We start from the raw sequence: 57,671 nt of genomic DNA, 5'->3' as shown, positions 1-57,671 counted from the left end.
GCGGGGTGGTTGTATTATCCGGGCTACCTTGCTGGAAGATATAACAAATGCCTATAAAAAGAATCCTGATCTGGCTAATCTATTAGTAGATCCGTCTCTGGCTGCTGTAGTTGCAGGCCGGCAAGATTCTACTCGCAAAGTGCTTGGGCTTGCCATTACGGCAGGTTTACCAGTTCCGGCATTATCTGCAGCTCTTGCCTATTTTGATGCCTACCGCACCGACCGTTTACCGTCTAATTTAATACAGGCCCAACGTGACAATTTTGGAGCGCATACCTATGAGAGAATAGACACAGAAGGTATTTTCCATACACACTGGCAATAATTTTTATTTGTAAAGACCTAACAGGTTTTCAAAACCTGTTAGGTTTTTACGTTACATACGAACCTAGCGGGTTTAATCATACTGGCTTTAGGGCAAGAATCAAAATTATACAATTATGCAATCTACAAGAAAACCAGGACCTACGGTCTTAGTCATATTTGGTGCAAAGGGAGACCTCACTATGCGGAAGCTGGCACCGGCTCTATATAATTTATATATAGACGGGTGGTTGCCCAAACAATTTGCTGTCATTGGAGTAAGCCATCACGATATATCGTATGACCAGTTTCTGGGATTAATGCACGATGGACTTGACCAACATTCTCGTTCAGGTAAACCAGAAGATGGCCGCTGGACAGAATTTGCTAGTTTCTGGGAATACTTCCGGGCTGATTTCACTAACCAAGCTATGTATAGTAGCTTAGCTGAAAAATTAAATGCCTTTGATCAGCAATGGGGTGTACGAGCCAACCGTATTTATTATTTATCCGTAGCTCCGCAGTTCATAGAACCCATTACCATGAATTTGGGAAGTTCTGGTGTAGCCACCGACTCTGGCCGCGACCGGATTGTAGTAGAAAAACCTTTTGGAAGGGATTTGCAAACAGCTAAGGAGTTAAATCAACTGCTTTCCAGAACATTTAGTGAGTGCCAAATCTACCGCATTGATCATTATCTGGGTAAAGAAACGGTTCAGAACATCCTGGCTTTCCGTTTTGCCAATGCTCTGTTCGAGCCCATCTGGAACCGTAATTACATAGACTATGTACAGATTACTGTAGCTGAGCAAGTAGGCGTAGAACACCGGGGCAATTATTACGATAAATCGGGAGCTTTACGGGATATGATCCAGAATCACTTGCTTCAGTTATTATGTATGATTGCCATGGAGCCTCCTGTTACATTTGATGCGGACGAAATACGGAGCAAAAAGGTAGATGTGTTGCATGCCTTACGGAAGTTTAGTAAAGAAGAGATTCATAAGTTTGCAGTACGGGGTCAATATGGCAACGGCTGGATAGAAGGCAAAAAAGTAAAAGGCTACCGCGAAGAGCAAGGCGTACATCCTACTTCTAACACCGAAACCTATGCTGCCATTAAGTTTTTTATAGACAACTGGCGGTGGAATGGCATACCTTTTTATGTACGTACCGGTAAACATATGCAGGGCAAATTTTCGGCTATTACGGTACAATTCCGCCCCGTACCACACCAGACTTTTCCATCATCTGTTACAGAAAATTTGCTCCCTAATCGCTTAACCCTACATATTCAGCCGGAAATGAGCATTAGGTTACGATTCCAGGCAAAAAGGCCTGGCTTAAGTATGGTACTAAATCCGGTAGAAATGGTGTTTGATTATGGCGAATCGTACTCTACCCAACATTCTCCGGAAGCCTATGAGACTTTGTTACTGGATGTCATGCTGGGAGATGCTACCTTGTTTATGCGTGCCGATCAGGTGGAGGCTGCCTGGGCTGCAATTATGCCGATTTTAGAAGTCTGGGAATCCAGGCCATCGCTTGAATTTCCAAACTATACGGCTGGCATGTGGGGTCCGGAAAATGCAGAAGCCTTAGTTGCCCGGGATGGACATAACTGGGCTATGGTAGCTCCATTAAACGGCAACAGCTCCAGCCATAGTACTACAAGCAATGGAAATGGCACGGAAGCCACAACTCCTAAAGAAAAAGATAAAGCCAAAGTAAAAGCCTAAGCATATGATGCATATATTTTCGGAGGCTAATCAACTCAATGAAGCTCTGGCACAATTTATTGTCTCTGCAGCCAAAACAGCTGTTGCTGAAAAAGGCCGGTTCACCTTTGCACTTACCGGTGGCTCTTCGCCTAAAAAATTGTATGAATTATTAGCCAAAGACCCATACAGAAATGAGTTGCCCTGGAAAAATACATATATCTTCTGGGGTGATGAACGCTTTGTACCACAGGATGATGACCGATACAATGCAAAAATGGCGTATGAAACACTATTGAATCATGTGCCTATTCCTAAAGAACAGATTTATCCAATGCCTTACTCTGCTGTAATGCCTCCGGAAGAAATTGCTCATCAATACGAGAGCCTGTTAAAAAAGCATTTTGGAACGGCTGCACCAGAATTTGACTTTATCTTGCTGGGCATGGGCGACGATGGGCATACAGCCTCCTTATTTCCTTATACACCAGTATTGCAGGAAAAAGACAGCTGGGTGAGTGAAGTATACCATACAGGTCAGCAGATGTACCGGATTACGTTGACTGCTCCGTTAATAAACAAAGCAAAAAATATAGCCTTTCTTCTGTTTGGTGCGAATAAAGCGCAAGTGTTATACGATGTATTAGAAGGTGAATATCAACCTGAACATTTGCCTACGCAGCTTATTAAACCAAAAAAGGGAAGCATACACTGGTTTACAGATGAAGCAGCAGCAAGTAAGTTAACCCAAAGTCGCCAGGAAAATTAATATATTTGTGCTATGATGAGAGAGAAGATTCAAGCAATACAGCAACAGATAGAATCATTTACCATAGAGAATCCTGCGCAACTAGAACAGTTCAGAATTGCCTACGTAGGAAGAAAAGGAGTAATAGCCGATTTGTTCGAGGGGTTAAAAGCAGTTCCGGCAGAAGACAAACGGGCTATTGGTGCTGAGTTGAACAACCTGAAAAATTTTGCGCAGAATAAATTCAATGACTACTCGGCTTCGTTAGAAAATCAGCAACTGAATGGCAAAGTACAAGCACCGCTAGACCTGACACTGCCAACAGTACCAGATGAATTAGGTGCAATACATCCCCTAACCATTGTCCGAAATCGGATTGTTGAAATATTTGAACGTATAGGTTTTAACTTATCTGAAGGTCCTGAGATTGAAGATGACTGGCATAACTTCACTGCCCTGAATTTTCCGCTCAACCACCCTGCCCGCGATATGCAGGATACGTTTTTCGTGGAAAAAAATCCGGATATAGCCCTGCGTACGCATACATCTTCTGTGCAGGTACGCCTGATGGAGCGGCAAAAGCCCCCCATCCGGTCTTTAATGCCAGGCCGGGTATACCGCAACGAGGCAATTTCTGCCCGGGCGCATTGTATTTTCCACCAGGTAGAAGGCTTGTATATTGATACCAATGTAGGGTTTACGGATTTAAAACAAACCTTGTATCATTTCGTGAAGGAAATGTTTACAAAAGATACCAGAATACGTTTCCGGCCATCCTTCTTTCCATTTACGGAGCCTAGTGCAGAAATTGATATTTCTTGTCAGCTTTGCAAAGGCAAGGGGTGCAATATCTGCAAATATAGTGGCTGGGTAGAAATAGGCGGCTCAGGCATGGTAGACCCGAATGTGTTGGAGAACTGCGGCATAGATTCTCAGACCTATACTGGATTTGCCTTTGGCATGGGCATAGAACGTATCACGATGCTTGCCTATCAAATTAAAGATTTGCGTCTCTTTACCGAAAATGATATTCGTTTCCTAAAACAGTTTAATCCGCTGAGTTAAAATTAAAGCTGTTATGAACCTTCATAGCAGCTTTAATTTTGAACTGGCCATTGGTGAAAAGGTAAGGGGCTGTGTAATTTTTAATTGTACCTAAACAAGTAAGATTTGGCTCATTTCAATACAAAAAAAGTTGTTTTTTTCAGGTTTATTGCAGTTTAATCAACTGCTGATTCATTATAGCATCAACCAGCTTCACACGTTAGCTTTCATAATCAGGTTAAAATAATCAAGGTTTTAAAAGTAGCATTACCAGTTTACTTTGTCCTACTCAAAGGTAAGTACGATTGGCAGCAGTCTTAGAGAACCGAGCGTGATAAAAGCTGTTAAATTGTTTTTAGTTTTTGCTTACAGGCTGTAAACTACTAAATATTACATACTGGTCCCTTCACAATTGTTAATGTGCTTAAACATAAAGTATATGGAACTGTTACCTACTTATGCATAAATTTAATCCTTCCTATTTTACCCGGGGCATGTCATCCATGTCAAAAATATTGGCAGGCTTAGTCATTTTTGCTGGCATGGCAGGTGCAACAGGTTGGATCTTTGATATTTATTTTTTGCGTGGCATTATTTTAAATGCTTCCACCATGCGCATAAATACGGCTATCGGGTTTATACTTTCCGGTATATATGTATTTCATTTGCCCTCCCGGAAGATGCTTTATCAGTTGTTGGCATTAGTTGTTTGCTTGCTTGGCTTTCTTACACTTCTAGAACATATATTTGATTTGAGTTTGGGTATAGACGAGCTATTGTTTGTGGAAAGAGATTCTATTTCAGAAGATGGTAAGCCAGGGCGGATGTCTCCAAGTTCGGCAATGGCCTTTTTTCTAAGCGGTTTGGTGGGTTTGTTTTATATGTTGCCCAACCCGCTGTACAAAACATCTCAGTTTTTCTCTACAATAATCTTTTTTATCGGGCTGGCCCCCTGTATGGGCTATTTGTTTGGCGAAAGCTTGTTTGGTGGCGCCAATATTTATTCGCAAATGGCGCTGCCTACAGCGCTGGGCTTTGTTTGCCTGGGCTTGGGATTATTAGTGAGTTTTCCTGAAAAAGGGTATGTTGCTGTGCTTCATGGCAAGTATATGGGCAATACATTCGCTAGAATTATTTTTGTTCTGTCTACCATTGTACCGGCAATTTTAAGTGGGATCTTTATTTTGCTGAATGAACATGGATATACGGCCTCTTATCCTACTATTTTTCTGGTATGTATGGCTTACGCTCTTACTACTATATTATTCACCTATAAGCATTTAACCAGAATAAACCAGATAGATGCACAAAGAGTCCAGCTGCTGGCAGATGTAGAAGTTTCTAATAAGGAGCTTGCCCATACCAATGCTGAACTGGCGGCAACTGTAGAAGAACTTTCGTCAACTAATGAAGAACTTACCGTCAGCAATGAGCAGCTTGAAATATTAAACAGCCGGTTACTGGAAGCTAATTATGAAATTGAACGGTTGTCTCACACGGCTATAGCTGCCAGCGAAAATAAATATAAGCACCTGACAGAAAGCATAAGCGATATATTTTTTGCGTTGGACCATAATCTACGGTTCATTTACTGGAACAAAGCCAGTGAAATTAATAGCGGAGGGTTAACAGCCGAACAAGTGCTAGGCAAATCCTTAATTGAGTTGTTTCCGGGAATGAAAGGTACCGAGCCTGAAAAATGTTATCTGGAAGCGCTGCGTACAGGCGAATTTCAACGATGTACGTTCGAAACAACGTACAATAGTAATCAAAAACTTAGCTATGAAGTAAGCGTGTATCCTTATGAAGATGGATTGACTGTATTTATAAAAGATATTACGCAGAAAAAGCAGGCAGAAATACAACTCAGAGAATTGCAAAGCAGGTTTGAGAGTATTATAAATTCTGCTATGGATGCCATTATTACCACCGATGAAAATAAAAACGTTATTCTCTTTAACCAGGCGGCAGAAAAAATGTTTGGATACTGTGCTGCTGACATTATCGGAAAACCTATACGTCAGATTATACCACAGTCCCTTTACCAGCCGTATGCACCAGACAACGGCTTTGGGTATATGGCTGCCAGCAAAGATGATCCCAATAAAAACCTGTATGGCTTAAGGGCAGATGGTAATAACTTTCCGATCGAAGCGTCAGTATCTGATTTGAAACTGGGAGAAAAACAATATTCTACCATTATTATCCGGGATATAACTCTTAGAAAAAAAGCCGAACAACAAGAAAAGCAACTAAATAACGAACTGATTAACCAGAATCAGCAGTTGCAACAGTTCGGATATATCACTTCCCATAACCTTCGTGCGCCCATTGCAAATATTTTAGGTTTAACGCAAATATTCAACACCACTAATCCGGTAGACCCAATTAATCAAATAGCTATTGAAAATATTAAAAAAGCTACCGTTAAGCTAGATGATATTATTAAGGACCTGAACGAAATTTTAGTGTATCAAAAAGCAATAAATACTTCAAGGGAATGGATAGTGTTGAAAGATGTGCTGAATGATATAAAAATATCGATTGCCCAACATATTGAGGATTCTAATGCGCAGCTTACCACAAACTTCTCGAAGGTAGAGAAGCTTTATTCAGTAAAAAGCTATATCAATAGTATATTTCAGAATATGCTGACCAATGCTATAAAGTACCGGAAACCTGGCGTTATTCCAAAGATCTGTGTAAGCACTACAGTAGTGGAAGAATACATTTGCCTCTCTTTCAGCGACAACGGTTTAGGAATAGATCTGGAAAAAAATAAAGAAAAAATATTTGGCATGTACAAACGCTTTCATGTACATGTGGAAGGCAAAGGATTAGGCCTGCACTTAGTAAAAACGCAGGTGGAAGCACTGAATGGTAAAATTGAAGTAGAAAGTGTTTTGGGCGAAGGCACTTGTTTCAAAATATTTTTGCCTTATGAACAGCTGAATTAACCTAAAAACAAGCGTTTTATTTTTGCTTTCCGGCCACTGCCAACCTCTATTACATACAAATCTGTTTTGTATTTAGATAAATCGTACTGTTTGCGGAACCAGCCTTTTTTGCTCACCACTTCATGATGGATCAGGTTGCCAATAATGTCATAAATTTTGATAAAAAACGTCTCTCCGCGTTTCATTGTAAAGCTCAGAAAAAACTTCCTAGACTGTACTACTTCAACATCAAATTCGATAGAATCAGATTCGATAAGTAATTCATCTATTGGCATATGTGTATGCACAGGTTCTGCAGATGCCGGAGGTAAAAGCTTTGTATGTTGGGCTGAAGATACGTGTATAGTAGAATTAATGGCAAAAGCCTTTCCAAGGGCTATTGTGCACATAATAAAAGTATAAACAATAAATGAGTTGAATAGTATAGTCTTTCCCATGCCGTCTGCTGCTTATTGAATTTAATAATATGATTTATTAGGCTTAGTATACGTGAACCTACCTTCCGGGTTAGTGGCATACTTATATAAAAACAAAAAAATTACAATTTTGTTAGAAAGTTGTAATGATTATGGGTAAGCCTTCCTATACAGGTAAAAACCGAGGTTACTTACGATCTGGCTGGTAAATATAGAGAGTATTTTTGGAGAATAGAACTACTTGTGTATCAAAAACAAGCACAAAATCAAAATTCAATTCGCCAGGCAAGTGAATGAACCTGGATGATAAGGTATAGAGATTGAAAAAATGGATAGTTTTTTTATCTAAAAAGTATACCTCATTCTGGTAAAATCCAAATTGAGTTAAACCTCTAAAGGGTAATACTTTTTTGTAATTACCAAAATTATCAAATACTAAAATGCCTGATTGTGTATCATTAATAAATAATAAATTCTGATATTCCCGCATGTAATTAATAGTATAATTAGCGGCCGAAAGAACTAACCCTAGCGGAACATGCAAGGATACTTTTTGTATCGATGGATTTAGTTTTTTCAAGCTAAAATCAGATTCATCAAAAACCCATATCTGTCCATCTGAAGCTATGGTAGCTGCTCTGGCAAATCCCACCATACTGGCGTCAAAAGTAGCTGCTTGCTTGGTATCTGCCAGAAACCGGTCAAGAAAAGAAAACCTTTGCAGATCCTTCTGAAATAAAAAAATCTGCATAGTGGGCCAGGCTTCTATGAGTGAGGAACCAGTTACTTTTTGAGGCGAGTACACATGGAGTAATTTTCCAGTGGAATCATATTTGTGGATATTCCCTTGCTGGTCACTGGTAAGTATATGGTTATACCGGTCAACAGAAACACTGACTGGTTGCTTTATCTTAATCTCTTTCAGTAAAGATAACTCTTGTGCGGCTACCGCATTTGATAGGCACAACATTCCTAATAGCCACAACATTCCTAATAGCCACACACATACTTTAAGAAGATACATTCCGTGTTTTTGATAATTTATGTGAGTAGCTTATACAAATCATAAGGCAGTTTGCAGAAAAATATGGAAACCTGTATTAGTGAAAGGTGGTTAGTTCCATGCGGTTCCCATCAAAACTGCCATAGGTACAATGGTTAATCCACTCGCCTAAATTAATATAATAGCTGTTATTGCCCACCGGCAGATTCAGAGGCAAATGCCTATGCCCAAAGATATAATAATCATGGTGTTCTTGTGCCTCAATTTCTCTGGCATACGTGTATAACCATTCATCATCCCCCATAAACTTCTCCTCCCCTTTGGCGTCACTTGCCATACGGCTCCTTCTAGACCAGGCATTGGCTATGGCAATACCAGTGTTAGGATGTATACGGGCAAAAAGCCATTGACAGAGCTTACTGGCAAAAATCTGCTTTAGTATTTTATAGATATGGTCTCCAGGCCCCAATCCATCGCCATGCCCTATCAAAAACTTACGCTGACCAAGTATAAACTGCTTCGGTTTTCGGAATATGGGTATAGCTAATTCTTTCGTAAAATAATCAAACATCCACATATCATGATTTCCTGAAAAAAAGATGATGGGAATACCAGCATCTGTTAAGTCAGCCAGCTTTCCTTGTAGCCGTATGTAGCCCTTTGGAATAGATTGTTTGTACTCAAACCAGAAATCAAAAATATCTCCTACCAGAAAGATTACCTCAGCAGTAGGGCGAATATATTCCAACCAGCGAATTATTTTTCTTTCACGTTGCAGGCTAATCTCTTTATTGGGCATTCCCAAATGAAAGTCGGACGCAAAATATGCTTTTTTACCTTCCTGCAGAGGAATAGAAATGGTGCCTTCAGCAGCGAATGTTTTAGTAGATGTCAAAAATTTAGGTAATAATGAGTGATAAAGGCAAATATAAGCCCTTATATGAAAACTAGCCCTATATGTGCAAAGATGCTGTTTAACTAAACAAAACCAGATTAGTATATGAGGTTACAGTTGGTCTTCTACCAGAAACAGTACAAGTTCTTTAGGGCCATGTGCTCCCAAAACAAGGGTTTTCTCTATATCCGCTGTACGGCTTGGCCCTGCAATCATAGAAATCATAGAGGGTATGTTCTCAGGATATTTTTCCTGCAAAAATTGTAAACTGTCTTTTATGTCTAAAAGAATTTGGGAAGTGTAGGCAACCACCATATGCACAGGAGGATAAATAGTTAGCCGCCTGCCTGCCAGTTGCCTGGAAGATACCATTACGCCTCCAGTACGGGCAATTAAGCATTCGCATAAAGTAAGGCCTGCCTCTACACGCGTAAAATTACGGTCATCTGTTTTATGAGGAATATTTTCTTGGCTCAAGATTTCTTTTAATGGATCTTCCCAGGCATAAAGCTCTGTAATGTTTTTCTTTGCTATAACCTCTTGTAATTGCTGCAAAAAGTGTTTGGCATTTTCGCAAAAATAGAATTCACCTTTATTTTTGATAAAAGTTTGTGCAAAAAGAATCGAAGGTTCTTCTGAAGTCTGCGAATAAATAGAAGCCGAGAAATCAGGTTTAGGTACATGCTTATCTGTAGGCGTTTGTAGGGCAGCCCTGATTCTATTCAGGATATTTTCTCTGGATTGGGATGATGGCATATAATGAATAACTACTAAGAATGGCTAAGGTTATGATAACTAAAATTACAGAAAATATCTGAATTGAATAGTAAACTACATCAAAGGCGTGCCTCAGATAATCTGTTGTTTCTATGTTCAAAATTCTGTTAAAAAGGAAATACCTGCCAGAATAGTTTGCTCTGACAGGTATTTATATAAGTTACATGGAAAATACTATTTATTTAAGACCTTCCGTATCTCCTTTTATGTATTGCTCAGGAGTCGGGTTAGGCGTAGGCGGCGCAGGCATGTTCTCTGCATTCTCTTCCGCCAGTCTGTCAGTATCTTTACCTAAGTTAGTAGCAGCACGTCCATTGGTATATGCCTCATAGGTTGTTTGGGTATTAAACGGCCGTTTACCAATCAGCCGCTCCAGATCAGATTGAAACAGAATTTCTTTTTTCAAAAGTTCCTGCGCAATAATCTCCAGTTCCCGCCGCTTTTCGTTCAGCAACTGTTTAGTCCGCTCGAAGGCTGTACTGATAATATTGCGTACTTCTTCATCTATTGTTTTGGCTGTAGCTTCTGAATAAGGCTTAGTAAAGTTGTATTCTGACTGTTTAGAGTCGTAGAACGAAACATTCCCAATTTTGTCATTCATTCCATACATCGTTACCATGCCATAGGCCATTTTTGTAATTCTTTCCAGATCACTCAATGCGCCGGTAGAAATTTTGTTGAACACAATATCTTCTGCCGCACGTCCGCCTAATGTCATACACATTTCATCAAATAATTGCTCAGTTGTGTACAAGAACTGTTCACGTGGCAAATATTGAGCATAGCCTAAAGCAGCCACACCTCTGGGAACAATACTTACTTTCACTAACGGATCAGCATGCTCCAAGAACCAACCGGCTACTGCATGGCCAGCTTCATGGTAAGCCACTGTTTTCTTTTCTTCCGGAAGTATAATTTTATTCTTTTTCTCCAGACCGCCAATTACTCTATCTACGGCATCCTGGAAATCTTGCATGTCTACAGATACCTTGTTGCGGCGGGCTGCTATCAGGGCAGCTTCATTACATACGTTAGCAATTTCAGCTCCGGCAAATCCAGGAGTTTGCGCCGCTAATTTCTTTGCATCTACATCGCTAGCTAGTTTAATTGGCTTTAAATGTACTTTAAAAATGGCCTCTCTACCGACAATATCAGGTTTGTCGATGCTAATCTGACGGTCGAAACGGCCTGGGCGCATCAAAGCAGAGTCCAGTACATCCGGGCGGTTGGTAGCAGCCAGAATAATTACGCCTGAGTCAGTCGCAAAACCATCCATTTCCACCAGCAAGGAGTTCAGCGTATTTTCACGTTCATCATTCGAACCTGGCATAGAGCCACGGCCTCTGGAACGTCCGATAGCATCGATCTCATCAATAAATACTATACAAGGTGCTTTTTCTTTTGCTTGCTTGAACAAATCTCTTACACGGGCAGCTCCTACCCCCACAAACATCTCCACAAAGTCAGAACCGGATAAAGAGAAGAATGGAACGCCAGCTTCTCCAGCCACGGCTTTAGCTAATAATGTTTTACCAGTACCTGGCGAACCTACCAGCAAAGCACCTTTCGGAATTTTACCACCCAGGTTAGTGAATTTAGAAGGGTTCTTTAGAAACTCAACAATCTCCTGAATTTCGTATTTTGCCTCATCCAATCCGGCTACATCATTGAATGTGATTTTTACTTTATTCTCAGCATCAAACAATGCCGCTTTGGATTTGCCAATATTGAAAATTTGTCCCCCTGGTCCGCCTGTAGTGACGCGGCGCATCAATAACCACAAGCCAAAGAACATTAAAATGAGAATGCCCCAGTTGAGCAAGAAGCTATAAATATCTGAACGTTGTTCTACTTTATACCCGATTCTTTCCTCCTCAGGTAAATTTTTCTGAATGGCATCAAAATCATTTTTAAAGGATTCGGCAGAGATGATAGAAAACCGGTAATGGGGTCCCTGGTATACAGAAAATGGTCCACGGCTAGCTAATTCTTCTTTGTATTTGGCATTCTCGACGGCTTCCCGTTTTAAAGTAACTTCTACTGCTTTTTCATTAATAATAGCTATTTCTTCTACATCGTTGCTCTTGAGCATGTTCTCAAACCTCTTCTGTGTGATCTCGATAGTAGAAGTGCTTCTGTTAAAGTACGTAACCCCTAAGATCAGTATGAGCAATCCGGCAATCAACCAAACCTGGTAACCGGGTCTTTGGGGCGGCTTTGGAAGAAGCTTCTTTTTGTTGTTTTTACTACTGTTGTTTTCCGACATCGTTTATTTATAAATCAAATGAAAATTCTAACTACATTATCCTGAACAATGATAACAGAAAAATTTCATGCAATGTTTCTGTTATCCACTATTTCTACACCCGCTGAGTGTCATCTACATGCGTAATAATGGCATCTCCCCACAATTCTTCTAATGCATAAAAAGCACGGCGATCTTTTTTAAACACATGTGCTACTACATCTACATAATCCAGCAAAATCCATTCTTTATGCTCTTTGCCTTCTTTATGCCAGGGGTTCTGCTGACTAGCTTTATATATTTCCTCTTCTACCGAATCAGTTATAGCATCTACTTGAGTGTCTGAATTACCGGAACAGATAATAAAATAATCTGCTACGGCATTCTTAATATGTTTTAGGTTCAGGATTACAATGTCTACTGCTTTTTTCTCCTGCATTCCTTTTACTATCAGTTCAGTTAATTTATCAGAGTCTACACTCTGCATATGTATTAGCTCTTTGGTTATTGCCATTATGTTTTGTTAAGTTGCACTTATTTTACAAAAATAAAAAAATACTTGTACAATATTCCGCCCAATACTTTATTTGTCGGTAGAAATATCGTTTATCTGCCAAGCTGTCATTCTACCAATGACATTGCTACCTCTTTATCCAGAGATACAAACGTGACAGAAGGCACTACGGTTGTTACAAGCAACCAGACAGCTGGCCGGGGTCAGCGGGGGAATTCCTGGGAGGCAGAACCTGGAAAAAACCTTACTTTTTCAGTTATTCTCAAGCCTTCATTTTTGCAGGCATCTGAGCATTTCCAGTTAAATATGGCTGTTTCTACTGCTTGCTACTCCTTTCTTTCTCAATATCTTCCGGAAGATATACATATTAAGTGGCCTAATGATTTATATTTCGGCCACAAAAAATTAGGTGGAATATTGATAGAAAGTGTTATCAAAAACAACCGCCTCCAAGAAGCTGTTATTGGTATTGGTCTAAACATAAACCAACAACAGTTTTCCGAGCCCAAAGCAACTTCTATGAAACTTATAAGTAGAGTCGAATACAACCTGGAAAAATTGTTGCCGCAGCTGCTTACTTCACTCGAACAATTCTACTTAAAATTAAAAGCAAGGGACTTATCTTATATACAAAATAATTACCTGAAAAATTTATATTTCTACCAAAAAAAACGAACATTCAAGTCAGATCGTATTTTTGAGGGCACAATTATAGGTATAGACGAAATAGGCAGGCTTCTATTAGATGTAGAGGGAGAGATTCACCGCTTTTCCTTTAAAGAAATAGAGTTTTTATAATTAATTTTTTAAAATCTGCCCTGTCGGCAAACATAATCTATTGCTTACAGTTATCTATTTTCACGTTACTCAACTCACTATTTTTCAGATTTATAAGTGCATATTTTTATATTTACCTGCTAATTATTTACCTTTGCTATTAATAAAAAATTAAAATTCCATGATTGACACGCACGTAAAGTACAAAGTAAAAGATATTTCTCTAGCTGAATGGGGTCGGAAAGAGATCCATCTGGCAGAGGCAGAAATGCCTGGTTTAATGGCCCTGCGCAAAGAGTTTGGTGCTTCTAAACCGCTAAAAGGTGCCCGTATTGCCGGTTGCTTGCACATGACTATTCAGACAGCCGTCCTCATCGAAACTTTAATTGAACTGGGAGCAGAGGTTACTTGGTCTTCATGCAATATATTCTCCACCCAAGACCATGCAGCGGCAGCTATTGCAGCAGCTGGTATATCGGTATATGCCTGGAAAGGAATGAACGAAGAAGAGTTTAACTGGTGTATTGAGCAGACGTTGTTTTTTGGTGAAGATAGACAACCGTTGAACATGATCCTGGACGACGGGGGTGACCTTACCAATATGGTTCTAGATAAATATCCTGAGTTAGTAGCTGGTGTTAAAGGGTTATCCGAAGAGACCACTACCGGGGTACACCGTTTGTACGAGCGTATGAAAAAAGGCACGCTGCCCATGCCTGCTATCAATGTGAATGATTCTGTTACCAAGTCTAAATTCGACAACCTGTATGGGTGCAAAGAATCGTGTGTAGATGCTATCCGCCGTGCTACAGATGTAATGATGGCAGGTAAAGTGGCTGTTGTTGCTGGGTTTGGCGATGTAGGAAAAGGTTCTGCCAAGTCGCTGAGAGGTGCTGGGGCCAGAGTAATTGTTACAGAAATAGATCCTATCTGCGCTTTGCAGGCGGCTATGGAAGGTTTCCAGGTACTGAAAATGGATAATGCCGCTAAAATTGGCGATATATTCGTAACAGCTACCGGTAACAAAGACATTATTACTGAACGCCATTTCCGGATGATGAAAGACAAGGCCATTGTGTGTAACATCGGACACTTCGATACCGAAATTGATATGGCATGGTTGAATAAAAACTATGGCAAAACCAAAGTTGAAATAAAGCCACAAGTAGATAAATACACCATTGATGGCAAAGAAATACTTGTGTTAGCGGAAGGCCGTTTAGTAAACCTAGGTTGTGCTACCGGACATCCTTCTTTTGTTATGTCTAATTCCTTTACTAACCAGACGCTGGCGCAAATAGAGCTCTGGACAAATGGCGACAGATACGAAAACAGAGTTTATACATTACCTAAACATCTGGATGAGAAAGTAGCCCGCCTGCACCTGGAAAAAATCGGTGTAGAATTGGATAGCTTAACAACAGACCAAGCAGAATATATTGGTGTAGAGCAAGAAGGTCCCTTTAAATCCGACTTGTACAGATATTAATCGGCTTATTTTCCGACTATTTACAAAAAACTTCCCCTCTCGGGAAGTTTTTTTAGTTTTGTGTCTATATGAATATTGCTTTTTTATGTACCTCCGCCAGCTGGGGCGGGCTAGAAATGAATATGATCCGTTTAGCCCACAGAATGCAGGACCGCGGACATACCATATTAGTATTAACCCATGCAGGCACTCCTTATCATAACAAGGCGCAAGAGTATCACTTTAGCTGTGAAATACTGGAGGTAAAATATCCGTATCTTTCTCTGGCGGCGGCCAAACAGTTAGCTGTGAAGTTAACTCAACATCAAATACAATTCATATTTTTTTCTCTTGCAAAGGACAATTATGTATGCAGCTATGCTAAATTTTTTTTCAAAAAAGAATTAAAACTTCTATATCTGCAGCAAATGGAGGTAGGTATCAATAAAAAAGGGTTGCTGCAAACATTCATTTACCGGCAACTAAATGCCTGGATTACTCCCCTGCATCTGCTGGCAAAACAAGTGCTGGCAAGAACATATATGGCTCCCGAAAAAATTAAGGTAATTCCATTAGGTACAGATACAGAACGGTTTGCAGGGTATTTGGGTACTAAGGAAGAAGCCAGAAAACAGCTAGGTTTGCCTGCTGATGCTTTTGTAGCTGGCATTTTAGGAAGAATTGATCCGGACAAAGGACAAGAATACCTGATAAAAGCATTGCCTTTACTACTGAAGAAGAATAAAGAAATACATGTAGTAATTGTAGGGGAAGAAAGCAGAGGCGATACACGAAAATATCCACAGTATCTGCAAAATTTGGTGCAAGAATTGAATGTAGGAAAATTTGTACATTTCCGGCCATTTACTGAGCAAACCGAAGTAGCTTTTGCTGCCCTGAATATATTTGTTATGGCCTCCTCCTTAGGTGAAACATACGGAATGGTAACCGTAGAGGCTATGGCGTCGGGTATACCAGTAATTGGAACAAACAGTGGTGGTACTCCAGAATTATTAGATTTCGGCAAGGCAGGTTTATTGGTGCCTCCTAAAGATCCCGATGCACTGGCAGCCGCTATTGAGAAATTGATGACTGACAAATTGCTTTGGGAAGAGCTACGTACTACCGCTTCTCAGAGAGCTCTTACAAAGTACAGCTATCAGCTACAATGCGACTTGCTAGAGCAACTACTGAAAACAACAGATAAAGAATAATATAGCTTGGAAGTACTTGCACTGTTTACTTATAAAATCATCAAACTATACGAAACGCGTAGCTTTTAACATATTCCAATGAAAGACCTCTTAGTAGTAATACCCACTTATAATGAAATAGAGAATATTGAAGCTATTATCCGCAAAGTGCTTTCGCTGGCTATAGCCTTCGATGTTCTTATTGTCGATGATGGTTCGCCTGATGGAACAGCATTGAAAGTGAAAGAGCTACAAGTAGAGTTTCCGGATCGGGTATATTTAGAGGAACGGTCGGGTAAACAAGGATTGGGTACGGCTTATATACATGGATTTAAGTACGGCTTAAGAAATGGATACACCTATCTTTTTGAAATGGATGCTGACTTTTCACACAATCCGGAAGATCTTATAAGGTTGTATGAGGCCTGTTCTATCCAAGGCTACGATTTAGCTATAGGTTCCCGCTATGTACAGGGTGTAAATGTAGTAAACTGGCCTATGAGCCGTGTTTTGATGTCGTATTTTGCCAGTAAATATGTTCAGTTTATTACTGGTATGCCTATCTACGATACTACAGCTGGATTCAAATGCTATCACCGCAATGTATTAGAAGTGATTGATTTGGATAAGATCAAATTTGTAGGCTATGCTTTTCAGATAGAAATGAAGTTTACCGTCTGGAAATACAATTTTAAAATAATTGAAGTACCCATTATTTTTACGGACCGTACCAAAGGGCAATCCAAAATGTCGAAAGGAATTTTTAAAGAAGCCGTATTAGGAGTAATCCAGATGAAAATCAACAGCTTTTTCAGAACTTACAACAAGCCCCATACCTATTCGACAACAAGTGTAGTGAGCTAAACTAACGAGGCCTTATTGGTAAGTTATATGTGAAGCACATGTAGAATGGTGGTTAAGCGTTTTTCTTCAAAGAGTCACGTGCATCTATGGGGGCAGTATTAACATCTGAGAGCAGGTGCACATGAAACGTAGTTCCCCGGCCAACTTCACTTTCTACTTCTATTTTTCCTTTATTATTGTCAATAATTCGCTTCACTACATACAAGCCTATTCCCGTGCCCTGTATATGGGTATGAACCCGGTGAAACATAGTAAAAAGTTTGTCTTTCTGATCGGCCCGTATACCCAACCCATTATCCTGCACAGACAAAATCGTATATGGTCCCTCTTTGCGTGTTGTCAGATGAATATGTAGCTGCCTTTCAGGCGACCGATACTTAATCGCGTTCACAAGCAAATTATACACAATACTTCGTAGATTTTTGCGGGCAAAATGGATGTTGCGCACCTGTGCATCAAGCGTAATGGTAGCTTTCGATTCCGAAATTAATTGCCCGATATCGGTTTGTACGTGTTCTACCAGATCACTGAAATCGAGTGTTTCGCTGCCTTCTGCAAAGTCTTTATCAATGCTGATGATCTGGGTAAGGTCGTTAATGGTACTTTTAAAGCGGTTTACTGCTTTTTGCATCATGTTAAACATGGTTTGCTCTTCGGCATCCAGCTTATTCTCAAGAGACTTGGATAGCAAAGTGACCAAACCCTCCAGATTAGCAATAGGGGAGCGCAGATCATGTGAAGCCGTATAAATAAAATTATCCAGGTCGGTGTTTACTTTCTTTAACTGCTCATTTGCATGTGTTAACTCTTTCAATTGGTCAGCAACTGTAGAAGCTGGTGTGTTGTGAGAATTTTTTCTTGTCAGTTGAGGTATGGTAGATGATTTGCAAATAATGCCGCCTATTTCTCCCGAAAGAAGAAAGAAAGGATAAATTGTGTAATGCAGTACAACCTCGTTATTCCCAAATAATGCCTGAACAGATCTATTCTCAGCTGCTATACCAGATTTGAGGACTTCTACGACATCAGCCACAAAAGAAGGGATTTTACCAAAAATACCTATAACAGTATGTTCACCGGTTATTTCATATAATTGCTCAATAGCTGTATTGTAGCCCAGCAGGGTTAAATTTTTATCTTTCCAGAAAATAAACTCTGATGCTTGGTTGGCTAATGTATAAAGTGCTTGTAAAGTAGATTGCTGATGATGCAAACTCGACTCCAATTCTTTTATTTTCTGGCGTAAATAAATGATTTCTTCTTCATTACTGGAAAAGGATAAAGAGCTGGGCTTGTCAATCATTGAGAATTAGCTTTTAAATTAAAATTAATCTCATTCACCGGATTTTGGTAAATTATTTTATTTCTCTGTGAATGTAGTATGTTCCGGTGAGAAACTCCAATACGGCAACAAATCCTGATTCAGTCTGATCGAATATTTCTGTATATTCTCTGCTACTATGGGAAGGTATTGTATACTTTTCTTTCAACTGTTAAGGAACTGTAGGAGTGCATCACCCTATGCTAGGGTTTATACGGAACTAAAACAATTTTGGATAATATTCCAACGACTCATTATAGGCAGGCGTTTGACCATTGGCTACGGTATATATCCGTTCATGTGTTTCTCGGGCAGCCCTTACCAAAGGTTCATAAGGCCTGTTACACACATCCAGGAAACCAATATTGTAATTTTCCCCATCGCCTCGCCCTAAAGCCGATTGATCGTACTGCGTAAAGTAATGGGTGCCTACACAAAAAGGATTAGCGGCAGCATCTTCCACATAAATTCTATAGGCTTGTCCCCGGGCATACTGGTCTTTTACATGGCCGATTCCGGTAGCAGGTAATCCTACATCCAGTGCACCAAAATGAAACTCTCCAATCATAACTGGTAGGTTCAATACGTCATTAATTGCTTTCACTTCATTAGCAGGAATTTTTTCACGGTAGCAGTTCATACTAAATACATCGAAGTACTTCATCCCTTTTTGTGCCCAGGCTGGCGGCACTGTATGGTAACGTGCACCTAAGTTCATATGGTTAGCATCTACTTTTTTACAGGCAGCTGTTAATGTACTGAAAAACCGGTCTACCATTTGTTCGCTAAAGGCTTCCATATCTTTCAGTGCAGCATCAGGCAAGTTAGTTTTCCAGCTACCGCCCGCAATGCTTTCGAACGTGGTCGCTATACCCCATGCTTGGGAAAAAGCTTCATTGGTTTGATATTTCTGTTGTAAAAACTGAGCAAGCGTTTTGCGGGTTTCACATTCCGGTGTGTTGTAAAGCATGCCTACCGCAGGAAGTTCTGAAGAAAAGCCCCAGGTAGGTTCATTCATCAAAAAATACCCAATTAAAGCAGGGTCGTCTACCGTTTCTTTCAACTGCTCTGCAAAAGTATCCGCATCTTTTTGATAATCTGGATGAAACACATCCGGAAAATCGCGGTATATTCGTTTGGTGTTGGGTAGGGTAAAGCTCAACGGACGGACATATGGTACACCTGCTTTGCTGGCAATTTTCCATTCCGACCAGTTACCTACTGTGTTGAATCCACACCGCCGCATCTCCGATAAAGCAATTTCTGCCCAGCTCTCGTGCCACTCATCCGGTCCAAATGTCCGGATAAAGTTAGCGGCCAGGTAGTTTACACTTTTATTATCAGCAGAAAATATAGGCTTATACAAACTCTCAGGATCTGGTAGCCATTTTAACGCCTGCACTAAACCTTCTATAGTGGCTTCGGTATCTACCCGCACGCAGTCTAGCCCTGCCGACCAGAAGGCATAGCCATCCGGATCTACCAGCCACCATCGTTGTCCATCGTGTTTTTTTGTGAAAAAGCCTGTTTTGTCAAATTGTTTTTCTGTCCAGCCGCCCCATTTTGAAAAATTTTGAGGCCATACATACCTATCTGCATAATCTAATTGCTTATCCAACCTGGCAGATACTTCAGCCAGGTTACGGCTTTTTTCAGGCCAGTCGTGCAGGGTACTTTGCCCAATTTCATCTAACAAAGGCCCTTTTGGCAGAATAAGTTTAGTAAGTTTAGGTATTACATCGTTTGTTGCCGTAAAATCGGTTAAACACCATCTGGCCGGGCGGCCTCCATTCCGGTGAATTGTAAGCAGCATACGGTCCACGTTTTGTAAATCTACGCGTTCTCCCAGGCATAAAGGATTTAACCATGCGCCCTCCCTGTCCATTTTCCATCTGTTCTGGTCTACCCAGCTGGTTTGTAGCCGTATGCGGGCCGAACATTGGTTAAGCAATTTAAACTGTAATTGAAAGGCTGGTCCTTTTTCGCCTTCCTGCAGAGACAAAATAAAGTTAGTCGTGTGTTTGCCATCCAGCAGCATGTCAGCCGTAAGCATTTTGAAATTGGCCAGAGCTCCTTTCTCAAAAGTATATATCAGGCCATCGCCAATTTCTTTGCCTTCATACCAGGTAGCTGTTTTTATAGGTGTTTTTCCTTTTTGTGTATTGAGTTTACCCAGAAACTGACTTGGCTTAAGCAACAAACCTTTGAAATCAGCAGCTATGCCAGACGTATAGAGGAGAAAACCTGCACCTGTCAGCGCAGTATTTTGCAGAAATTTGCGTCGCTTCATAAGTAATTATAGCTAGGCCTTGTGAGTAGAAAATAAGCGTTGCTATAAAAATATGAAATTTTAAAGAAAGAATATAATACGGATTGCAAAAGCTTACGGAGCTATCAAATATTCCGTAAATATATCATTTCTTGTACCAGAGTGGGTAAACGCTACGATCAAAATGGATGCTGGCTGTGTTTATAGATAAAATTTTTTCTGAGCTATATAGTGTTCCACTCTTTCGGGCACCAGGTATTTTACTGATTTGTATTCTCGTATCCGGTTGCGGATATAGGTAGCGGAAATGTCTAGCAGGGGAGCTTCTACGACGGTCACTTTCGGATGATGCAATAGTTCATTTTTTACAGCTCCAGGCCGCGGATACACATACAAGCCAAAATATTCTAAAATTTTATCTGCATTTTTCCAGCGCATAAACTGATCCAGGTTATCCTCCCCTATAATTAGCCGGAATTTATGCTGCGGATGTTTCTCCTGCAATACGGTTAATGTATCGATGGTATAACTGGGCTTGGGCATATGGAATTCTATATCAATAGCTTTCAGCTTCGGATTGTCGCTGATAGCCATTTCTACCATATCCAGGCGGTCGAACTCATGCAGCAGGGTTTTGCTTTTTTTAAAAGGATTTTGCGGAGAAACAACAAACCAGACAGCATTTAAATCCACATTCTCCGCCATAATGTTGGCAATAATTAAGTGCCCGATATGGATTGGATTAAAGGAGCCGAAGAATAAACCGATCTTCATGTTTGGAGAGGCGTTATATAAATAACCCCTGAAGAGTGTGTTTTTATACTCTTCAGGGATTTAGGGATTATTGTTCAGTTTCAGCTCTACTTCCTGAGGAATTCATCCACTAGTTGTTGAGCTTTCAATAGAGTTGTTCCCAGGTCTTCATTTACCAGGGTTACATCAAACTGGTTTTCGAAAGACATTTCAAACTTTACTTTAAAAAGCCGTTTAGATATACTATCATCAGAGTCGGTGCCGCGGGCTCTTAAGCGTTGCTCAAGCATTTCAAGCGAAGGCACTTTCACAAAAATAGCCAGCGCACGGTCACCATAATATTTTTTCAGGCTGAGGCCACCTTTCACATCTACATCAAACAATACATGTTTTCCCTGGCTCCAAACGCGTTCAATCTCTGATTTAAGGGTGCCATAAAACGCGCCTACATATACCTGTTCCCACTCTACAAATTCATTATTGTCTATTTTTTTTTTGAATTCTTCGGGTGTGAGAAAATAATAATCCTTGCCATTTACTTCATTTCTGCCCCGTTTGTCGCGGGTGCAGGCCGAAATAGAAAATCCCAGATCTGAATTAGTGGCCAGTAAGTGTTTAACAATCGTTGTTTTTCCGGAACCGGAAGGAGCTGAGAAAATAATAAGCTTTCCTACAAAAGACATGTAAAAATTATTTTGAATGACACATTTGTAATACAGGTTGATGGGCTAAAGCTTGTACAACCTATAATTGGATATTCAAAATAAACTAAGCCACCGGCGAGTTAATTTTTACTTTAATGGCATCAATTACTTCAGTAGGTACATTTTTTCTTTCGATTTTATCACACAAAATCTGACGGATGGTTACTTCTAAATTGTAGTTTTCAATGCATGGCAGACACTTATCAATATTCTGGTTAAAATGTTCTAACTGTTCATAACTTGCTTCGTTATCCAGAATCATCTGAATAGCTCTCATACATTCATGACGGTTTTTACAATCTTGATGGGGATACTGGGATTTCTCTTTGACCGGTAGAGTTTGAAACACCTTTTTATCGGTTGACATAGTAGTGAATGTTATATTGGTTGAATCGGTTAAATATTATATATCTTCTTCGTTTGCATGATTGGTTCCATCTTCATTGTAGCCCATGTTTTTGGCATAGACTTTGAGTTTTTCTTTCAGCAAGTTTCGGGCTCTGTGTAACCTGGATCTAACTGTACCAATAGGTATATCCAGAATTTTTGCCATTTCCTCGTAGGTAAATCCTTCTATATCGCAGAGAATAATTACTGTCCGGAAGTCTACCGCCAGCGAGTTTAATGCATTGGCTACTTCGTCGCCTATCATTTCCTGCACTGCATCTACACGTAGATCGGTGGTGATATTGTCGGCTTCAGCTTCTTCAGAATTATAAAAAGTTTCTACCTCCTGATAATCTACTTTTGCCGGTTCTTTGCTTTTTTTCCGATAATCGTTTATGAAGCTGTTTTTTAATATCCGGAACAACCATGCTTTTGCGTTAGTTCCTTTTTGGAAGGAAGTTATAAAGCGAAAAGCTTTTAAGTATGTATCTTGTACCAGGTCTTTTGCTTCATCTTCGTCCATGGTCAACCTGAAAGCAAAGTTGTACATGGAGTTGATATGGGGCATAAACTCCTGATCAAAGATCTTATATTTCTCTCTTTCTGTATAATTTTGAGCTGGAACGTCTGACATAAGCGGTAATGATATGTAAGTAATATTACAATATTATACTAAATTTTTTTCCAATATACCTATATACGGCAAATTATTTAACTCAATCGTTAAATAGAAGGTTTAATATACTGCTAGTATACACTAAACTGTTTTTTGACCCGCCATTTTGTCTATTCGAAATCTATGAGTAAGTCAAGTGTTTTTAGCTATATTTTATCCAATTTCTCCACATACGGTGTACCTCTCTTCACTACGGCTACGATTTGATGTAGAAGCTTATTTTGCACGGCATTTAACACCGACATCTTAGGTTTACCTTCATCTACTTTTCGTTTAAAATACGTTTTCAATTCCTGATTATATTGAATACTGCTCATAGAAACCAGGTAGAGAATGCGCTTGAGCTCTTTATTAGCAAACTTAGATACCCCAGTTTTGCCAAACACACTTGTGCCACTTCTGTATTCAAATGGGGCTACCCCACAATAACAAGCCAGTTTTCTACCATCCTCCATTTTAGTAAAGCCCTGCGTATAGACAAGCAAGGTAATGGCTAGGACTTTTCCTACACCTTTGATGGAGGTTACTAACTCATACTTTTTCTTCAGTTCTGCATCTTGTTCAATAAACTCACTCATTTTCTGTTCTACCTGCTCCAAGCTTTTTTCTAAGCCACGTATGGCGTCCTTATTCACCCGTTGCAGGGTTTTACCTGAAGCGGCATCTATTGAGATCAATTCTTTAACGGTAGTCTTAATACTTTTTAGTGCCTTTAGTAGCCGGTTGCGATTAGCTTGTAAATCTTTTAATTTTTCTATTGTCAGACTGCTTAGATTTACCAAAGACGCTTTGTCTTGATGCAGAAAAGCATATTTGGCTATCCGTTCTGAATCAATTTTATCATCCTTACCTCGAGCTAGACCGATACTACGCTTAATTTGTAGTGGACTTTCCAGCCAGACTGCTACTTGTCTGCTCAACAGATAGTGTACTACTTTTCGAGTATAAAGACCTGTATGCTCTAAACAGACGAGTGTATCGGATTCTAATTCACACCCATACTGTTTTAGCCAAAGCTTCATTTTTTGGAAACCTTGCATATTATTGTTGAATTTCTGATAGCAGAGTTGTTTATCTGCTACCCGGATCAGACATACGTCCAGACTTTCTTTGGAAACATCGATACCTACAAAGAAAGCATACAGAGGAGTGGAGGAGAGCTTTTTCATAAGTTTTGAAGTAAGTGAGACATCCATCTAAACCTTGATAGTGGGCCTTGAAACCCGAAAATCTATATGATACTTTCTCACAGCAAAAAGCTGCCGGACTAAATCGAATCATAGGACCATAGCGCCTTGTTAGCGCGTAGTTCTCCGGCTGCCTAGTTTGTGGATAAGATGGATAACTCTTCGAGTTACCCACTTACCCACAAATGTTACAACAATGATTTTTATTGTATCAATATATTAGAATTGTTATATTGACCTAATCTAAAGGTTAGGTAAGACATGTAAATTATGCGGTTGTTTATTAATTTTAAGCTGTTGATCTCTTCTGATGGAAATTTCTGCTATTGTCATTACAAAAAATGAATCGGCTAATATTGTAGCTTGTTTACGATCCTTAACCTGGGCAGGCGAAGTAATACTAGTGGATAGTGGCAGTACGGATAATACCTTAGAACTTGCTGCTCAATTTAGAAATGTAACCATAATTACCTCTACATGGCTAGGCTACTCTGAGACTAAACGTGTGGCCGTTAAACACACCAACTATGACTGGGTACTTTGGATAGATGCGGACGAAACTTTGTCGGATGAGTTACAACAGGAAATAAAGAGTCTTGCTTTTGCGGATACACAGGCGGTAGCCTATCATATGCCTCGGAAAACTTTTTTTATGGGGGAGTGGGTAAAATATACGGGATGGTATCCTGGGCGTGTAATCAGGCTTTTTAATAAACACCATTGCGATTTTAATAACAATATCCTACATGAGGGCATTGTTGTAAAGGAAGGAGCACGGGTAGATGGCTTGAAACATGATATATTGCACTACAGCTATACCTCCCTGTATCAATATTTTCACAAAATGAATGTATATGGAAAGTATGGGGCAGAGGAATTGCAAAGGAAGGGGAAGAAGTTTCGTGCTTTTCAGCTGGTTCTTAATCCGTTAACTAGTTTTGTTAAATTTTATTTTTTCAAAAAGGGTTTTAAAGACGGAAAGAAAGGCTTAATTATTTCGATAGGTAGTGCTTTTTCTAACTTTATTAAATACACTAATTTTTATTACCTGCAAAAAAAGCCTTGATTGACTATAACATGAGTGATGTGCAAATTGTGATTAGCCGGACCGATAATATAGGCGATGTAGTGCTTAGTCTTCCTCTGGCAGGTTTTCTGAAAAGGCAAATGCCGCAGGCCAGAATTTTTTTTATTGGCAAGAGTTATACCAGGCCAGTAATAGAAAGCAGCCAGTATATAGATGAATTTCTGGATAGAGATAAAATTTTACAAGAGCCTGCCTTGCTATCTCAACTAAAAGCTGATGCGATTATACACGTATTTCCAGATAAAGACATAGCTAAAGTAGGAAAGAATGCAGGTATTTCGGTACGGGTAGGCACAAGCCACCGGGCATTTCATTGGTTGTACTGCAATAAGCTCATAAACCTGGGACGTAAAAATTCCGACCTGCATGAAGCGCAGCTGAATTTTAAATTGCTGCATCCGCTGGGGATTGATTATGTTCCGGAGCTGGCAGATATACCTGCACTGTATGGAATGAATCCCAAACAGGTTTCTTTGCCCAATGAAATCGAAAGCAAGCTAGCAGCACGAAAGTTTAATTTAATTTTGCATCCAAAGTCTAAGGGAAGTGCCCGGGAATGGCCTATGGAAAACTACCTGGCCTTGGCTAAACAACTTTCGCCAGAAAACTACCAAGTGTTTATCACAGGTACCGAAGCCGAAGGAGCTTTAGTAAAACAACAACAGCCTGAAATAGTAACCCTGCCGCATGTATACGATGCCACTGGCAAACTCTCCTTAGACCAACTGCTAACTTTCATCAGCCAGGTGGATGGCTTAGTTGCCTGCAGTACGGGGCCTTTACATATAGCGGCCGCCCTAGGTAAGTATGTTCTGGGGATTTATCCGCCCATTCGTCCCATGCATCCTGGCCGCTGGGCACCCTTGGGAATAAAAGCTGAAGTACTGGTAGTAGATAAAGTGTGTGAGGATTGCCGCAAATCACAGAACTGCCATTGTATCCGGTCCTTTTCAGCAGAAACGGTACTTGCCAGAATAAGCCATTGGACAAAGTAAGCCATTTTCGTAGTTTTGCGGCTTTGTTAATAAATAATATCCCGAAGCTCTTAAATGAAACGTTAGTTTTCAGGCATTAGGATTGATAGTATAAACATACATAGATGAAAACATACCTGCGGCTGATAAACTATGCGCGTCCTTTAAGTAGATTTGTAGTTCCGTTTTTCATCTTTTCGCTGATTGGGGTTGTTTTTGGTATTTTCCAGTTTGCCTTAGTTATTCCATTACTGGATGTGCTGTTTGGAACAGCTGCTTCCAACACGAGTGTTGTTGTATCAACTGAACCTGTTTTTTCCTTCTCTTTCGATTATCTCAGAGATTCTTTCTATTATTATTTCAATCAAATAATTATTAGCAATGGCAAGTTTGCTGCCTTACAGTTTGTAGCCGTATTTATTGTGATTGCTACTATCATTTCGAATATATTCCGTTATCTGGGACAGCGAATTGTGCAGGATGCCCGTACGTATTCTGTGCTAAAACTTCGCGAGGCCGTATTTACAAAAATTACTTCACTGCACCTGGGCTACCTGAGCAACGAACGGAAAGGAGATATCTTATCCAGGATCACGACGGATGTGCAGGAAGTTGAGAATACTGTGGCTAATTCTCTGGATGCCTTCTTTAAAGAGCCTTTTATTTTGATAGGATATTTCATTACGCTGTTTATTATTTCTGTAAAGCTCACATTATTTACTTTACTAGTCATCCCCATATCTGGTTTAATTATCGCAGCCATTGTAAAATCGTTGAAGAAAGATGCCAAAGCAGGGCAGGAGTCACTAAGCCGGTTAATTACCACCATTGACGAAACAGTAAGTGGCATGCGCATTATCAAATCGTTTAACGCGGTAGACTATATACGAAACGTCTTTCACAAAGAGAATCTTTTCTACCGTCGCAGTATTCTCCGGATGGCTAATAAGCGGGAGTTTGCACCGCCGTTTTCTGAGATTACTGGTATTCTGGTGGTTAGTGGAATATTACTCTACGGAGGCAATCTTATTCTGCGTCAGGATTCAGAATTAACAGCCAGCGAATTCATTTTATATATAGGCGTATTTTCCCAGGTGCTACGCCCAGCAAAAGCAATATCTACCCTACTTTCAGGCATACAACGGGGCCTTACCTCTGGCGAACGGGTATTGGAACTAATAGACGCAAAAGAAGAAGTAACGGAGAAGCCAGGCGCTCTTCCAATGAAAGAGTTTTCGAAAGGCATTACCTTTCAACAGGTGTCTTTTGCTTATAAAGATACAGCCGTATTGCAGAATATCAGCTTTACTATTCCGAAAGGTAAGTCTGTGGCCTTGGTTGGCCCTTCTGGCGGTGGAAAATCTACCATTGCCGATCTTATTCCCAGATTCTACGATGTTACCGGAGGCAGGATTCTACTAGATGGTATCGATATTCGCGACTTGCAATTAGACAGCCTAAGGGAGCATATGGGCATTGTTACTCAAGAATCTATTTTATTTAATGATACCATCTTTAACAATATTGCTTTTGGCAAGCACGATGCAAAAGAAGAAGACGTAATCCAAGCAGCCAAAATTGCCAATGCCCATGATTTTATTATGCAGACTGAAAATGGGTACCAGACCTTAATTGGCGATAGAGGCGGAAAGCTCTCTGGCGGGCAGCGTCAGCGATTAAGCATTGCCCGTGCTGTATTTAAAAATCCCCCAATTCTTATCCTGGATGAAGCCACCTCTGCCCTGGATACTGAATCTGAAAAACTCGTACAGGAAGCACTGGCTAACCTGATGAAAAACCGTACGTCTTTAATTATTGCCCACCGCTTAAGTACTATTCAGCATGCCGATGAAATATTGGTTATTCAACAGGGAAAAATTGTGGAACGGGGTACACATGCAGAGTTGCTGCTAAATGCCGAGGGCTTGTACAAGCGATTAAATTTGTTGCAGGCTACATAGTTAACTTATTTATACACTTCCCTATAACTACCCACGTGTTTCTTACCCAACCAATCTATAAAAAGATAATTTACCTGCTTTTGGCTTTTCAAGTGCTGCTGCTGATGGTTTCTCTTTACCACCGGCCTATTTATTTTGATGATGCTTGGTTTGCTGAGCAGGCATTTCAGTTTCTTAAATTCGGGGAGATACGTACTGAAGTTTTTCAGGGTTTATTGTATTATGAAAATAAGCTGCATACAGCACATAAGTTTCATGTCATCAATGGGTCCGTGTTTATTGCTTTGTTTGGTTTTTCACCATATGCGGTAAAGGCTGTTTCTATCTTTTACACATTGTTGCTCCTTTGTTTTTTTTATGTATATGGGAGGCAATTCCGCGTATTTCAGTATTCGATTACCCTGCTATTTTTTCTGCTTTTCTATTTAACTCAAAATTTTGTACTGGAATACTTTTATGCATACCGGCCGGAACCCATTATAGCTGCCCTTGGGTTTGGATCGTTTTACCTGATAGAAAAAAGCTTACAAAGCCGGAATCTTTCTTATGCAGCTATAGCCGGATTTTTAGCGGGTTTATGTGCATTTACACACCTAAACGGTGTCATATTTATGGGAGCAGGTGGTTTAATACTATTGTTCAATAAAGAATTTAAACTGGTATTGATATTCAGCTTTGCTTCTATCCTAGGGCTGAGCTTATATTTTTTTGATATTGGATCACAGGAAGAACTTTTATATGCCTATAAGCAATTTAGAAACGATCCTGCCTTAAGTGAAGATAATTTTACAGCGCTGCATTATATTACCAAGTTAGTAGATGAACATAAACGGTTGTTCTGGGATTATGCCGAAGCTACTATGACTATATGTCTACTGGTAGCCTTACTTACCAGTTTCCGATTTTTACATGATAAGCATAAAAATCTTTTGTATTACACATTATCCCTTATTGTACTGTTGGCTGTTATCAGCCGTAATACTTCTTCACAATACTATTTACTATATATGCCCTTTGTGGCTATACTTTCAGTTATCGCCTTTGAAGAGGTGTATTTACAAAAAAAGGCTATAGTCAGATGGCTGGTTACCGCTTCACTTATTTTCTATTTTGGCATGAATATCTACTTGAATATTCAGATGGCCTTTGCAAAAGAATATTTGTTACCTACTCATCAAAAGATTTCTGCTATTATCCCTCACCAAACGAAAATAATGGCTCCTTTGTATTTTGTATTCAATGAGATAGATAACTACGATATGCAAACCACCGAGGTATTCTTCTTATTAAATAAAAAGAAGTGGCAAAGTAGCAGCAATTTTTTTGATTTCTGCAAAAAACACAAGCGGGAGTATATTATTATAGAGGCCAGGGATAAAGATAAGTTGTTAATGCCGTGGGAGGAACTAATAAAAGGTGATAAAAATTACCAGTATCTGGCCACAATAGATAAGTATACCATTTTAAAAGCTACTTTTTCCTTGCAAGCCTCTACAAACAAATGAATTGCCAATAGATTTCGTGTGGATAAATAGCTTTTAGAACTAGTTGCAGAACCTAGGCTTTCAGATGTTTTGTATTTATTGTAAGTTGCAAAGGTTTTAAAAGTCATTCAATGAAAGTCAGCGGTTTTTCATATATAAGAAACGGATTTACGTATGGGTATCCTTTTTTGCAATCCATTCAGTCGATATTGCCCATTTGCGATGAGTTTGTTATGGCTGTAGGCAATTCTACAGATGGTACCCGTGAAGCTATTGTGAACTTACAGTCTCCAAAAATAAAAATTATAGACACCGTTTGGGATGAAAATTTACGGGAGGGAGGAAAAATATTTGCCCAGCAAGCAAACATTGCTTTAGATGGCATTAGTGGAGACTGGGGATTTCACATACAGGCAGATGAAGTAATTCATGAAAAAGACCTGGATACACTTTATGCGGCTATGCAGAGGTACAAAGACAATTTCGAAATAGAAGGGTTTTTGTTACAATTCTTGAATTTTTTCGGAAGCTACCAGTACATAGGCAATACCAGAAGGTGGCACCGGAAAGAAATACGTATAATCCGCAACAATGGTAAATTAAATGTTCGCTCTTTCAGAGATTCACAGGGGTTCCGGAAATATCCTTCTATGGAAGCATACACAGGCGGACATAAAGGGATAAAGTTGCATGTAAAAGAATTAGAAGTACCCGTCTATCATTATTCGTATGTTAGACCACCGCAACTAATGCAACAAAAGGCGAAATATTTTCATAGCTTCTGGCACGATGATAAATGGGTGGAAGCAAACGTAAAAGCAAAAGAGTTTGATTATTATCAGGTAGATGATTTAAGAAAATTCACAGGTACACACCCTAACCTGATGCGTGAGATTGTAGCCGCGCAAAACTGGGAATTTGATATTAATAAGATCAGGCGAAGCTTTACGCCTAGAGAAAGATTTTTATTTCTGGTAGAGAAATATACTGGAGTACGGATTGGAGAATACAAAAACTATAAAAGAATATAAGCTACAGAATTACATGATTGTATTTGAGTAATGCAGCGAAGGACCGTGACTAAGCCTTATTACTTAAAATACTTCATCTGCTTACAACCTTCATATACACAACAAAAAAAGAAAGAGCCTACATTATTGCAGGCTCTTTCTTTTTACTGATATGATCTTTAGCTATTAATAGAATCTGTATCGCTTGTCTTCGATGTCAGCTTTCTCTTTAATGGCTTCGTTTATGTAATAAGGCGACCTGGAGCTGATGGTTTGTGTAACCTGATTCTTATACTGCGAATAATCGGCAACTTCTGGAGCAGGTGTAAGATCAGTCAGTTCAATAATGAGGACTCCATTAGCACCGGCAAAAGGCTGTGTCCGCTGACCTTTTTTCAAGCCAAATATGCGGCCTACTGCTTCCGGATCAAAACCTACGTTCTGTAGAGTATTGCTGCTCATGGTTACATCCTGAGCTGTGTTTACCTGAGCCTGTCCGCCATAACTGCTAGCTAAAGCTTGCAGGTCTCCAGTAGGCGTGCCTAACTTCTGCATAATTTGCTGTGCTTTTAGCTCATTTCTCACAGCAGAGGTTAATTCAGGGCGGTAATTATCTACATTCACCTGGCCTTCATCTGTTTTGCCAGTTAACGTAGCTATTACATATTGATTATCTAATTCAAACACTTGTGAAACATCGCCTACTTCTGTTTCTTCACTAAAAGCCCATCTTACAACTTCACGGGCATTTGGCAAGGCATTTACGTTATTGTCGCCAGGACGAAGTTTTTCAGCAGTGAATGATGCCAGTGTAGCATCTTTGCTTACTTTGGTAATAAAATCCTGGCTGGTTGATGTAGTACCGGCAAATTCATCGGCTTTTCTGAACGCTTCTTCACGGGTAGCTTCGCCTGGGGCAATTTGTTTTTTAATGGTAGCCAACTTGTATTTTCTTCTGGTTTTTGGCTGCGTAACTTTAATTAAGTGATACCCAAATTCTGTTTTTACCGGATTAGGCAGTAAGCCGGTTCCATTAAAGTTAAATAGGGCATCTTCAAAAGGTTTTACAAATCCACCACCCTGAGTATACCAACCCAGATCGCCCCCCTGTTGTGCTGTACCATCTGCTCCATGTATACGGGCCATTTCCTCAAAGCTGGCACCTGCTTTAATCTGAGCAAGTACTTCCTGTGCTTTTTTCAAGGCTTCTGACTGGCTAGCGGCTGTACTATCGGACCGGAAAAGAATGTGGCTGGCACGTACAGAGGCCACTGAGTCGTCTTTAATATCCGTTAACTTATAAATGGAATAAGTATCTCCTTCGCGGTATGGGCCATACATACCCCCTTTAATAAACGTAGCAATTTCGCCCTGCAATTCTTGTGGTACCTGATCCATTGTAATATACCCGGCATTGGCAGGTACATCTGTATTCGCTCTGGCAAAAGTAGAGTCATCTTGTGCGGCCGCCAAACCTTTGGCCAGGTCTTTAATTTCCTGGTATAATTCAGAACTGTCTTGAGAAGAAGGCAGAATAGGGAAAGTTACATACTGAATAGTGCGGGTGTTCTCCCCTTTGTATTTAGACTTATTTTTATCCAGATATTGCTGCAACTGCTCATCCGTAATTTTTATGCTAGAGTCAGGAATGCTAAAGAAGGGTACATATAAAAACCGCACATCGGCTTGTGTGGTCTGATCTTCGTATTCTCTTCTGGCTTCTGCTTTAGTTACATAGGTAGAAAGACGGAGCATATTCTCGTACTTTGCTTTCAATCTTTCTGGGCCTAATTGGCTCTCAAAGTTTATCCATGCAGCTTGCGCATTAACAGGTAATGTATCAAAACTCTTTAAGTAGCGGATTACTAAGTTTTTGTCAAACTGGTTAGTCGATGGATTAACAAAAGACTGTTGAATTGCCGGATGAATATTATCTCCCTGCACCATATCTGTTAATTCATCGGCAGTAACAGCCAGACCTAATTTCTCATATTGTTTCTGATACGCTATTTTTTCAATAAACCGGTTCCAGGCTTGCTCCCGTAAGCCGGGTAATTCTTCTTCAGAAGGCTGTCGGCCAAGCTGCGCTGCATAATTATTTTTCAATACTTCCAGCTCTTGCCCGTATTCCTGGGCTGAGATTTTCTCCCCGGCAATAACACCTACATTCTGGCTATCGTTTCCCAGAATAACGGAGTTTGGCCCCAGGATATCTCCACCTACCACAAACAAGCCTAATGCGATAGCAATAAAGCCTATGGCCCAGCCTGACTTTTCTTTGATTTTACCAATTAATGCCATTGAATATTTATTAATAGAGGTGCGAAATTACTGAGAATACTCCTTAAAACCAAAATTTTATGCTTCCGAAAGATGTAGTAAACAGGCGGCTTTTCTGCCAGAAACTTACACTGGTTTTTTTCAAAATACATCAAGCAAAGCCTATTTTTAGCTAGAAGCAACAGACGAAATGTGTGTTATTAAAGTAGATCACAACAAGCAATCTATCGGCTGAATATTTATCGCTGATTTACGTAATGAATAGCTAAGCATTTTTCGATTTCTTGTTATTTCATACTAACGGAAGGGGTCCCTCCAAACCTGCGAGATTTGCCATAAACATCATAAATAGTTACTTGTGCATCTGCCGGAACCTGCCAGATACGCGATGATTGAGATAAATAAGAAGAGCCGAAGTAGAACTCCTCTTTCCTTGTGCGGCCACCTTTATAGGTAATTTCTCCATACACTTCTGATGGCGATAATTTTATAGATAACTGTTGCTGATTAGGTATAGCACTGGTAAAAGCTTTTAAAGAGTCGTTGTTGCAGCTTATCAGAACCAGAGAAGAACCATCGCTAGTTGGGAGGTGTACCATGCTTTTGGCATCTTTACTTATATTAAATCCGGTCTTTGTAACAGGTTGTAAAGTAAAATTGCCTTTACCATCGCCTTTAAGGTAGACTCCAATAGACGCATCGTACCAGCCAGTTTGTACCTCCGTTGCATACGAATTGCCTGCCATGAGTACATCCAGATTACCATCTTTATCTATATCATCGACAACCATTCCAAAAACCGGGGCGAACTGAGCCTGCACAGGCAGGGATTTGATATTGAATTTTCCGTTGCCTGCATTCTCCAGATAGCTGCTTGCAAAATTTTCACTTCTGACTACATACGCATCGGCTAATTCATCTTTGGTAAATACCTGATCAAAGGTAGCTTTTCCATAAGCTTCATATCTGGTAAAGCGTCCGCGAATGCCGTTCATTTGTTCAATCATGGCATCACGTGGGTGAGTAGGGTAATTTTTCCCCATTATGTAGTAACAAAACACCGGATCGAAGCTGCCATTTTTGTCATAATCTTTGGCATATACACATACTGGCTCTGTTGGCGAAGCCTTGTATTTTGAGTTCAACCCGAGGTTCCCGGCTATATAATCAATATCCCCGTCGTTGTCAAAATCACCGGCGGCCAGGCTGTTCCACCATCCATACGAATGAGTGATTGGCGTTTTACTTTGTGCGGTGTAGTCGTTGGAGGATGAATCAATTTTCCCCTCATCGGCATTCCAGGCAATAAATTTTCCGTTAATATTTTTAAAAAATCTTACAGGCATCCACTCTCCGGCTACGAGTAAGTCTGTTTGAGAGTCATTGTCGAAGTCAGTCCATAAGGCCGTTGTCACAAGGCCAACGCTCTGGATTTCTTTGCCTACTTCTGCTGTTACATCCCTAAATTTGCCATTTGTATTTTGCAGGATATAGCTTTGGGCAGCTAAGGGATATCTGGCTGGTACAATACGGCCTCCGACAAACAAATCCAGGTCGCCATCTTTATCGTAATCGGCCGCTGTTACGCAGGAGCCACTGGCTGTTATATTGGGTAAAGCTGTGCTATCTATTGAATAATTTCCTTTGCCATCATTTTTGTATAGCCTGTCCTGATAATTAGGTGAAGTAGTTCCGAATTCGCTGCCGCCACTCACTACATACAAATCCAGATCGCCGTCGTTATCGGCATCAAAAAATAAACTGCCCATGTCTTCTTCCTCTTTCATGCTCATAGGTTTGCCTTCGAACTTGCCTTTGCTTGTCTGATAAAAAAGCATTCCTGACTGACGGGCTGCGCCTCCTACATAAAAATCATCCAATCCATTGCCATCTGCATCGCCTACCGCTATTCCCGGACCATTCTGTGAAAACTTATGAGGCAGCAGGGGTTGTACTTTAAAATCGACAAAACCTGATTCCTTATGCTTAAAATCTATCCCTATATGTTGTGAAACATCTGTGAATAAAGTGGCCTGAGATTGCTTTTTCTCAAACGGAGCAGGTAATTGTTTAGCTTCAGTATAAGCTACCACCAGTTGCTGATTAGCTTTTATATTTTTCAGTAGTTGATATTTTCCATCGGGCCATTGTATTTCTATGGAATCGACATTCGTTTGGTTACCTAATCCAAAATGGATAGGTGTATATACCGTAGATTTATAGCCCCGGTAAGGATAACATTCCTGATATTGCTGTTGCCCTTTATGAAATAGCCGGATTTTTGTGCCCAAACCTGCTTTGTTTGGTGCATCTCCCTGCAACAGAATTTGCAGGTAATTATTTTTCAGGTAAAGGTCAGTATTATTCCGGTAAACAGAAGCTTCACTATCAATGTTATTAATAACCAGATCCAGATCACCATCCTTGTCTAAATCTGCATACGCAGCGCCATTGGAGTACGTAGGTTCTGCCATACCCCATTGAGTAGACTGATCGCTGAAGGTAAGGTCACCTTTATTTTGAAAAATATAGTTATGTACATGCGCCCCTTTTAGCTTCTCGAGCTCTTTTACATTCTTTTGCCTGATTACCTCATCGGTGCCAAACATCGCGTTTTCGCGGCTATAAGTCACAAAGTCTAGGTCAGTTACATCTTTGCGGTAGCCGTTTGTAACAAAAAGGTCTTTGTAGCCATCATTATCATAATCGGCAAACAGGGCGCTCCAGCTCCAATCAGTATTGTGTATGCCGGCTAATTGCCCAATTTCACTAAATGTACCATTGCCATTGTTTAATTGGAGTGTATTTCGTACGTATTGTGGAAGGTAGCCATATTGCAGGTTCATGGCGAAGCGGTCGTATTTAACACTGGGGAACATACTTTTTTGCCGTAGATTATCTTCCGGAAGCATATCCAGTACGACGATATCTACCAGGCCATCGTTATTAAAGTCAGCTACATCGGTACCCATGCCATTGTGGCTTTGGTGCTTTAACGCCTGGGCAGCTTTGTCGGTAAACGTGCCATTTCCATTGTTTATCCAGAGTATATCATTGGTAATAAAATCATTGGCAACATAGATATCTGGCCACCCATCCTGGTTAATATCACTAACGGCCACTCCCAATCCATACCCTTCTACTAAAATGCCTGCTTCTTTAGACACGTTAGTAAATGTATTATTTCCATTGTTGCGGTATAGCCGGTCGGTAGTAATAGATTCGCCTTTCAGCATTTTAGGCCTGGCATTGTTGCGGGCATACGATTCGTACCCGTTGGTAAGCAGGTACATATCCAGGTCGCCATCTTTGTCGTAATCCAGAAAAGCCGCATGTGTACTGTAGCCCGTATCAGCCAAGCCAAATTCTCTGGCTTTTTCTGAGAAAGTCTGATTGCCATTGTTGATAAATAATAAATTGCTGCTTCGGGAAGTATCTCTACCGGCCACACAAATGTATATATCCAGAAACCCATCCGCATTAATATCTATCATAGAAACGCCCGTAGCCCAACGGTCAGTAGTAACGCCTGCCTGACTTGTAATATCCTCAAACTCAAAGTTACCTTTGTTGAGGTACAACTTACCAGATACCTGATTTCCGGTAAAATAGATATCTGGTAAACTATCGTTGTTAATATCCCCGATAGCAACACCACCACCGTTGTAGATATAATCAAAACTTAAGGCATTCAGGCTGTCGTTGGTCGTGATGGTATTAGCAAAATGTATATTGGTTTTGGAAGAAGAAATGGACTCAAAAAGAGTATTCTCCTGGGGTTTGTCTTTGCAGGCAGGCAAGATAATGGCTACCAGGAGGGAAACAACTACATACTTCATAGGTCAGGCAGTAATTAACAAGAATGTATCTAACTTGTAAAAGCACATAAATCGTTAGGCATGTTATCGGGCAGATAAATACAAACAGACGGATGGCACTTTTGTATTAGATAAGTTATAGGCATAATTAATAAATTTATAAAATAGTTGAATCAAATAGAACTCAGCCGCCTAATAATTTATCATCTTTCTTAAGTACACAGCTAGTAAAAGGAATAACTGGCTAACTATATTTGCTGTTTGATAGCTAACCAATAAAGAGTCGCTTACCAAAAGTACCGTATGAAAGAGAATATAGCCCATTGGACTTACCAGAATTTTCAGGCATTTCTGTTGCTCTATGCCGCTTCTTCAGATCTGGCTATTAAGCCAGAAGAAGTAGACCAATTGCTTGAGAAAACCGGCTACACAGCCTATAAAGAAGTGCTGCCTGTGTTTCAGCAACAATCAGATTATGAAAGATTACAAACTATTTTGTATTTCAAGCCAACGTATTTTGCCAATGAAGCGGAGGTAGATAGGCTTATCAAGGAAATCCAGGAAATGTATCAACAGGATCATCATTTCAGTCATGCAGAGCAAGGTATATTATTGCTGTTGAAAAAGATTCTGTAGTAAAGCTATAAGTATGTGCGAAATCGCACCTGCCTTTATACATCCGCACGCAAAAAGCTGCGTTGTAGATATAAGCTATGTTATAATACACTGAAAATCAATAAAATATATTAATGGCATACCCTTTGGATAAGAGATAGTACTTCCACTATACTTATCCATGAATACCGACAGACCTTTACAACAAGAATATATCCGCAACACCCGGCATAAATCCCTTCTGAAGATTTCGCTGGCAGGGTTATTCATTTTTGGCTCTATCTTTTGGTTTATCTCCTGGATTTCTCCTTCCATCAGCCGGACCCAGATCCGGACTGCCAAAGTAGAGAGAGGTAACCTGGAAGCTACCATTACTGCTTCTGGTACTGTAGTTCCAGAATACGAACAAGTTATTTCCAGTCCTATTGATACCCGTATTTTACGCATCCTCAAAAAAGCAGGCGATACGCTGCATCCCAACGATCCTATATTGGTTCTGGACCTGGAAACGGCCAAACTAGCCTATGAAAAAATGAAGGATCAGCTGGCGTTAAAAATCAATGCACAATATCAGGCAAAAGCCTCTCTGGAAAATCAGCTTATTAAACTTAACAGCCAGATTAAAATTAAGCAGCTGGAGATGAATGCCAAAAAGGAAGAAGTGGTTACAAACAAACCTTTTTACGAGCAGCGGTACGTAACCAAAGATGAATACGACAAAATGGTACTGGATTACGAAACTGCACAGACGCAGCTTCAGGAACTGATAGAAACCAAAAAGAATGTAATTGAATCTACCAGATTGCAGCAGGAAGGCATAGATCTGGAAATAAAAACCTATAAAACAGAAGAAGCCTTATTGAAACAAGAACTAGAGATGGCTACCACTAAAGCTATCCGTGAGGGTGTACTTACCTGGGTAACTCTTTCGGAAGGAGCTACTATCCGCAAAGGGGATGTTATTGCTAAAGTAGCCGACCTGAACTCTTACCGGGTAGATGCGACTATTTCAGATGTACATGCTTCCAGGTTAACCATTGGCATGCCTGTGCAGGTGAAGCTAGACGAAACCCTGTTTAAAGGGATTATTTCTAATATTCTGCCAACTGTAGAAAATGGGGTAGTCCGGGCACAAATTACCCTGGAGGATAAGTCAAACCGCTTGCTGCGGCCTAGCATGCGGGTAGATGTATATGCCATTACCGATTCCAAAAGCAATGTTCTGAAAGTGAAAAAAGGCTTAGTGATTAATACAGACGGTAAATCGGAAGTATTTGTAATCCGGGATGGCCAGGCTATACGCACACCGGTAACCATAGGTATCTCCAGTTTTGATTACCAGGAGATAGTAAATGGGTTAGCCGAAGGCGATGAAATCATTATCTCTGATATGGATAACTACGCTCATTTGAAGGAAATTAACATAAAATAGGCTAAAGCAAAAATCATTCGTCCATACGCATTATTTATTACAACCCATGATCCAGTTAGAAAACATCGAAAAAGTATACCGGACAGACACTCTGGAAACGGTAGCCTTGTCAGGCATTAATTTATCTATCCGAAAAGGAGAATTTGTATCTATAATGGGCCCTTCTGGTTCTGGCAAATCTACTTTGCTTAATATTATAGGGCTTCTGGATGTAGCTACCGGGGGCAAAGTGAGCCTGAATGAAAAAGTAGTATCTTCTCATAAAGACCGCGACCTGGCAAATCTCCGCAACCGGGAACTAGGGTTTATTTTCCAGAAGTTCCACCTGATTAATGACCTGCGGGCCATAGATAATGTAGAAATTCCGCTGTTGTACCGCAATATGTCTTATAAAGAACGCCGCAAAATGGCAGAAGAAGCGCTGGAAAAGGTAGGCCTCATATCCCGCACAAGTCACTTTCCTTCCCAACTATCGGGTGGGCAACAGCAACGGGTAGCTATTGCCAGAGCTATTGTAGGAAAACCAAAAATTCTGCTAGCCGATGAGCCAACCGGAAACCTCGATAGCCAGATGAGTGACGAGATTATGAATATTCTGAAAGAGCTTAATCAGCAGGAACAGACAACCGTAATTATGGTGACCCACGACAAACGCATGGCCGACATGACTGACCGAATTATCCGGATTTTCGACGGCCGCCAGGTAGCTTAACAAATGGCGAATGATGAATGAATAATGATTACAATATAAGCGAATCATTAACGGTTCATCGGCTGCCTGCTTCATTAATCCTTATTCACTAGTTCAATACTTATTACGTATGATACGAAATTACCTGCTTGTGGCCGTGAAAGTACTCTGGCGGCGCAAGTTCTTTACCTTTATCAGCCTATTCGGCATCAGCTTTACCTTGCTGGTACTAACGGTGGCTACTTCTTTCTTAGACCATACGTTCGGCCCACATGCCCCAGAGCTCAAGCAAGATCGCATGCTGGGGGTTTATACTGTCCGGTTAACTTCTGATGATGGCAGCTTTCAAATGACTGATAAACCCGGCTATAAATTTCTGAACGAATATGTGCGCACCATTCCCAGTGCGGAAAAAGTATCCATTTTTTCTGATTTTACATCTACCGCTACGTACCGTAAAGGAGAAGAGGTAAAACTCTATATTAGGCGGACAGATGGGGAATACTGGGAAATACTCGATTTTGAGTTTCTGGAAGGCCGCCCCATTACCAGAGAAGATGAACAAAAAGCCAATTTTGTAGCCGTAATTAATGAAGCAACCAGGGAAAAATTGTTTAATGGAGAGTCAGCCATGGGTAAAAGCATTACGATGGAAGGACAGAACTTCAATATAATAGGCGTTGTAAAAAATGCACCCATTATCCGGATGACTCCCTTTTCGGACGTTTGGGTACCATTGAGCACATTTAAAACCTCCGGATACAAAGAAACATTTACTGGTGGTTTTATGGCGGCTATTCTAGCGAAGAGTGAACAAGACCTGGATCTTATCCGGTCAGATTTTAAGGCCAATTTAACGAAAGTACAGCTACCCGATCCAAAAAAATTTCCGCGTATACTTACTGGTGCCGATACCTATTTTGAATCTTTCGCAAGAAATCTAGAGGGAGGAGCAGATGATCCACGGACTGGTACACTTATCAGCATTCTGGTGTTGTTAGCAGTAATGTTTATTATTCTGCCAACGATCAATTTGGTAAATATTAATATTAGCCGCATCATGGAAAGGGCTTCTGAAATAGGGGTCCGTAAGGCGTTTGGGGCTTCTTCTCTAACATTAGTGGGGCAGTTTATTGTGGAAAATATTCTGTTAACCATTATTGGCGGTTTGTTAGGTTTCATTCTTTCCAGCTTAGTACTTTCCTACATCAATAATACAGGTTGGATTCCCTACGCACAATTCGGGTTAAATTACCGGATATTTATATATGCATTTCTGATGATGATTATTTTTGGAATTATTTCCGGAGTATATCCAGCTTGGCGTATGTCGCGGCTGCATCCGGTAGAAGCTTTGAAAGGAGGTATGAAATGATACGCCACTTATTAAAACTAACCTGGAACCGGAAGCGGAGTAACTTTCTGATTATGCTCGAAATATTCTTTGCGTTTCTAGTGCTCTATGTGGTTACTACATTGGGTGTTTTTTATGTAGATAATTACAACAAACCTTTAGGCTTTTCCTATGAAAATGTATGGAGCATCGTAATGGATACCCAGCAGCAGAGTATTGCCCCACAACAAAAAATTGAAAAAACGCAGCAACTACTCCTGGCACTGAAGTCTTTCGACGAAGTAGAAGAAGTAGGGGGTATGTTCATTCTTCCTTTTAGTGCACCAGACTATAATAATAATTACAGAATTAATGGCAGAAAAGTGAGTGTACATATCAATACGGTTACAGATGAATTAAAGGATGTGCTTGATTTAAAAATAACCAGAGGCCGCTGGTTTGAAAAAAGTGATGAAGCAGCCAAAGCCAATCTAGTAGTAATTAATGAAAGTCTAAGCAAAGAGCTGTTCGGAGATCAAGATCCTATTGGTAAGCCGCTGTTTGAAGTGGGGCCGGGTGAAAAAGAAAAAATTGTAGTAGGAGTGATAGCTGAATTCCGTAAGAATGGAGAATTAGCTCCTTTAACCAATTATTTTTTTGAAAGAGCCAGTATGTATGATACAGTTAATTTTACCCTACCCAGCCAGCTGGTAATAAAACTGCGCCCCGGTACCACTGCCCAGTTTGAAGAAAAACTGGTTACCCGCCTGCAAAATACAGTTGGAGAATGGTCGTATGAAGTAGAGTCTTTGGCAGAAGCCCACCGCAGCCACTTACTATTTTATCTGACTCCGCTTATTGTGCTAGGCATTATAGCAGCTTTCCTAATTCTGGGCGTCAGCCTGGGACTAATTGGGGTGATCTGGCAGAATGTAACGGCCCGTGCCAATGAAATAGGGTTGCGGCGCGCAGCTGGAGCTACGCTTACACATATTTTTACGCAGATATTACTGGAACTTTTGCTGATTGCTTCTTTAGGAATGCTGCTAGGCGTACTACTCGTGATGCAATTCCCCCTGTTAGGTATTATTGATTTCATCAGTGCCAAGGTTTATATGACTGCTTTAGTTATATCTGTTGTATTTATCTATTTGGTAGCCATCATCTGTGGACTATATCCCAGCTGGCTTGCAACCAAAGTTCAACCGACAGAAGCTCTCCATGCAGAGTAATTAAGCAGTATAAGTAGTATTGCTACAATAGTTGAAATTTGGTTAAATTTATCAATAAGCAGAGGCTAACATCTGTCCCGTTAAACTGATAACAAAAGTGATATATTTCCTTTATCTATTCATTTTCGATGCAAACCATATTAATTGTAGACGACGATAGTTCTGTATTGCTTTCCTTAGGATTAGTATTAAAGCAGGCAGGATATACCACGCGTACAGCTAAATCGCCTGTAGAAGCATTAAATTGGCTGAAGAAGGAAAAGATAGATCTTGTATTGCAGGACATGAATTTTTCCAGGCAAACCACTGGCAATGAAGGTTTGGCTTTGTTACATGAAATAAAAGACCTTTTTCCACATATTCCGGTTATCCTTATCACTTCCTGGGGTACTATTTCACTGGCAGTATCGGGCATGCAAGCTGGAGCCGCTGATTTTATTACCAAACCCTGGACGAATGAGCAAATTATTCATTCCGTGAAAACGGCCTTAGGCCTGGCAGCCTTAGGTACTAGTACGGCCGTCTTAACGCGGGATGAGTTAGATAAACAGTATGATTTTACAGGAGTGGTAGGCAAAGACCCAAAATTACTTCAGCTGTTGCAAATTCTGGGGCGGGTAAGTGCTACCGATGCTTCTGTATTAATTACTGGCGAAAGCGGTACCGGCAAAGAAGTGATTGCCGATGCCATTCATAAAAATAGTGTCCGAAAAAACAGACCGTTGGTAAAAGTAAACCTGGGAAGTATTCCTTCCACTTTGTTCGAAAGTGAATTGTTCGGCCATGTGAAAGGGGCTTTCACGGATGCCCGCAACGACCGCAAAGGCAGATTTGAAGAAGCTCATACTGGTACTATCTTTCTGGATGAAATAGGCGACCTGGATTTTAGTTGCCAGGTGAAATTGCTTCGTGTGTTGCAGGAACGTACGTTTGAAGTAGTAGGCTCCAACAAAAGCCGCCATGTAGATGTACGGGTGGTGTCTGCTACCAACAAAAATCTGCTGGAGATGATAAGCAGAGAAGAGTTCCGGGAGGATTTATACTATCGCCTCAATCTCATTACTGTACATTTACCAGCTCTTCGAGAACGGCGGGAAGATATTCCTTTACTGGCTCAGCATTTTTTACAACAAGCCGCGAAAACTTACCGCCGCGAAAAGTTAACAATCAGCGAACAAGCCTTGCGGTGGTTGCAAGCTAAAAATTTCCCTGGGAATATCCGCGAACTAAAACATACCATAGAACGGGCAGTAATTATGGCAAGTGGCCAGTCGTTACAGGTTGAAGATTTTTCTCTGGCAACTGCCATGCAACCCACAACTGTAGCTCCTAAAGATACCTTGCCTGAAGTAGGAAGTATGTCTTTGGAAGATATGGAAAAGGCGATGATCCTGAAAACTATTACACATCATGGGGGGAACATTACCAAAATAGCAGAATCTTTAGGTATGAGCCGTTTTGCCTTGTACCGCCGGCTGGAGAAATATGGAATTAGGGTTTGAGGACTAGCTTATTTAACAATAGCCATCGTTTTGCAGAATCAAGTAGGTATGTTGTGTATCAGCAGGCCTATACCTAAACTTATTAGCCTATTTTTATGTCTCTCCGCTTAAAGTTTATTCTTTATTGGGTAAGTATCCATGTTATTTTTGCAGGACTGATGGTATACTTGCTGCGTAATAACCGGCTATGGTTGCTGGCAGTAGAGGTATTGCTAGTTATCTCTTTCGGTGTAGCAATGTATCTGCTGAAAAGCTTTTTCAAACCATTGGATATGGTCATGAAAGGAATAGATCTGATTAAAGACAGCAATTTCAGCACAGCCTTTCATCATACCGGACAGGCAGAGGTTGATTCAATCGTAAATATTTATAACCGGATGTTAACCAACCTGCAATATGAACGGCAGCGGATGCAGGAGAAACATTTTTTTCTGGAAAAAATAATTGGTGCCGCCCCTTTCGGCATTGTTACATTGGATTTTGATGAAAATATTGCTTTGATTAATCCATATGCCGAACGTTTATTGGAAAAGCCCCTTGCTCAGCTAACCGGAAAACCCATTCAAGCCGCCAGTAATCTACTTAGCCAGGCGCTGGCTACCCTGGAGGCTGGCCGTTCAGAAGTAATTACGCTGCCATCCAGAAGAAAAATCCGCTGTACTAAATCCGACTTTTATGATCAGGGTTTTCAACGCTACTTTTATTTGATGGAAGAACTGACTGAAGAGTTACGTTTGTCAGAAAAGCAAGCTTATGAAAAGCTTATCCGTATTTTGTCGCATGAAGTCAATAATTCCATTGGGGCCGCTAATTCGTTGCTACAAAGTTGCTTAACATACAAAACACAGCTACAGCCAGCAGATCAGGAAGATTTTGAGATGGCCATAGGCGTAGTTACTTCCAGAACAGCCCATTTGAATGATTTTATGCGCAGCTATGTAAATGTTATCCGCCTGGCAGATCCTAAACGGCAACTATGCAATATCCGGGATATGCTGGAAAACATAGCCTTGTTGTTTAAGGCAGATCTTGCCCACCGTAAGATCCAGTTAATGTGGCATGTAGAGGAGGATGTACTGCCGGTTGTATATATGGATAGAGACCAGATGGAGCAGGTTTTTACGAATATTATAAAAAATGCGATGGAAGCCATTGGCCAAGATGGTGTAATTACTATTCGCCTGGTGATGCAGGAGAAAAAACTGATTCTATCAATAGAAGACACTGGAGAAGGGATACCAGCCGAAGTAAAAGCTAATTTGTTCACCCCTTTTTTTAGTACAAAAGAAAATGGGCAGGGAATCGGGTTAACGCTTATTCAGGAAATTCTGACCCGCCATGGGTTTATCTTCTCTCTTGACAGTACAGCAGGAGAGCATACAGCCTTTCGTATCATATTTTAGCAATGCATCTATATTGCTTTAAACTTATTGCTTTACAAAGGTTTTTGAGTACTGCTGCTGGCCATTAGTTACTTGAATAATATACCGGCCTGGCGTTAAATGGCTAATAGTTAGTTCAGATTGCCATCCGCCGGATTGTGGATTCATTGCTTTTTCAGCTACTTTTTCTCCCATAATGTTGTACACAGTAGTTATACATTCCAGAGCTCCGGTCATATGAGTGATATCAATGGCTATTTTGTCTGATGCCGGATTGGGATATACCTGAATAGCAACTGCTGGTATACGACTAGTGGGTACAGTAATAGTCACTTCTTCGGAGACATTCGTACAGCCATCTATTGTAATTTTTACAGCATAGTTACCTGATTTTGTTACCTGGAGAGTTTGAGTAGTTGCCCCAACAATAGGCTCTCCATTCAATAACCATTCGTTACCTTCTTGGCTGGAAGATGTTAATATATAACTATTATCTGTGTTTGCCTGAGAAGATGTAATAATTGGTTTTCCTGGTTTCACACAAATGGTTCTTTCAATGGTGGCAGCCATATAATTTTCATTGCCTGCCTGAGAAATACGAATAGTTACTTGTCCGGCTCCGGTCAAGTTTATTACATTATTGGCAATAATGGCTGCTCCTTTTACAATCGAATAATCAACAGGCAATTGAGAACTGGCTTTGGCAAGTAGGGTAAATCCGGTATCTCCAAAATATTTATCGCCAATATGTTCTAGCTCAATTGTTTGTGAAGCTTTGTTGATTACCAGTGTACCTGTAGCTGCTCCTTCGTAATTAGGATTAGTAATAGTAGCCGAAACCTGATAGGTTCCGGCATTGGTAGGTGCAAAAGAAGTATTGTTGTAGGCTACATTAAATAATAAACCGGCTGGCGAGGTAGTGGCTATTACTGATGTAGGCGTACCTGTATAGGTCTGTTGTGTGTTTGTCAAAAGTATCGTGGCCGCAGCCTTACTTATCGTAAATATTCCTTGTGCTTTTCCTTTATAGTTAGGATTGTTGATGGAAGCGTTTACTGTATAGATACCTGCATTGACTGGGGTCGTAGCCAAATCATTATATGATAAAGAGACAGGCAAACCGGCAGGAATAGTTTTAGTAGAAGGAATTAAAGCAATACCACTATAGGTCTGGGTAAGCTCTCCGAGGATAATAGAAGCTTCAGCTTGGTTGATTGTAAGTGTGCCCGTAATTGTGCCTTGGTAAGCTGTATGTTCAATAGTAGCCGTAACTTCATATACCCCTGCATTTACTGGCAAAGCGGATGATTGGTTGTATAAAACAGTTACCGGCAAATTAGCAGGGTTGGTATGTACTTTTACAGATTTTGGCAGACCATCATATGTATAAGTAAGCTCGCTTAGTGTAATAATGGGTGTTACCGTGAAAAGGGAGCTACTCTCTCCGTCACCAGTTCCGGTAATAATCCGGATAGTGCCTTTACCGGCATTGGCAGGAACAATGGCAGTAAGTTGTGTGTTGGAGTTTATTGTAAATTCAGCTGGAGTGTCATTAAAATAAACGGCTGTAGCTCCCTGAAAATGCAACCCCTTAATGATAACTGTTGAACCCGGTATTCCACTTTCAGGGCTGAAACTGTTAACAATTGGTGCCGGTATAGATCCGCCAATGCAGCTTAAGGTGGCTACCCAGCCTGCTTTGTTAATAATATCATCAGAGACAAAATAGAATGTTAGCTGTCCTGCAGAATTTTTAGCTGTAATAACAGGTGGTAAAGTAGTGCCAGTGTATTTTCCAATAAAAGGGGCGCTGGTGGTTGCTCCGTCGTATATCATCAGGAAGTCGTAGTCTTTCTCCAGATCAAAGGAAGAAAAAGTAATACTCAATTTACTGCCCGGAGTAGAAGGACTAAAAGTCATGGTGGTTTTACGTCCGTTACCATAATTGGCGGCTCCACCCGGATCTAAAAATACTGCTTGGCAAGTAGCTATAGTGTTAGTTTCCATAGTAATGGTAGGCTGACCTATTGCTGCGTTTGCTACGTTACTAAAACCGGAAAGAACTTGACCATTTTGCGTTCTTACCCGGTAATAATATAAGGCGTTTGATAATATGCCTTTATCTGTGTATCTAGTAGTATTTGCTCCAATAGTGGCGATTTTTACAAAGTCTTGAGCCAGCTTGAGCGACCGTTCTATAACAAACCCTGTTTCATTGGTAGCGTTATCCGTCCAGGAAAGCTCAACTCTTGTAGCGCTTGCTGTAGCTGTAAGAAGGGATGGGGCAGACTCCATGTCGTACACGCCTACAGCATACCAGGCATTCATCGTCTGTAAAGTTTCATTAGAATTTTCACCAAACAAATCTATAGCTGCTTGTATGGAGAATTTACGCATGTCTGCGTATTTAGAATTTGATGTCAGGTAGATACTTTCTGTGCGGTAAGCTATCTGGGCCGCTTTCTGCATAGTAATGCCACTTACAGCGAAGGCATCTCCATGATCATTTACTCCACTTTTGCCTACACTCAATATATAAAACCAATGATTTAGCACCCCACTGTTAATATGTACTCCTCCATTGTCAGCTATGCCAGTATACCAGTACTGGCCTTGATAGGTGTCAGGTTGCAAATATTCTTTCGGGTTGCTCATTGAACGGAAGGCCACATTCGTTTCTTCGCCAAGTAGCCATGTTTTTTTGGAAGGATCGGCGTAATACTCAATGGTGGCAGCCCATATATCGCTAAATCCTTCATTGAGTGCTCCCGGCTCGTATGAATAGACAAGGCGGGCAGTGTTTTCGCAAATTGCATGGCTTATTTCATGGGCTACTATATCTAATGTAACAAATGGTTGTACTACTATACCATTGTTGGTACCTCCGTCTCCATAGGTCATGACTGAACCGTTCCAAAAGGCATTTGAGTAATTTTTGCTGTAGTGCACATAGTTCTTAATTTTTTTCCCATTGCCATCAAAACTATTTCTCCCATGTACATTTTTAAAGTAATCATAGGTCATCATGGCTCCCCAGTGTGCATCTAAGGCGGCATTATCTTTTAAATCTGTATTGAATTCAGCAGCTGTCCAGTTATTGTCTTTATCAAAAAAATCAACAGCAAATGAATAAGAAGTGCTATTGCGGAGATTATAGGTTTCTATGCCGGTACCTCTGGTATAATCACGTAGCCGGTGGGTAGTATCCCGTTTTTCTGTCTCTATATTTTTGGTTCCACTGTATCTGGTCGCAGCTATGCCGGTGGCATGTTTAATAATAGCATCCTGGTGAATAATTCTGCCATCGTGTGCATTTACATATAGATAGGCTCTGCTTAATGGCTCATGTGCATATATGTCGAACTTATAGGCTAAAGCCATTTCATTTTCTACATCTCTCTTGCCGTTTATAAAAACTTTGCATATAACTAATTCACCCTTAGGCAAATAGGTAGCTTTTGTATTTTTCTCCTGTACTTTCAATGCTGCTTCCTCTTCCGGTATTTGCCACTTATATGTTCTAGCTCCTACATGTTGCAAGGCATGTTGTAGGGCTGTTTCTTCCGTAAGCGTAGGCTGTGTGTTCAGTTCTTCAGCTATACTATATTTTTCTCCGCTTACGGAGGAGAGCAGGCCGTTCTTTTTAAGAATATTATAAACGCCATACTCTACTTTAACCCCTTGATGATATTGTTGAACGCGCTCATGGATGAACCCTGAATAGTCTTTGGTAGAATGCTGGAGTACAAGTTTACTTTTTTTACTTAGTCCTAGTTGCTGTTCAATGGTATACTTGGAGGGAGCAAGTTTGGCAGCATTTTGTGTAGAGAAACGCAGGAGGATAGCTTCATTCTTTCCGGTAGGAACAGTTTGTGCGTATAAGGCTCCGCAAAAGAGATTGACTACCAGACATACTAAACCGTAGATATTTTTCATTAATTCTTTACTGATACACCTTTTCTGATTTTATCTCTCTGAATGACCAACGCTTTTTCCATGCTGGTAAGAGTTAATTATTGTCTGGTTTTAAGCTCTTTGTATATTCTTATATTCTTTTTGATTAAAAAAAGTAAGTAATCTTACATGAAGCTTACAGCTTTGAGGTGCCCAATGATGGTTTAGCGGACGAGTAGCCAGAAGTAGTTTTGTTGCGACAAAAACTGAAAAATGAGGAATATATTAGCTGGGAGTGTGGAAAATTGGCAAATAACCGTAGTTTTTACTTTGCTTGAAAAGGTTTAGGAAGAGTAATAGGGTGTTATAAAAATCATTCAGATTACCCCGGAAATTATATAAATAAGTAACTTCGTAAGAAATGCACAATAATTGCTCACTAGTAGAGGGACTATTCTGATAGGTATTTGAACAGTAAAGCCTGTTTTATTTGTTCAAAAATAGACTTATCCTTCATTTTTATGCGGAATGCTTGAAGTCGGCAGCTAGTTAATTGCAGTATGTCTAAGAAATATGTGTTTTTGTTAATTGGGATTCTGGTAATAGGATGCATTGCCACAGCCAGGTATTTTATATATTATGGAAGTGCAGGCGCTGAAGAATTCCAGCTAGAAGTTATCTACAACCGGGTTGCTGAAGAATTAAAAATTGTAGAAAAAGAAACCCAGCTAGTAAAAAAACAGCTGGAGAGTTTACCACAATTTTCATATACCAGTGCATATACTCCTACCAAGTATCCGTATTATGTGTTTACTGATGGGAAGCTTGCTTTTTGGTCAGATTACCGCTTTGTGCCTCCCTATAGCTCCATTAGTGGAAATTACTCCCTGAAAACTTTTAATCTGACTAATGGAACTTATCTGGTAAACCGCAAGGGCTTTGTAAAAGATAATACGATTATTGAAATTTTTTCGCTGCTGCCTCTAAGTAAAAAATATAAAATAGAGAATAACTACCTGCAGTCTACGCTCAATAGAGATATCATTCCTTATAAAACTTTCGAAATTGCCACCGAATCTGTAGAATATCAGCATCAGCACCCTATTTACTCACCATCCGGGCAGTTGTTATTTTTGGTGCAGATGCCAGACCAGGGAGTTAATACACAACAGTTAGGGTACTTGCTAGCCGTCATTAGTATTATTATAGGGCTTACTTTCATTAGCTGGCGGGTAGTCATATGGCTTAACCGGCTCGAGCAGACGCGCAGTTACGAATGGGGGTTTCTAATACTGGCTGCTTATCTGTTTTCTCTCCGGGCGGCCATGCTGTATTTTAACTTTCCGAATGTATGGGTAGAACTTGATTTGTTTAATTCCAAATATTATGCATCATCTCCTATCAATCCTTCGCTTGGCGATTTGCTGCTGAATGTAATAGCTGTTGCCGTACTAATGGTTTATGCAATTACTTACTTTTATAGAAGCCGGCTATATCATTACCTGATTAAGCTGCCAGTATACATTTGTATTGGACTTTCCATGATTCTGGTTATTCTCAGCAACTGGGTCTTGTATCTGCATTTCGATGTATTGCATAATATATATTTGCACTCCCAGTTAACACTTGACATTACAGCCAGTATTGAATTTTCTTTTTTTAAAATTATATGCATCGTCATATTTGTGCTCACCTCTGGCATTTATTTTATAGCTATTCACCAGATAGGAAGTTTGTTTATCCGGATAAACCGGGGAAGTGAAGTAAAGCCTGTGATCTGGATAGTGATGGGGGCAGCTTTGTATTTAGTAATTAGCTATCTGGTAGATATTTATTATCCTTTTGTAGTCGCCTGCAATACTATATACCTCATTACTATATTCCACTTCCGGTTGCCCAAATCGCTTTACCGCTTTAAATATTCCACTTCCATCTATTTATTTACTACCGGGTTAATATGTGCTGCTATAGGTGCATATGCAGTGTATAATTTAGAACTTAGAAAAAATGTTATTAACCAGCAGCGGTTTGGTACCCAGTTGCTTACAGAAAAAGATATTTTAGGTGAGTATTATCTGACACAGGCTTCCAACCTCATCAAAGATGATCCGCTAGTAAAAGCCAGGCTTATCGGAGGTTCTTTTATTGCCCCAGATGTAGTTGAACAAAAAATTAAGCGCCTGTATCTGAAGGGACACGTGTATGATAATTATGAGATAAATATACTGCTATTTAATGTTGCGGGCGAACCCATACAAGCCGCCAGTCAGGGCATGAATTACTGGGATTATCTGCTCCGGTACAGAAGGGAAAGATACAAAACCGATTACCCCAATCTCTTTTTTGTAAATGAACTGGGAGGTGATGTTGCCAAGGAATACATCAATATTATTCCCATTGAAATGGACCAGAATCCGGTAGGTTATGTAATTATCAACCTGAAACTGAAGCGTATTGTACCAGAGAATGTGTATCCGGAGTTGCTGGTAGATAAACGTTTTTCACAGTCTCCCGAGAGCCAGCAATATAGTTATGCAGTGTATAAATACAACAACATTCTGCATAGTGAAGGCATCTTTAATTACAAGAGATACTTGGATGCAACAGTGCTGGAAGACCCTGCCGCCCGAGATCCGGGTGTAATTGTGGGCGACTACCTGCATGTAATTGTAGACGGGGATGATGGCAAACGGGTGGTAGTCTCTACCTTGCGGTATCCGATAAAAAGCATTTTCTCTAATTTTTCATTTTTATTCCTCACACTCGTACTGATCATTGTGCTGTTTATTGTGGGGTATACCGTCTACTACAGATCATCTAAAATAGAAACAAGTTTTGCTACCAAAATTCAGATATACCTTAATTTAGCCTTTTTCCTTCCCCTGTTTGTGGTAAGTATTGCTACCATCAGTATTGTTAGTTCTGCCTATACCAAAAACTTAAATACCCTCTTTCTGAGTAATGCCGAAAATGTAAGCAACAATCTGCGAGCTTATATAGATGGATTTGAGAAAGATAAGATATCTCACGATGAGTTGGTTTTGAAGCTAAACCAGATTGCCCGGTATTCCGGCTCGGATGTAAATATTTTCGATAACCAGGGCAGGTATATTGCCTCCAGTCAGCCACTAATTTATGAAGAAGGCATACTGGCTCAGTACATCAATCCGGAGGCTTATATAAAACTGGTAGACCTGTATGAAAAACAAGTAATGCTGGCAGAATCAGTAGGCACATTAAATTACAATTCTGTCTATGTAGGCTTGCGTACGTACGATAAAGACCGGCTGATAGGCATAGTCAGTATTCCTTTTTTCGAATCGAAGGCAGCATTAAACCGGCAGATCATTGAAGTGCTTTCAACCATTATGAACATATTTACGGCCATATTTATATGTTTTCTGATATTTTCTTACTTTGCTTCTCAAATGCTTACCGTACCCTTGCGGCTCATTACCCAGAAAATCCAGAAGACTTCTCTGCATAATTACAACGAACCGCTGGAATGGGAATCTGATGATGAAATAGGTCTGTTGGTAAACGAATACAACCGGATGCTGGTAAAACTCGAAGAAAGCAAGCAAGCTTTGTCGCGAAGTGAAAAAGAATCAGCCTGGCGTGAAATGGCTCAGCAGGTAGCTCATGAAATTAAAAATCCGCTTACTCCCATGAAACTAACCTTACAACATTTGCAACGCAAACTGCTGAATGGGGGAGAAGTAGTAAAAGACCAGGCTGAAAAGTCGTTCAATACCCTGCTGGACCAGGTAGATACCTTAAATGATATAGCTACTTCTTTTTCAGCTTTTGCTAAAATGCCTATTCCTAAAGAAGAATTATTTGATATAGCTGGCATTTTAAAGAAAACTGTGGAACTATACAGCAACGATGCAGATGTAGAAATACTAACCGATATACCTCCCGGAGACTTTTTTGTAAAAGGCGATCAGCAAATGATGAGTCGGATATTTACTAACCTCATTCTGAATGGTATCCAATCGGTGCCTGCCGGCCGGAAACCAGAGATAACGGTAAACATGCAAAAAAGCAATAATTTCATACGTATAGAAATACATGACAATGGGAAGGGTATTTCTGAAAGTATCCGCAATAAAATATTTATCCCTAACTTTAGTACTAAATATGCTGGTTCTGGTATAGGACTAGCTTTAGCTAAACGTGGAGTGGAACATGCCGGAGGTAAAATCTGGTTTGAAACGGAAGAAGAACAGGGAACTTCGTTTTTTATTGAGTTACCACTCCTGCCGTATCTGGAAATAGCAAATGCATAATCCTCCTTACAGAAAACACTTGCCAATACTGGGTCTACACCTCCTGTCCGTTGTTTTCTTTGCTTCCACATAAGCTTATATGCACATTTATACCTTTGTTCATGCTATTGCGGATTATTCTATGTGCCATATTATTTCTTTGTCTTGTCTGCCGGACGCAAGCACAGGTATCTAACTACCGGCTTAAGTGGGTAAAGCGGAGCGAGCAGTGGACACCAGCAGATTCTCTTTCTATCTTTCCGGCTAGCATACAGGTTGTACATCCGGCAGGTGCAGCTTTGCCATTTGTATATAATACTCAGAAAAATTCGTTTGTCTGGAATGACTCCTCTGCAGCAGATTCTGTGTTAATCAGTTACCGGGTGCTGCCCTTCCGCATAGGAAATCTCCAATACCACCGGAACCCGGCCAGTTACGACAGCAATGCTTTTTATCAGGATGAAAAAATACGCCGTCATGCATTGCCCGAAACCCGTGAAGAGTTTTTTGCTACCAAAGGCATTAACAAAACAGGCAGTATCAGCCGGGGCATTTCCATGGGCAACACCCAGAATGTGTTTGTAAATTCTGCCCTGAATCTGCAGCTGGAAGGTCAGCTTTCGGATAATGTGCATCTGCTGGCAGTTATCTCCGATCAGAATGTACCTTTTCAACCTGAAGGAAATACCCAGCAATTGCAGGAATTTGATAAAGTATTTGTACAGCTTTCGGCTAAGAAGAGCCGCCTAATTGCTGGCGACTTAGTATTGCAACAGCCTCTCTGGCAGCAGCACAGTACTCAACCATCCCATTTTCTCAGGTATTATAAAAATGTTCAAGGGGGCCAGGCCGAAGCCAGTTATACAATAGGTAAGCGAGTACAGGCCCAGACGTCGGCAGGTATAGCTATCTCTAAAGGAAAGTTTGCTTCTATGCTGGTGGAAGTATCCGAAGGGGTGCAAGGCCCTTATAAACTTAGAGGCCCTGCAAACGAAAAGTTTATTATCATCTTAGCCAATTCGGAGAAAGTATATCTGGATGGGCGTTTGCTGCAAAGAGGCTTTGATTATGATTATATTATAGATTATAATCTGGCGGAAATCACGTTTAACACCAATACAGTAGTTACCCAGTTTTCGCGGGTACGGGTAGATTTTGAATATTCTGATAGAGTATATAGCCGCTCCATTGTTAACACCTTTCACCGGCAGCAAATGGGTAAGCTGCAGTTGTTTGCCAATTACTATAGTGAAAAAGATAACCCTCGCAACCCAATTGCTATAACATTAACTGATGCTGATAAACAATTGTTAAGCGAAATAGGAGACAGTTTGCAAAAGGCCGTAGTATCGGGTGTTACGTTGCTGGATACCTATACGCCCAATCAGATTCTGTATGAAAAAATAGATACTACCCTTGATAATACCTTATTTACTATATACAAGCAATCTGCTAATGCACAAACTGCGTTATACCAGCTTCAATTTTCTGATGTAGGGATTGGCAGAGGAAATTATTTGCAGAAAAATACCACAGCTAACGGAAAAGTTTTTGAGTGGGTAGCCCCACAAAATGGGATTCCTCAGGGGCAATACGAACCAGTAAGATTAATTTCTACACCTGCCAAAAAACAGATGGTTACCATGGGGGCAGAATATCAGGTAAGTCAAACAGAGAGTATATACAGCGAAATAGCCTTTTCTGACAGAGATATCAATCTATACTCTCCTTTGGATGCTGCTGATAACAAAGGTGCTGCTTTTAAAGGAGGTTATAGTAACCGGGGCAAAACAATTAACTTTTTACCGAAGTATCAGTGGATAGGCAGTATAGATTATGAATTTAATGGAAAGAATTTTCAGCCTATAGATCGCTTCCGCGACATAGAATTCGACCGCGACTGGAGTATTCGCATTGATACTGCCCAGGCAGATGACCAGATCTTCCATGCGATGGTGGGTATCCGGAAAGGGCAGCTACCAGCAACAGATTCAACTCAACTTGGTATACCTACTTCCTATTATGCAGACGATAAACTAATCTACCGGTTTGGCTTTCGCGACAGGGGGCCTTTTATTAATGGGACACAGCAGCGGGTAGAAGCCGCCAAAAAAATTGGAAATTTACAGCTAAATGCAGATATGTTTCTGCTTCATACCACCCGCCTGCACGATATTTCTACATGGCAGCGTTTACAGGTAAATGCAGCTTACCATACCAGGTACCTTATTCCAGGCTATAGCTATAGCTTAGATAAAAACAAACTCAGCAGCCTTGCCAGAAAAGATTCTGTCATAGGTACGGCTATGAATTTTGAAGCACACCAGTTCTACTTGAAAACCCCGGATACGCTAAAAACCAGATTTACCACAGATTATTCTATCAGACAAGATTACTTTCCGGTAGAGGGCAAACTGATAAAAAACACATTTGCTCATACGGGGAATATAGGTTTACAAACCACTATACGGCAACAAAATGTAGTACATCTGTTATTCACATACCGCACAGTAGAATACCAAAGAAATGTAGAAAATACGCGGCCAGAGGAAAACTTAATGGGCCGCATCGACTGGAATGGCAACTGGTTTTCTAATCATATCCGTTCTGAGCTAACCCTGGCCGCCGGTACAGGCCGCGAATTAAAAAGAGAATATGTTTTTTTACCGGTACCTGCCGGAGAAGGCACCCACACCTGGCGCGACGATAATACAAATGGACTGCAGGAACTCAATGAGTTTTACGAAGCAATCAATCCGGATGAAAAGAACTTTGCCAAATTTTTTGTGCCTACCGACCAGTATATACGTGCCTATACTAATAACCTTACCTACCGCCTGAATATTACTGCGCCCCGGCATTGGCAAGAGCAAGGGGCCTTAAAAGATGTTTTATCCAGGTTATCTGCTGTTTCTTCCTGGGTAGTGAACAAAAAGATTACTGACAATAACCTAGTAAGCCGTATTACGCCTTTTACAGCTCACTTGCCAGAGGCAAATATACTTTCTACACAAGATGCCTTGCGTACCACAGTATTTTATAACCGGGCTAGTCCGCGCTACGGTTTTGATATAAACCTGTTTCGCACAGCCAACAAGCAACTGCTTACCAATGGCTTTGAGTCCAGAGGCGCTACAGAAGTAAAATTAAATACCAGACTAACTGTACATAAAGATATAAGTATCCGGACATCGCTGGGGAGAGGACTAAAAAATAATGCATCTGATTTTCTAACGGATCGAAACTATCAGATTTTTTCCCAGCAGCTAAGTCCGGAAATTGCTTATCAGCCAAGCGCTGGCTTTCGGTTATCAGGTTTGTATTTGTATGCGCTAAAGAAAAATAATACCGCAGAAGATTCGCCTGAAAAAGCTGTTTCACACCAGTTTGGCCTGGAGGCCAGGTGGGCAAAGGTTTCTAAACGTACATTATCTACGGGCATAAAATATATTCAGATAGCCTATAATGGGCAAATAAATACCCCTCTGGGTTATGAAATGCTGGAAGCACTGCGTCCGGGCAGCAACTGGAACTGGTCGTTTAATTTGCAGCAAAAATTAACCAATGGCTTGCAGGTAAGTTTTCAATATGAAGGCCGCAAATCAGAAGCGCAGCGGCTTATTCATATAGGACGAATGCAAGTAGCAGCCTTATTCTAGCTTTCTCTCTATACGAAAATGCTCACATTTAGTATGTAGGCTGTATTTTTATTTGAACAGCTTATATACTTTCACATTCGTTGCTTTAAAGTAACAGATGTGATCCAGAATATTCGCTTAAGCAGCTATATGAAGCTATTATTTAAATGGGAGGTATACTAAAAAAATATTTTCTTTGCAAGAAAAAAATAACCTTTTTATAACTATGCCGTAAAAGGTAGAGTCATATTAATAAAAGATGAAGGCTAAATAAAAAAAGCCTTTTAAATGAAATTCATAAACACTTAAACCTTAAAACAGAAAGTAAATTTATGAAAAAGATATTTTTAGTATTAGCTGTAGCCGGATATATGTCGGCTTGTGCACCAACTTCACAAACAACTTCTAGCACTGGAACAACAACTGATGGAACTACTACAGATGGTAGCACTTCGGATAGTAATACCTCTGATAGTTCTGTTACCGGAACTTCAGGAACAGATACTAATAATTCCAGTACAAGTGATAGCAATGCAAGTACTACTGACACTACGTCTACAAGCAGCAGTGATATGAACAGCTCTAGTACGACAGATTCAGATATGGAATCTGCAGATAGTACCAGCACTCAAAGTTCTAGCTCAACCGATATGGCTACTTCTAGTAGCACATCTGAAACAGACGTAATGGGATCTAGTACTACAATTACTATGGATCAGTTACCGAAAGCAGTTCGTGATGCCTATATGAAAATGCCAGGCCATGAGAATGCCAGCGGAGAAAAAGTATATCAAGTAAAAACTTCCGAGCATCCAGTACTTTATAAAATAGAAGGTACTTCCGGAAGC

40 protein-coding genes (2 of these 40 running past the window's edge) are annotated in these 57,671 nt (G+C 40.3%); 24 read left to right on the top strand and 16 right to left on the bottom strand.

Annotation, left to right across the window (positions count from 1 at the left end):
• The 5 genes from gnd to Q0590_RS07745 all read left to right on the top strand — a co-directional run.
• Positions 1-325: the end of an NADP-dependent phosphogluconate dehydrogenase gene (gene gnd / locus Q0590_RS07765; protein WP_302036943.1), read on the top strand. Its footprint begins 1,091 nt before the window's first position; only the last 325 of its 1,416 coding nucleotides appear in the window; its start codon lies off the left edge, out of view; the stop codon is at positions 323-325.
• Positions 326-440: 115 nt separating this feature from the next.
• Positions 441-2,042 (top strand): glucose-6-phosphate dehydrogenase, encoded by a 1,602-nt coding sequence (zwf, locus tag Q0590_RS07760; protein ID WP_302036942.1) that lies wholly within the window; start codon positions 441-443, stop codon positions 2,040-2,042.
• 4 nt (positions 2,043-2,046) lie between these two features.
• Positions 2,047-2,790, top strand: coding sequence for a 6-phosphogluconolactonase (gene pgl / locus Q0590_RS07755; protein WP_302036941.1), 744 nt, complete (start codon positions 2,047-2,049; stop codon positions 2,788-2,790).
• A 15-nt stretch (positions 2,791-2,805) separates the two neighbouring features.
• On the top strand, positions 2,806-3,834 hold the full coding sequence (locus tag Q0590_RS07750; protein ID WP_378410432.1) for a phenylalanine--tRNA ligase subunit alpha: 1,029 nt from the start codon (positions 2,806-2,808) through the stop codon (positions 3,832-3,834).
• A gap of 437 nt (positions 3,835-4,271) precedes the next feature.
• Complete coding sequence (locus Q0590_RS07745; RefSeq protein WP_302036939.1) at positions 4,272-6,770, top strand: PAS domain S-box protein; 2,499 nt, start codon at positions 4,272-4,274, stop codon at positions 6,768-6,770.
• On the opposite strand, the gene Q0590_RS07740 is transcribed toward Q0590_RS07745, so the two are convergent.
• From Q0590_RS07740 to rsfS, 6 genes are all read right to left on the bottom strand, one after another.
• Entirely contained in the window at positions 6,767-7,207 is a 441-nt protein-coding gene (locus tag Q0590_RS07740) for a T9SS type A sorting domain-containing protein (RefSeq protein ID WP_302036938.1), read from the bottom strand. The genes Q0590_RS07745 and Q0590_RS07740 overlap by 4 nt on opposite strands.
• A gap of 166 nt (positions 7,208-7,373) precedes the next feature.
• Entirely contained in the window at positions 7,374-8,210 is an 837-nt protein-coding gene (locus Q0590_RS07735) for a hypothetical protein (protein WP_302036937.1), read from the bottom strand.
• A gap of 76 nt (positions 8,211-8,286) precedes the next feature.
• Positions 8,287-9,084: a UDP-2,3-diacylglucosamine diphosphatase gene (locus Q0590_RS07730; protein ID WP_302036936.1), complete on the bottom strand. Its 798-nt coding sequence runs from the start codon at positions 9,082-9,084 to the stop codon at positions 8,287-8,289.
• 111 nt (positions 9,085-9,195) lie between these two features.
• Positions 9,196-9,840, bottom strand: coding sequence for a LutC/YkgG family protein (locus Q0590_RS07725; protein ID WP_302036935.1), 645 nt, complete (start codon positions 9,838-9,840; stop codon positions 9,196-9,198).
• A 199-nt stretch (positions 9,841-10,039) separates the two neighbouring features.
• Complete coding sequence (ftsH, locus tag Q0590_RS07720; protein ID WP_302036934.1) at positions 10,040-12,127, bottom strand: ATP-dependent zinc metalloprotease FtsH; 2,088 nt, start codon at positions 12,125-12,127, stop codon at positions 10,040-10,042.
• Positions 12,128-12,221: 94 nt separating this feature from the next.
• Positions 12,222-12,593 carry a ribosome silencing factor gene (rsfS, locus tag Q0590_RS07715; RefSeq protein WP_378410433.1) on the bottom strand — a complete coding sequence of 124 codons (372 nt, stop codon included), beginning with the start codon at positions 12,591-12,593 and terminating at the stop codon, positions 12,222-12,224.
• A gap of 72 nt (positions 12,594-12,665) precedes the next feature.
• On the opposite strand from rsfS, the gene Q0590_RS07710 reads away from it, so the two are divergent.
• The 4 genes from Q0590_RS07710 to Q0590_RS07695 all read left to right on the top strand — a co-directional run bounded on the left by Q0590_RS07710 (position 12,666) and on the right by Q0590_RS07695 (position 16,922).
• The gene (locus Q0590_RS07710; protein WP_302036932.1) at positions 12,666-13,418 is read left to right on the top strand and encodes a biotin--[acetyl-CoA-carboxylase] ligase; all 753 of its coding nucleotides are present in this window, start codon (positions 12,666-12,668) and stop codon (positions 13,416-13,418) included.
• A gap of 160 nt (positions 13,419-13,578) precedes the next feature.
• Positions 13,579-14,886 carry an adenosylhomocysteinase gene (gene ahcY / locus Q0590_RS07705; RefSeq protein ID WP_302036931.1) on the top strand — a complete coding sequence of 436 codons (1,308 nt, stop codon included), beginning with the start codon at positions 13,579-13,581 and terminating at the stop codon, positions 14,884-14,886.
• Between the two features lie 68 nt (positions 14,887-14,954).
• Positions 14,955-16,079, top strand: a complete 1,125-nt coding sequence (locus tag Q0590_RS07700) for a glycosyltransferase family 4 protein (RefSeq protein WP_302036930.1) — start codon at positions 14,955-14,957, stop codon at positions 16,077-16,079.
• A gap of 78 nt (positions 16,080-16,157) precedes the next feature.
• Entirely contained in the window at positions 16,158-16,922 is a 765-nt protein-coding gene (locus tag Q0590_RS07695) for a polyprenol monophosphomannose synthase (RefSeq protein WP_302036929.1), read from the top strand.
• Positions 16,923-16,974: 52 nt separating this feature from the next.
• Here Q0590_RS07695 and Q0590_RS07690 read toward each other — a convergent pair whose 3' ends face one another.
• The 7 genes from Q0590_RS07690 to Q0590_RS07660 form a co-directional block, all read right to left on the bottom strand.
• The gene (locus Q0590_RS07690; RefSeq protein WP_302036928.1) at positions 16,975-18,225 is read right to left on the bottom strand and encodes a sensor histidine kinase; all 1,251 of its coding nucleotides are present in this window, start codon (positions 18,223-18,225) and stop codon (positions 16,975-16,977) included.
• Positions 18,226-18,463: 238 nt separating this feature from the next.
• Positions 18,464-20,533, bottom strand: a complete 2,070-nt coding sequence (locus tag Q0590_RS07685; RefSeq protein ID WP_302036927.1) for a hypothetical protein — start codon at positions 20,531-20,533, stop codon at positions 18,464-18,466.
• A 180-nt stretch (positions 20,534-20,713) separates the two neighbouring features.
• Positions 20,714-21,286 (bottom strand): nicotinate (nicotinamide) nucleotide adenylyltransferase, encoded by a 573-nt coding sequence (nadD, locus tag Q0590_RS07680; RefSeq protein ID WP_302036926.1) that lies wholly within the window; start codon positions 21,284-21,286, stop codon positions 20,714-20,716.
• Between the two features lie 86 nt (positions 21,287-21,372).
• Positions 21,373-21,948 carry a guanylate kinase gene (gmk, locus tag Q0590_RS07675; protein WP_302036925.1) on the bottom strand — a complete coding sequence of 192 codons (576 nt, stop codon included), beginning with the start codon at positions 21,946-21,948 and terminating at the stop codon, positions 21,373-21,375.
• 85 nt (positions 21,949-22,033) lie between these two features.
• The gene (locus tag Q0590_RS07670) at positions 22,034-22,246 is read right to left on the bottom strand and encodes a phosphohydrolase (RefSeq protein ID WP_302036924.1); all 213 of its coding nucleotides are present in this window, start codon (positions 22,244-22,246) and stop codon (positions 22,034-22,036) included.
• A gap of 126 nt (positions 22,247-22,372) precedes the next feature.
• Positions 22,373-22,990: a sigma-70 family RNA polymerase sigma factor gene (locus Q0590_RS07665; RefSeq protein WP_302036923.1), complete on the bottom strand. Its 618-nt coding sequence runs from the start codon at positions 22,988-22,990 to the stop codon at positions 22,373-22,375.
• 188 nt (positions 22,991-23,178) lie between these two features.
• Positions 23,179-24,201 (bottom strand): IS110 family RNA-guided transposase, encoded by a 1,023-nt coding sequence (locus Q0590_RS07660; protein ID WP_302036922.1) that lies wholly within the window; start codon positions 24,199-24,201, stop codon positions 23,179-23,181.
• A 328-nt stretch (positions 24,202-24,529) separates the two neighbouring features.
• On the opposite strand from Q0590_RS07660, the gene Q0590_RS07655 reads away from it, so the two are divergent.
• From Q0590_RS07655 to Q0590_RS07635, 5 genes are all read left to right on the top strand, one after another.
• Positions 24,530-25,285: a glycosyltransferase family 2 protein gene (locus Q0590_RS07655; protein WP_302036921.1), complete on the top strand. Its 756-nt coding sequence runs from the start codon at positions 24,530-24,532 to the stop codon at positions 25,283-25,285.
• Positions 25,282-26,301, top strand: a complete 1,020-nt coding sequence (locus Q0590_RS07650; protein ID WP_302036920.1) for a glycosyltransferase family 9 protein — start codon at positions 25,282-25,284, stop codon at positions 26,299-26,301. Before Q0590_RS07655 ends, Q0590_RS07650 begins: the two co-directional genes overlap by 4 nt.
• A 104-nt stretch (positions 26,302-26,405) precedes the next feature.
• Complete coding sequence (locus Q0590_RS07645; protein ID WP_302036919.1) at positions 26,406-28,241, top strand: ABC transporter ATP-binding protein; 1,836 nt, start codon at positions 26,406-26,408, stop codon at positions 28,239-28,241.
• Positions 28,242-28,321: 80 nt separating this feature from the next.
• The gene (locus tag Q0590_RS07640; RefSeq protein WP_302036918.1) at positions 28,322-29,746 is read left to right on the top strand and encodes an ArnT family glycosyltransferase; all 1,425 of its coding nucleotides are present in this window, start codon (positions 28,322-28,324) and stop codon (positions 29,744-29,746) included.
• A 110-nt stretch (positions 29,747-29,856) separates the two neighbouring features.
• A complete protein-coding gene (locus tag Q0590_RS07635) occupies positions 29,857-30,756 on the top strand; it encodes a glycosyltransferase family protein (RefSeq protein ID WP_302036917.1) in 900 nt (299 codons plus the stop codon).
• Between the two features lie 165 nt (positions 30,757-30,921).
• Here the strand turns inward: Q0590_RS07635 and Q0590_RS07630 are convergent, their stop codons facing one another.
• Together Q0590_RS07630 and Q0590_RS07625 are read right to left on the bottom strand one after the other, a co-directional pair.
• The gene (locus Q0590_RS07630; protein WP_302036916.1) at positions 30,922-33,036 is read right to left on the bottom strand and encodes a peptidylprolyl isomerase; all 2,115 of its coding nucleotides are present in this window, start codon (positions 33,034-33,036) and stop codon (positions 30,922-30,924) included.
• A gap of 266 nt (positions 33,037-33,302) precedes the next feature.
• Complete coding sequence (locus Q0590_RS07625; protein ID WP_302036915.1) at positions 33,303-36,854, bottom strand: VCBS repeat-containing protein; 3,552 nt, start codon at positions 36,852-36,854, stop codon at positions 33,303-33,305.
• A gap of 282 nt (positions 36,855-37,136) precedes the next feature.
• Between Q0590_RS07625 and Q0590_RS07620 the strand changes: the two genes are divergently transcribed.
• From Q0590_RS07620 to Q0590_RS07590, 7 genes are all read left to right on the top strand, one after another.
• The gene (locus Q0590_RS07620; protein WP_302036914.1) at positions 37,137-37,469 is read left to right on the top strand and encodes a hypothetical protein; all 333 of its coding nucleotides are present in this window, start codon (positions 37,137-37,139) and stop codon (positions 37,467-37,469) included.
• Positions 37,470-37,629: 160 nt separating this feature from the next.
• Positions 37,630-38,880 (top strand): efflux RND transporter periplasmic adaptor subunit, encoded by a 1,251-nt coding sequence (locus Q0590_RS07615; RefSeq protein WP_302036913.1) that lies wholly within the window; start codon positions 37,630-37,632, stop codon positions 38,878-38,880.
• A gap of 46 nt (positions 38,881-38,926) precedes the next feature.
• Positions 38,927-39,592, top strand: a complete 666-nt coding sequence (locus tag Q0590_RS07610; RefSeq protein ID WP_302036912.1) for an ABC transporter ATP-binding protein — start codon at positions 38,927-38,929, stop codon at positions 39,590-39,592.
• Positions 39,593-39,701: 109 nt separating this feature from the next.
• The gene (locus tag Q0590_RS07605) at positions 39,702-40,946 is read left to right on the top strand and encodes an ABC transporter permease (RefSeq protein ID WP_302036911.1); all 1,245 of its coding nucleotides are present in this window, start codon (positions 39,702-39,704) and stop codon (positions 40,944-40,946) included.
• Positions 40,943-42,136, top strand: coding sequence for an ABC transporter permease (locus tag Q0590_RS07600; RefSeq protein WP_302036910.1), 1,194 nt, complete (start codon positions 40,943-40,945; stop codon positions 42,134-42,136). Before Q0590_RS07605 ends, Q0590_RS07600 begins: the two co-directional genes overlap by 4 nt.
• A gap of 128 nt (positions 42,137-42,264) precedes the next feature.
• A complete protein-coding gene (locus tag Q0590_RS07595) occupies positions 42,265-43,638 on the top strand; it encodes a sigma-54-dependent transcriptional regulator (RefSeq protein WP_302036909.1) in 1,374 nt (457 codons plus the stop codon).
• A gap of 95 nt (positions 43,639-43,733) precedes the next feature.
• The gene (locus Q0590_RS07590) at positions 43,734-45,041 is read left to right on the top strand and encodes a sensor histidine kinase (RefSeq protein WP_302036908.1); all 1,308 of its coding nucleotides are present in this window, start codon (positions 43,734-43,736) and stop codon (positions 45,039-45,041) included.
• Positions 45,042-45,065: 24 nt separating this feature from the next.
• Here the strand turns inward: Q0590_RS07590 and Q0590_RS07585 are convergent, their stop codons facing one another.
• Positions 45,066-48,956 (bottom strand): MBG domain-containing protein, encoded by a 3,891-nt coding sequence (locus Q0590_RS07585; protein WP_302036907.1) that lies wholly within the window; start codon positions 48,954-48,956, stop codon positions 45,066-45,068.
• Between the two features lie 518 nt (positions 48,957-49,474).
• Between Q0590_RS07585 and Q0590_RS07580 the strand changes: the two genes are divergently transcribed.
• From Q0590_RS07580 to Q0590_RS07570, 3 genes are all read left to right on the top strand, one after another.
• A complete protein-coding gene (locus Q0590_RS07580) occupies positions 49,475-53,206 on the top strand; it encodes a sensor histidine kinase (protein ID WP_302036906.1) in 3,732 nt (1,243 codons plus the stop codon).
• Positions 53,207-53,307: 101 nt separating this feature from the next.
• Positions 53,308-56,844 carry a DUF8818 domain-containing protein gene (locus Q0590_RS07575; protein ID WP_302036905.1) on the top strand — a complete coding sequence of 1,179 codons (3,537 nt, stop codon included), beginning with the start codon at positions 53,308-53,310 and terminating at the stop codon, positions 56,842-56,844.
• A 311-nt stretch (positions 56,845-57,155) separates the two neighbouring features.
• On the top strand, positions 57,156-57,671 hold the 5' portion of the coding sequence (locus Q0590_RS07570; protein WP_302036904.1) for a hypothetical protein. It continues 63 nt past the right edge of the window; 516 of the gene's 579 nt are visible here — the first part of the coding sequence; its start codon is at positions 57,156-57,158; its stop codon lies beyond the right edge, outside the window.

The organism is Rhodocytophaga aerolata, from assembly GCF_030503435.1.
GTDB classification, from domain to species: domain Bacteria; phylum Bacteroidota; class Bacteroidia; order Cytophagales; family 172606-1; genus Rhodocytophaga; species Rhodocytophaga aerolata.
Note: the sequence above shows the minus strand (reverse complement) of the source record. Positions and strands in the feature narration are given on the sequence as shown.

Bases quoted from the DNA above. Each gene is read 5' to 3' on its own strand.
- Q0590_RS07655 (WP_302036921.1), top strand. From the start codon at position 24,530: ATGGAAATTTCTGCTATTGTCATTACAAAAAATGAATCGGCTAATATT.
- Q0590_RS07695 (WP_302036929.1), top strand. From the start codon at position 16,158: ATGAAAGACCTCTTAGTAGTAATACCCACTTATAATGAAATAGAGAAT.
- rsfS (WP_378410433.1), bottom strand. From the start codon at position 12,593: ATGCAGAGTGTAGACTCTGATAAATTAACTGAACTGATAGTAAAAGGA.
- Q0590_RS07740 (WP_302036938.1), bottom strand. From the start codon at position 7,207: ATGGGAAAGACTATACTATTCAACTCATTTATTGTTTATACTTTTATT.
- zwf (WP_302036942.1), top strand. From the start codon at position 441: ATGCAATCTACAAGAAAACCAGGACCTACGGTCTTAGTCATATTTGGT.
- Q0590_RS07580 (WP_302036906.1), top strand. From the start codon at position 49,475: ATGTCTAAGAAATATGTGTTTTTGTTAATTGGGATTCTGGTAATAGGA.
- Q0590_RS07585 (WP_302036907.1), bottom strand. From the start codon at position 48,956: ATGAAAAATATCTACGGTTTAGTATGTCTGGTAGTCAATCTCTTTTGC.
- Q0590_RS07660 (WP_302036922.1), bottom strand. From the start codon at position 24,201: ATGAAAAAGCTCTCCTCCACTCCTCTGTATGCTTTCTTTGTAGGTATC.
- pgl (WP_302036941.1), top strand. From the start codon at position 2,047: ATGATGCATATATTTTCGGAGGCTAATCAACTCAATGAAGCTCTGGCA.
- Q0590_RS07605 (WP_302036911.1), top strand. From the start codon at position 39,702: ATGATACGAAATTACCTGCTTGTGGCCGTGAAAGTACTCTGGCGGCGC.
- Q0590_RS07745 (WP_302036939.1), top strand. From the start codon at position 4,272: ATGCATAAATTTAATCCTTCCTATTTTACCCGGGGCATGTCATCCATG.
- Q0590_RS07735 (WP_302036937.1), bottom strand. From the start codon at position 8,210: ATGTATCTTCTTAAAGTATGTGTGTGGCTATTAGGAATGTTGTGGCTA.
- Q0590_RS07700 (WP_302036930.1), top strand. From the start codon at position 14,955: ATGAATATTGCTTTTTTATGTACCTCCGCCAGCTGGGGCGGGCTAGAA.
- Q0590_RS07725 (WP_302036935.1), bottom strand. From the start codon at position 9,840: ATGCCATCATCCCAATCCAGAGAAAATATCCTGAATAGAATCAGGGCT.
- Q0590_RS07665 (WP_302036923.1), bottom strand. From the start codon at position 22,990: ATGTCAGACGTTCCAGCTCAAAATTATACAGAAAGAGAGAAATATAAG.
- gmk (WP_302036925.1), bottom strand. From the start codon at position 21,948: ATGTCTTTTGTAGGAAAGCTTATTATTTTCTCAGCTCCTTCCGGTTCC.
- Q0590_RS07610 (WP_302036912.1), top strand. From the start codon at position 38,927: ATGATCCAGTTAGAAAACATCGAAAAAGTATACCGGACAGACACTCTG.
- Q0590_RS07750 (WP_378410432.1), top strand. From the start codon at position 2,806: ATGAGAGAGAAGATTCAAGCAATACAGCAACAGATAGAATCATTTACC.
- Q0590_RS07615 (WP_302036913.1), top strand. From the start codon at position 37,630: ATGAATACCGACAGACCTTTACAACAAGAATATATCCGCAACACCCGG.
- Q0590_RS07600 (WP_302036910.1), top strand. From the start codon at position 40,943: ATGATACGCCACTTATTAAAACTAACCTGGAACCGGAAGCGGAGTAAC.
- Q0590_RS07620 (WP_302036914.1), top strand. From the start codon at position 37,137: ATGAAAGAGAATATAGCCCATTGGACTTACCAGAATTTTCAGGCATTT.
- Q0590_RS07685 (WP_302036927.1), bottom strand. From the start codon at position 20,533: ATGAAGCGACGCAAATTTCTGCAAAATACTGCGCTGACAGGTGCAGGT.
- nadD (WP_302036926.1), bottom strand. From the start codon at position 21,286: ATGAAGATCGGTTTATTCTTCGGCTCCTTTAATCCAATCCATATCGGG.
- Q0590_RS07690 (WP_302036928.1), bottom strand. From the start codon at position 18,225: ATGATTGACAAGCCCAGCTCTTTATCCTTTTCCAGTAATGAAGAAGAA.
- ahcY (WP_302036931.1), top strand. From the start codon at position 13,579: ATGATTGACACGCACGTAAAGTACAAAGTAAAAGATATTTCTCTAGCT.
- Q0590_RS07635 (WP_302036917.1), top strand. From the start codon at position 29,857: ATGAAAGTCAGCGGTTTTTCATATATAAGAAACGGATTTACGTATGGG.
- Q0590_RS07595 (WP_302036909.1), top strand. From the start codon at position 42,265: ATGCAAACCATATTAATTGTAGACGACGATAGTTCTGTATTGCTTTCC.
- Q0590_RS07590 (WP_302036908.1), top strand. From the start codon at position 43,734: ATGTCTCTCCGCTTAAAGTTTATTCTTTATTGGGTAAGTATCCATGTT.
- ftsH (WP_302036934.1), bottom strand. From the start codon at position 12,127: ATGTCGGAAAACAACAGTAGTAAAAACAACAAAAAGAAGCTTCTTCCA.
- Q0590_RS07670 (WP_302036924.1), bottom strand. From the start codon at position 22,246: ATGAGAGCTATTCAGATGATTCTGGATAACGAAGCAAGTTATGAACAG.
- Q0590_RS07645 (WP_302036919.1), top strand. From the start codon at position 26,406: ATGAAAACATACCTGCGGCTGATAAACTATGCGCGTCCTTTAAGTAGA.
- Q0590_RS07575 (WP_302036905.1), top strand. From the start codon at position 53,308: ATGCTATTGCGGATTATTCTATGTGCCATATTATTTCTTTGTCTTGTC.
- Q0590_RS07630 (WP_302036916.1), bottom strand. From the start codon at position 33,036: ATGGCATTAATTGGTAAAATCAAAGAAAAGTCAGGCTGGGCCATAGGC.
- Q0590_RS07625 (WP_302036915.1), bottom strand. From the start codon at position 36,854: ATGAAGTATGTAGTTGTTTCCCTCCTGGTAGCCATTATCTTGCCTGCC.